This is a genomic window from Salinivibrio sp. SS2, from assembly GCF_001722075.1.
In the GTDB taxonomy this organism is placed as follows: Bacteria; Pseudomonadota; Gammaproteobacteria; order Enterobacterales; family Vibrionaceae; genus Salinivibrio; species Salinivibrio proteolyticus.
This window is the reverse complement of sequence record NZ_MEBP01000110.1, coordinates 1-48082: the sequence shown is the minus strand read 5'-3', so window position 1 is coordinate 48082 and position 48082 is coordinate 1. Positions and strand designations below refer to the sequence as shown.

Genomic DNA, 48082 nt, shown 5'->3' with positions numbered 1-48082 from the left:
TGACCCTGACGGGCCGCACTGAAGTGCGTTAAATTTTGTTCCAGACAAAATTTTGCTTGGCGACCATAGCGCTTTGGACCCACCTGACTCCATGCCGAACTCAGTAGTGAAACGAAGCAGCGCCGATGGTAGTGTGGGGTCTCCCCATGTGAGAGTAGGACATCGCCAGGCTTTGAATACAATTGATTAAAGCAAAGAGATATAAGCCTTTAATCATACAGAATTGGTGCGGAGTGGTAGTTCAGTTGGTTAGAATACCGGCCTGTCACGCCGGGGGTCGCGGGTTCGAGTCCCGTCCACTCCGCCACTACTTAGAAACCCTAGCTGAAAAGCTGGGGTTTTTTGCATTTAAGCCCCAGCATCATTGTGTTGGGGCTTTTTGTGTTTATCGCATGACATCGAGTAGGGCGTTGAGTAAAGGCTCTTTTGCGCGGGAAGCTTTACAACAAAGGCCCAGCTCGAGAGGTTGCACAATTTCTTGGCGTAAGCGCTCAACCTTATCTTTTACGGGGCTGTTATCAATCACCACGTCCGGCGCCACACCAATACCACAGCCTAATGCCACCATACTGACAATCGCCTCGTGGCCTGCTATTTGTGCGTAGACGTTTGGCTCGATACCTTTACTGGTCAACCATTGATCAGCGAGTTCGCGCGCTGTCCCTGCTTCGGGCAAGATTAACGGTGTGTGTTGCCAGTCAATGGCTTGTAGATCAATGCCACTGCTGGCCATTGCTGGCGCGATAACCGACAAACTGACTGTATCAATCGGTTGAAACACCAAACTAGATGACAAGCGCTTGGGTTTAGCAGCAATAGCAATGTCTGCACTATTATCTTGCACTTTCTCTTCTGCTTGAGCGGGGTCGCCGGTCAGCAGCTGTAGCTCGATATTTGGGTATTGTTGACGAAACCGCGCGAGGAGCTCAGGTAAATGGCTATAGCTTGCCGTGACTGAACAAAAGAGCGTGAGCTTGCCGCCGAGCAAAGAGGCATGTTCATTGATACTGGCCTTCGTGGTGTGCCAAAGCTGCAGGATATCGCGTGCGACGGGAAGCAGCGTTTTACCTGCTGGGGTGAGATCGACCGCTTTATTGGTGCGAATAAACAGCGGCTGACCAATATCTTCTTCGAGACGTTGGATGATTCGGCTCAGCGCAGAAGGGCTGACGTGCATTGCTTGTGCGGCTCGGGTATAGCTTTTGGTGTCACAGAGGTGGAGAAAGCCTGTGAGTTGCTTTGCATTCATAATTTATTGTTGCTGTAACTGCAATGTTATGTTGTGAATATATCACTTTAGGCAATATAGTGGTTAGGGTAGTATCAAAAATACGCGGTGAAAACACACCCAATCACGGATTTGAATCAATGGAGCACCCCATGGCGAACTACTTTAATACCCTGAATTTACGTCAACAATTGGAACAATTAGGCGTATGCCGATTTATGGATCGTGATGAATTTGCCACCGAGGCCGAATTTCTCAAAGGTAAAAAAGTGGTGATTGTGGGCTGTGGTGCACAAGGGCTCAACCAAGGCTTAAACATGCGTGACTCGGGTCTTGATGTGGCTTATGCACTACGTCAGGCTGCCATTGATGAAAAACGTCCTTCTTATCAAAACGCGGTCGAAAATGGATTTGAAGTGGGTAGCTATCAAGATTTGATCCCACAGGCAGACTTGGTGATTAACCTTACGCCAGATAAACAGCACTCCAACGTGGTTGAAACTGTAATGCCACTGATGAAAGAGGGCGCCGCGCTTGGCTACTCACATGGCTTTAATATTGTCGAAGTCGGTCAGCGTATCCGTGAAGACATTACTGTGGTTATGGTTGCGCCAAAGTGCCCAGGTACCGAGGTGCGTGAAGAATACAAACGCGGCTTTGGTGTTCCGACACTGATTGCCGTTCACCCAGAAAATGATCCTAAAGGTGAAGGCTTTGAGATTGCGAAAGCATGGGCCGCTGCAACCGGTGGTCACCGTGCTGGCGTACTCGCCTCCTCATTCGTAGCAGAAGTGAAATCCGATCTGATGGGTGAGCAAACTATTTTGTGTGGCATGCTGCAGGCCGGATCCATCGTTTGCTACGAGAAAATGATCGCAGAGGGTGTTGAGCCAGGTTATGCGGGTAAGCTTATTCAGTACGGCTGGGAAACCATTACGGAAGCGCTGAAGTTCGGTGGCATCACCCATATGATGGATCGCTTGTCCAACCCAGCGAAAATCAAAGCCTTTGAACTGTCGGAGTCGCTTAAAGAACTGATGCGTCCTCTTTATAACAAACATATGGATGACATCATTTCTGGCCATTTCTCCGCGACTATGATGGCCGATTGGGAAAACGGCGATAAAGATCTGTTCACATGGCGTGAAGAAACGGCACAGACCGCTTTTGAAAACTATCCCGAGTCGGATGTAAGCATCAGTGAGCAAGAGTTCTTTGATAACGGTATTTTGATGGTTGCTATGGTGCGTGCAGGGGTTGAGCTTGCTTTTGAAGTGATGGTGTCATCCGGCATTATCGAAGAGTCAGCCTATTACGAGTCATTGCATGAATTGCCTTTGATTGCCAACACCATCGCGCGTAAGCGTCTTTATGAAATGAATGTGGTCATTTCAGATACGGCTGAGTACGGTAACTACTTATTTGCAAACGTCGCGACACCGCTGCTGCGCGAACACTTTATGCCAACAGTGGGTGCTGATGTGATTGGTAAAGGACTCGGAGAAACCTCTAATCAGGTCGACAACGCCACCTTAATCGAGGTCAATGACCGTATCCGTAATCATCCGATTGAGTATATCGGCGAGGAATTGCGAGGCTATATGACTGATATGAAGCAAATCGCAATTAATAACCACTAACGACACAGTATGAGATGAAAGCCTGGCCAGTGGTCAGGCTTTTTTAATGATGAATTTAGGCGTCAGTGTCTTGGTTAAGCTTTTTTTCCATCTCTGCGAGTTTGGCTTCAAGCTCGGTCAACTTTTGACGGGTGCGTAGTAGCACCTGAGTCTGCACATCAAACTCTTCACGGCTTACCACGTCGAGCTTGGTCAACTGACCTTGAATGGCTTGGCGCACACGGCTTTCCATATCCGTGCCTAACTCTTTGACAGGCTGAGGCATGGCGTCGTGAATTTGCTTGGCCACTTGCTCAAGTTTTTTGGGGTCAAACATGGAATACTCCTTCATTAACTGCCTTTATTCTATGTAAATACGGACAGCTTGTCGAAAGATGACAAAAGAGAAAGGGCCCGAAGGCCCTTTAATTAGTGTGACGCGTGATAGTCTTTATCGAGCTTGTCGAGCTCATCGTCTTCGACAAACACAGGCAGTGGTTTGTGTTTGCTGGCCAGATAGGTGTAAATCACTGGCAAAACGAATAGGGTAAACAAGGTACCGATAGCAAGACCTGCCACGATCACAATCCCGATGCTAAAGCGTTGCTCGGCACCTGCGCCGGTCGCGAACATCAGAGGGATCAGACCAGCAATCATTGCTGCAGTGGTCATTAAGATCGGACGCAAGCGAATTTTAGCTGCTTCTTTGACCGCATCCATCCGACTGGCTTGATGATGCAGCTGCTGCTCTTTGGCCACCTCACAGATCAAAATACCGTGTTTGGTAATCAGACCTATCAAGGTGATCAACCCGACTTGCGAGTAGATATTCATCGACGACAGCCCCCATGCGAGTGCAATTAATGCACCACAAATGGCGAGCGGTACAGAGACCAAGATCACCAGTGGGTCGAGCAAGGATTCAAACTGAATCGCAAGGACCAAATAAATGATCGCCAGCGCGAACAAGAAGGTGGCATAGAGTGCGCTACCCTCTGTGACGTATTGGCGAGATTCACCGAGGTAATCGTGTTGATAGCCTTTAGGCAACTCTGCCGCTTTGCTTTCAAACCAGTCAACGGCGGTCCCCATGGTTACGCCTGGCGCTGCCACTGCACTGATTGTGGCGGCATTCAATTGGTTGAAGTGCGGCAGTGAACGTGGCTCTGCGGTAATGTCGATATCAATCAGCGAACCGAGTGGAATTGACTCACCATTTGCCGCGCGTACGTAATAACCTTCGATAGACTCAGGGTTGAGGCGATATTTACGCTCAACTTGTGGGATCACTTCATAAGAGCGTCCATCAAAGTCGATACGATTCACATAGCCATCCGCCATCATGGTACCAATGGTGGCACCGATGTCTCGCATGGTCACGCCGTAGGAACCCGCCTTGTCTTTATCAATGCTGATATTCATGGTGGCCGAGTCGAAGTTAAGGTTTAGCTCCGAATAGACGAAATTCGGGCTAGATTGAACCTCTGACATGATCTCAGCCGTCACTTGATAGAGACTTTCGAAGTTATTCGGTGTCGTCACCACGAATTGGATTGGTAGGCCAGACGAGGCGCCGGGGAGCTCTGGCATCTCAAAGGTGGTGACTTTCATGCCCGGAATGTCTTTCACTTCCTCGGCCATGCGCTTCACGACTTCTGACTGACTGGCTTCACGCTCACTCCATGGCACCAGAGAAGCAATACCAAATGCTTGATTCGACTTAGGTACGCCAGAGAAGACCTGAGAGAAGGCCACTTCTGGTTGTTCGTCGAGCTTTTGGTTCACTTCCGCCATGGTGTTTTGGATGTAATCCAAGTTAGCGGTCGAGGGAGCAGTACCCATCATCACGACCACCCCTTTATCCTCCGAAGGTGCAAGCTCGCTGGGGATAAAGCTGAATAGAACCGGCAAGGACGCAAACACGATCACGGCGAAAGACAAGATCACCGGACGACGTTGCATCACCTTATCCAGCATGCCCGCATAGCGCTCTGTCATACCGTCCAAGAAACGGTGGACTGCCAATTCAAAACGGCTTGGCTTTGCGTGGGCTTTTAACATCGACGAACACATCACTGGCGAGAGAGTGAGTGCCACAATCCCCGAGACAAACACGGCCCCGGCAAGTGTAAGCGCAAACTCCTTAAACAGTGAGCCCGTGATCCCGCCCATCATGGCGATAGGGGCATACACAGCCGCCAGTGTCAGTGTCATTGAGATAACTGGCACGGCAATTTCCCGCGTACCAATAATGGCCGCGCGGAAAGGCGATTCACCCAGCTTGATATGTCGGTCGATGTTTTCGAGGACCACGATCGCATCGTCAACCACCAAGCCGATGGCCAATACCATTGCCAGTAGCGTCATCAAGTTCAGCGAGAAGCCAATCATTTCCATGACCAAGGCCACACCAATCAATGACAACGGAATGGTGATGATAGGAATGATAACGGCGCGGAATGAGCCCAAGAACAAGGTAATCACCACCAGTACGATAATGGCCGCTTCAATGATGGTTTTTACTACCTCATGAATGGACTCATTAATCGCTTTGGTAGAGTCATACAGTACGTTCATTTGGATATTGCCCGGCATGTTGCGCTCGATTTCGGGGAGCATTGCAGTCACGTCTTCGGCAATATCAATGGGGTTGGCGGTAGGTGCTGCATTGACCGCCGCGACCACTGCCTCTGAGCCATTCGCAATGGCGCGGAAGCGATCATGGCTTTTCTCTAGCGAGACCTTGGCAATATCCCCAAGGCGCACCACGCGACCCTCTTGGGTCTCGACCACCAAGTTACTGAGCTCTTCTGGGGTCGACACCTGGGTGTCGGCGCTACCGTTGTAAACCATATAGGTTCCGATAGCTTGACCGGTGGCGGACTGGTAGTTATTGGCACTCAGTACCGACATGACATCCGTGGCCGTTAGGTTAAACCCGGCCATTTTCTGAGGATCCAGCCAAACACGTAGACCGTATTTCACCCCGCCGTATAAGTCGATTTTCGACACCCCGTTCACGGTGAACAGCTGAGGCTTCACGACGCGCTCGAGGTAATCAGTGATCTGACTTGAATCGAGCTCCGGTGAGGTAAAGCCGATATACATCACCGCAGTGGTTGAACCCGTCGACATCGATACCGAGGGGTCCTCTGCCTCAGTCGGAAGCTGTGCACGCACCGAATTGACCTTGGCAAGAATATCCGCCAGTGCCGCGTTCGGATCCGTGTTTAGCTTCATGTTAACGGTAATCGTCGAGGTCCCCAGCACCGATTCTGAGGTCATAAAGTCAATATTGTCAGCTTGGGCGACGGCCTGTTCGAGTGGGGTGGTGATAAACCCCTGAATCAAATCGGCACTGGCACCATAGTAGCTGGTTGTGATGGTGACCACGGTATTGGTCATTTCCGGGTATTCCCTGACTTGCATCTTAAAGAGCGACTGCAAGCCTAGCAGCGCAATCAGTATACTGATTGAGGCTGCCAGTACTGGGCGCCGGATAAAAATATCAGTAAAGCGCATCACATCCTCGTCTTACAATTGAGGTAATTGTTCTGGTGGTGTGAGAGCGTCATTTTCGACGATTTTCACTTTTGAACCGTTGCTCAAGCGCACTTGGCCGGACGTTACCACGAGATCGCCAGGTGCGAGACCATCAATGATTCGGACTTGGTGGCCACGACGCTCGCCCACTTTAAGCACTTGCTGATAAGCACGCTTTTCGCCATCTTCTTCACGGATCACGTACACACTTTCGCCATACAAAGTGAAGTTGATCGCGGTTTGGTCAATCACGATTTGATCTTCAATAGTGGGCAAAATGATGTCTGCACGCGCAAACATCCCTGAGCGCAGTTGCCCGTCGTTGTTGGGAATGTTGGCTTCTACTTTAATCAGGCCGCTCTGACTATTGACGGCAGGCTCGATAGCACTAATTGAGCCGATAAACTCCATTTCTGGATACGCATCAACGGTGATACGTAGTGGCTGACTGAGACGGATTTTAGCAATGTCCGTTTGTGGCACGGTAAAGCGAAGCTTCATGACAGAGGTGTCTTCTAAACGAGCAATATCGGTACCTGGCTGCAAATATTCACCCATGAAGACATTACGCAGACCAATGACCCCATCAAACGGCGCTTGGAGGTTACGACGCGCGATGGTGGCTTTCAGCGCCGTGATATCCGCTTGTAACGAACGATAATTCGCCTCGGCTTCATCGAGTGCCTCTTTAGAGATGGAGCCTTTGGCAAACAGACCTTGGTAGCGCTTAAACTTCGCTTCCGCAGCAGGCAGGCGCGCTTGGGTGCTGGCGAGGTTGGCTTTTTCAACACTAGAGTCAAGTTCCACCAAATTTTGACCCCGCTTGACGGTTTGGCCTGATTCAAAATTGATCACATCGACCACCCCTGCAATTTGCGTGGTTAGGGTAATGCCTTGATTTGGCTCGATAAAACCAATAGCGTCGATGGTGGGGGTCCATGGCTCAGCAGCAACCGTCACGGCCGTCACCGGATGGGTTGGTTCCGGCATATTTGCCATATATTCCGCTATCTTTTGCTGCTTGAACAGGTTAAAGCCAATCACACTGCCAAACAGCAGCAGTGCAAGGATCAGCATGACAAAAAACCATTTTTTCATCGAAGTTAGCTCCGAACGTCGTTAGTGAAGAGAAATTGCATCCCAGCAAGCGCGAATTGCATCTGCGATAGCATCATCGTTCAGGGTTATAACACCCCGAACCTGTTTGCGAGCTAAACAAACCGCCGGTTCTAGCCCGAGAGCGATCAAAACGTCATCGTCCATGGGTTTGAATAGCCTTTGGTCTTTACCTTGTTGAATCACCCGATAAAGGTCAGCAAATGCGATGCGTTCCTGCTGAGTGTGTGCATGGTCATCACGTGGTAGTGCTTCGAATTGATCACGTGATAACAGGAGGTGGTCGCGCTGTAACATCATGTGCCAAGTATTGCGCCATAGGCGTTCAAATTGGTCGCGCAGCGTTGGTTCATCCTTAACCCCATGTTGAATGTTTGTCGCGCATTGCATCATCAGATGTGCAGATAATTGACGGAGTAAGTCATCCTTGTCATCGAAATAGCGATAAATGGTGCCAGCTGCTACGCCAGCATGCTTGGCGACTTGCTGCATCGAGACTTTATCGAGCCCACGTGTCGCAATGAGTTGTTCAGTGGCCGACAAAATTTGGGTGCGTTTATCCATACTGTGCATGGTATCAATAGTGAATGAACGTTCATTCATTTTAGTCTGTTTTTTGCGCGAGTGACAAGCGCAAAGTGTAGTCAATCTTTGCGACAAGCGCGCGTAAGATAGACATGTGAGTGTTTCCCTCTACAATGCCAACTCAGGTTAAAAAGAGGCGTTGTCACCATGAAACTTAACCCCGCGCAGTCCGATGCGGTGCGCCATATTTCCGGCCCTTGCTTGGTTTTAGCGGGAGCCGGTTCAGGAAAAACACGTGTTATTACCCACAAAATCGCCTATTTGGTTCAACAGTGTGGGTATAAAGCGCGTCATATTGCGGCGGTCACCTTTACCAACAAAGCAGCGCGAGAAATGAAAGAACGTGTCGCGCAAACGCTCGGCAAGCAAGAGTCGCGTGGCCTGATGGTGTCAACCTTCCACACCCTAGGTCTGAATATCATTCGGCGAGAATATAAAACCTTGGGGCTCAAGGCGGGCTTTTCGCTCTTTGATGACCAAGACCAATTGGCCTTGCTCAAAACCTTGACCGAAGATGAGCTGGATAATGATAAAGACTTGCTGCGTCAATTAGTGCATACCATCTCGAATTGGAAAAATGCGATGCTGGGGCCTGATGAGGCACTGGCGCAGGCGCAAGGTGAGCGCGATCAGTTATTCGCTGCCTGCTATGCGCGTTATCAAAAACAAATGCGGGCGTATAATGCGTTGGATTTTGATGACTTGATATTAATGCCGGTGGCGTTACTTAGTCAGAATCAAGCGGTTCGGGAGCGCTGGCAAGCACGCATTCGTTACCTGCTCGTGGATGAGTATCAAGATACCAATACCAGCCAGTATCAGTTAGTAAAACTGCTGGTAGGCGAGCGTGCGCGCTTTACGGTGGTTGGGGATGACGATCAGTCGATTTACTCATGGCGAGGCGCCCAGCCGAAAAATCTCGTTTACCTGCAGCAAGACTTTCCGCGCTTGCACGTGGTGAAATTGGAGCAAAACTACCGCTCAACCAGCCGTATACTGCGTGCCGCCAATATTTTGATTGCCAATAATCCGCATGTTTTTGAAAAAACGCTTTTCTCAGCATTACCTGATGGGGACATGCTAAAGGTATTGACGGCGAAAAATGAAGAGCATGAAGCCGAGCGTGTGGTGGGTGAGCTGATTGGCCATCGCTTTCTGGGACGCACCCAGTATAAAGACTACGCCATCCTTTATCGTGGAAATCATCAGTCTCGTCTCATCGAAAAAGCGCTGATGCAAAACCGCATCCCGTACAAAATATCGGGCGGCACCTCCTTTTTTGCTCGCGCAGAAATTAAAGACATCATGGCTTATTTGCGCTTGCTGACCAATCAAGACGATGACAACGCCTTTTTACGTATTGTGAATACTCCGCGACGCGAAATCGGCCCTGTCACACTGGAAAAACTGGGTAGCTACGCAAACCAGCGAGGCAAAAGCTTGTTTGCGGCGAGCTTCGAGTTAGGACTGACGCAGCATTTGTCGGGCCGAGGATTGGCCTCGTTACAGGCGTTCACACGTTGGATTGTTGAATTGTCCGATCAGGCTGAACGTGGCGATACCGTTGCCGCAGTACGAGCGTTGTTGCGTGATACCCATTACGAAGACTGGCTATATGAGACCTCGTCCAGCCCTAAAATGGCGGAAATGCGGATGAAAAATGTCTCGGATCTCTACAGCTGGATAGTGGCTGATTTAGAGGGCGATAATCCGGACAACACCGAGCGCAGTTTACGAGAAGTGGTTCAGCGCCTTACGCTGCGCGACATGATGGAGCGAGGTGAAGACGATGATGATGCTGATCAAGTGCAGCTGATGACCTTACATGCGTCTAAGGGGCTCGAATTTCCCTATGTGTATATGATTGGTATGGAAGAAGGCTTGTTGCCTCACCAGTCGAGTATCGACGAAGACAATATCGATGAGGAGCGGCGTTTGGCGTACGTGGGGATCACGCGGGCACAAAAAGCGCTGACTTTTGTCGTCTGTAAAGAGCGTCGCCAATTTGGCGAATTGATTAAGCCGCAGCACAGCCGTTTTCTCGACGAATTGCCGTTTGAGGATGTGGAATGGGAGATGAACAAAAAGCCCGTTTCACAACAAGAGCGCATGGAGAAGGGACAAGCCGCGATCGCGAACCTAAAAGCGATGCTAAACCAAAATAAATAAGCGCCGTTGATACGGCGCCTCTTATCACTCAGTCGAACGCAACAACCATTCCGTCTTAGAGCGCGTCTAGCATGTGCTCAATCGCGGCAACGATCTCGTCGTCAGAGCAGTCCATACAGGTGCCTTTGGCAGGCATCGCATTAAAGCCGTTGATAGCGTGTTTGGTGAGGGTTTCCATGCCTTTGTCGACACGAGGCCCCCAAGCGGCGGCGTCACCGGTTTTTGGTGCGCCTGCTGCGCCTGTGCTGTGACACGCAGTGCAGTAAGTATTATATACCTGATCGCCGGTACGTGGACCCGTCGGTTCAGCGGCAGCCGTTTCGACCGGGGCTTGACCGTCAAGGTATACATCACCAACCGGGGCAATGCGCTCGGCAATGGCGGATTTTTCACTCTCTGAGACTTCAAGCGCCTGTGCGGCTGAAGCAAACATGAAGGCAGCCACAGAGGCAACCATGATATGACGTAGACTCTTTCCCTTTGCGCTCACAATGACACTCCCACATTACTGGTGGCTTACGCCTTTTTCGTCTTATTTTGTCGCCAACCTCAAAGGGTGAATCAATGAAGACGTGATTCGGCCGCGACATTCATATTTCTCTACGGGCTCACCCAAACAGGGTAGGTTAACCCCGTGTAAAGATTAGGTGATTATAGCGCTTTAGATTGTTACGTTAAACCGTTATAGTAGAGACCTAACTGACGATTTCTACGCAATTTGTCCAAAAAGAGACCAGTCAGTAAAAAAATTAAAAAAAGTGCTAGACGGCTGGTAACGATATCCGTAATATTCGTCACCGCCAACGGGGCAAGCGCCCGTAGCTCAGTTGGATAGAGCGTTGGCCTCCGGAGCCAAAGGTCACAGGTTCAAATCCTGTCGGGCGCGCCATTCCGGGATAGAAATAGATGGCAAAAAATCAGTGGTGGCTGTAGCTCAGTTGGTAGAGCCCTGGATTGTGATTCCAGTTGTCGCGGGTTCAAGTCCCGTCAGCCACCCCATTATTCTCGCTGAAAGCGAAAATGTCGGTGAATAGCGCAGTTTGGTAGCGCATCTGGTTTGGGACCAGAGGGTCGGGGGTTCGAATCCCTCTTCACCGACCATTATTACAAACCCTAGCCTAACGGCTGGGGTTTTTTCGTTTATACCTGTTCGTTTGGGATAGCGGGTCGGGGGCCGGAAGCCCGGTCGCATCGAATTCCTCTTCACCGACCACTATTATGAACCCTAGCCTAACGGCTGGGGTTTTTTCGTTTTTAGGTCTGCTTATCATGATAGATGTGTCTGTGTTGATGCCTGTCTGATTAACCCGCCTTACTTGCCTATTTATTTTTTGTCGCGATGATGCGGCTTCATGAAGAAAAAGTCAGAAATTAGAGCTTAATCAAGAATCCCACACAGAAAAAACCCTGAATCTGCCCGATATCAGCGGCTACGCGATACTGCTGCTATACCTAAGATTAGACAGGGTAAAACACTGCCATTCTTATTATTGATAAAACAGATAACAATTTATGCCGTGAATATCAGCGTAAAGCACTGGCAATGTTTTATGAGTGTTAACAGGTTGGGCTTTATCTTATGCGTAATTTGTTTTACAACTGTGACACGGTAATGAGTCTGTATTTCACTGATATGAAATATGTTTTGTATCTTTTGGGGTGAATTTACAGAGAATGGCTGTGAATGATTATTCGACCTTTAAGCAGGATTATGGCATATCCTGCTGTGTTGTTGATTTTTTGTGAAATGTTTGCCAGATTGGAATCCCCCTATTTTTTACTGGGTATCGGTTGAACAGGGCTCAGTCTGGACAAGGAGTACATCGTCACATTCGACGATGCCAAGGATGATAAATGGCACTGCTAGAAGTAAATAACCTACGAATAGAGTATCCGTCTCGTCATGGCGTACATGCGGCAGTGAAATCACTGTCATTTACCATTGAACGCGGCGAGATCGTTGGTGTGGTCGGTGAGTCCGGCGCGGGTAAGTCGACGGTTGGCAACGCGGTGATTGACTTACTGAGCCCACCGGGACGGATAGCCAGCGGCGATGTGTACCTCGATGGCAAAAAGATTTCTGGTCTGACGCCCAATGAAATGCGCAAGGTTCGTGGGGATAAGATTGGCTTTATCTTCCAAGACCCCATGACATCGTTAAACCCACTGTTCACGGTGGAGCAGCAGCTGACTGAAACCATTCTTACCAATTTAAATGTGACTCAGCAGCAAGCCTATCAGCGGGCGTTGACCTTGATGGAGCAAGTGGGGATTCCGGATCCAGAAATCCGCATTAAACAGTACCCCCACCAATTCTCTGGCGGCATGCGCCAGCGTGTGGTGATTGCTATCGCCCTAGCCGGTGAGCCCGATTTAATCATTGCCGATGAGCCTACCACTGCATTGGACGTATCAATACAGGACCAAATCCTGACGCTCATCCGTGACTTGTGTCAGCAGAAAAACGTCGGCTGTATGTTGGTGACCCATGATATGGGTGTGGTCGCGAATGTCACTGATCGCGTTGCAGTGATGTATCGCGGTGATTTGGTGGAAATTGGCACCACCCGACAAGTACTCGGTGAGCCACAACATCCTTACACGCAAAGTCTGATTTCAGCGGTACCACGCTCAGATATCAAGCTTGATCGCTTTCCACTGGTTAACTATATCGAAGAAGCTGGCGAAACCGTCGAGCTGGATATTAAAAATCATTGGTTGGGGCAAAGCCAAGATCAGCGCGCTTATACCGGGCCGTTATTGCAAGTCAAAGACGTATCGCTGCGTTTTGTTACCAAAGATTCGTTATTTGCCAGCCGTCGCGAATATGTTCAAGCGTCTGATCATGTCAGCTTCGATATTGTCGAAGGTGAAACCTTCGGGCTGGTGGGCGAGTCAGGATCGGGTAAGTCGACCATTGCCCGTGCGATTACGGGACTGTATCCGCCCAATACCGGACAAATCATTTTTGAAGGCATTGATCTCACCGCGATTAAGAGCGAACGGGCGCGACGTCCGATTCGTCGTCAAATGCAGATGGTGTTTCAGAACCCGTATTCGTCAATGAATCCGCGGATGAAAATCTATGACATTATCGCCGAGCCCATTCGCTTCCACCGCTTGGCAGACAATGAGTCTCAGATCCGTCAGATCGTGGGGGATTTATTGGATCATGTTGGATTAGGACGTGGCGCGGGGATCAAATACCCTCACGAGTTCTCTGGTGGTCAACGTCAGCGGATTTCAATTGCCCGCGCACTGGCAACGCGCCCGCGCTTATTGATTTGTGATGAACCTACGTCGGCGCTGGATGTGTCGGTGCAGGCCCAAATTCTAAACCTGCTTAAAGACCTACAAGACGAGCTCAATCTCACCATGCTGTTTATCAGTCACGATTTGCCAGTTATTCGACAAATGTGTGATCGCATTGGTGTGATGCGCAAGGGTCAGCTGTTGGAAGTGGCACCGACCGAGCAACTATTTACCGATCCTCAGCATGAATACAGCCGCAAGCTGATTTCATTGATGCCGGAATTTAAGGGAATGAGCACGGAAGGTTTGCAAACGGCATAGTTAGCCTGTGCCGTCGCGGTCAGATGGCCGCAATTGATTACCGATGCAAACACAGCAGGGGACACTCCCCTACGCATAAAGGAGCTATGCAAATGAAAACAATGAAGAGCAAGATTGCCGTGGCGCTGATGGCCGCAGGCCTAAGCTTTAGCGCAGCCGCGGCGGATATCACCATTGCTTACGATGCGGATCCTGTCTCACTTGACCCGCATGAGCAACTGTCTGGTGGCACGTTGCAGCTTTCTCATATGGTCTTTGATCCGCTAGTCCGTTTCACCCAAGAGATGGACTTTGAGCCACGCCTCGCGACCTCTTGGGAGCGCATGGATAACAAAACGGTGCGCTTTAATTTGCGTGAAGGTGTGACGTTCCACTCTGGTAACCCATTTACTGCTGATGATGTCGTTTGGACGTTCAAGCGCCTCAAATCCTCGCCAGACTTCAAAGGGATCTTCACCCCGATTGTTGATATTAAAAAAGTCGATGCGCATACGGTAGACGTGATCACGGATGGCACCTACCCATTGGTTGAAAACGTGATGACCTATGTCTTCCCGATGGACAGCAAATACTACAGTGGTAAAACCGAAGACGGGCGTGACAAAGCAGAGCTGAAGAAAAATGGCTCAACCTATGCGTCAACACACCTGTCAGGGACCGGTCCTTACGTGGTTGCCGAGCGTGAGCAAGGCGTTGTCGTGGAATTTAAGCGCAACGAAAACTACTGGGACAAAGAAAGCGAAGGCAATGTCGACAACATCACCTTACGCCCAATTAAAGAAGACGCCACCCGCGTCGCTGCCTTGTTGTCAGGTGATGTGGATATGATTGCGCCGGTGTCACCGAATGATTACCGCCGTATCGAACGCTCTGATAACTTGCAGTTGGTGACCATGCCAGGGACGCGCGTGATCACTTTCCAAATGAACCAAAGTGTTGTTGATGAGTTTAAAGACCCGCGTGTTCGTCAAGCGGTTGCTTATGCGGTCAATAACGAAGGTATCGCGCAAAAAATCATGAAAGGCGCCGCCACGCCAGCTAGCCAGCAAAGCCCCGTCGGGTATGCAGGCTACAATGCTGATCTAAAGCCGCGTTATGACTTGGCCAAAGCGAAAAAGCTGATGGAAGAGGCGGGTTACCCAGATGGTTTCTCGATCACCATGATTGCGCCGAATAACCGTTATGTGAACGATGAAAAAATCGCTCAAGCGGTTGCGGCGATGATGGCGAAGATTGGGATTAAGGTCGATCTGCAAACTATGCCAAAAGCGCAATACTGGCCAGAGTTTGATAAGTGTGAAGCGGGCATGCAAATGATCGGCTGGCACCCAGATACTGAAGACTCCGCCAACTTTACCGAGTTCTTGACCATGACCCGCAATGCGGACACAGGTAAGGGCCAGTACAACTGTGGTCACTACTCAAACAGTGAAGTCGACAAACTGGTCACGGCGGCGAACTCAGAGACCGATCTCGAGAAGCGCAGTGCCATGCTGCAAAAAGTCGAGAAGATCCTGTATGACGACGCTGCTTTCCTTCCTCTGCACTGGCAGGATCCATCATGGGCCGCCAAAAATAACGTCAACATCAAACCGATTGTTAACGGTATGAACTTCCCTTATTTCGGCGATTTGGTCGTCGAGTAAGGGTGTAAAAGGGGGCCTGATAAGGCCCCTTCATCTCCAATCGCTTAGAGGCAAACATGGTAACGTTTTTAGTCAAACGTCTGGTTCAGGCACTGGTAGTGATGTTTGTGATCAGTCTGGTGGCGTTTGCTATCCAGGACAACCTCGGCGACCCCTTGCGGGAGCTGGTGGGGCAATCAGTATCAGAAGCGGAGCGTAACGCGCTGCGCGATGAGATGGGACTTAACGATCCCTTTATTACCAAGTACACCCGTTTTATCGGTAAAGCGGTACAGGGCGACTTGGGAAATTCGTACTTCTTTAAACGTCCCGTGGTGGACGTGATTTTAGATAAGCTGGTAGCGACACTGGAGCTCGTCGCTGGGGCGGCGTTAATTATCGTTGTCGTGTCGATCCCACTTGGGGTGTATTCTGCCATTCATCCCAATAGCATTCTCACCAAAGTCATCATGGGCTTCAGTATTGTGGGGATCTCGATACCTGTTTTCTTAACCGCCATCATGTTGATGTATGTGTTCTCGATTGAGTTAGGTTGGTTGCCGTCGTATGGGCGAGGTGAAACGGCCAATTGGCTTGGTTGGGAGTCTGGCTTTTTCACCTTGGATGGCTTGGCGCACTTGGTGCTGCCCGCGGTCTCGCTGGCATCGATCATGTTACCGCTGTTTATTCGCTTAGTGCGCTCTGAAATGCTGGAAGCGCTTGGCACTGAATACGTGAAGTTTGCGCGTGCCAAAGGCTTGCCCCAGAAGAAGGTGTACTACCAGCACGCGTTGAAAAATACCATGTTGCCCGTTGTCACCGTCGGTGGGGTACAAATTGGTACCATGATTGCCTATACCATTTTGACGGAAACTGTCTTCCAATGGCCTGGCACGGGGTTTCTCTTCCTTGAAGCGATTAACCGTGTGGATACGCCACTGATCACCGCTTATGTAATTTTTGTCGGCTTGATATTTGTGGTCACGAATACCTTTGTTGATCTGCTCTATGGCCTTATCAACCCAACGGTCAATCTTACAGGTAAGGAGGCATAGGCAATGACACAAACAACCACTCAGCCAAACCGTTGGCAGCGCTTTTTAGCCTCAGATTTTCTCTATCACTTTAAGCGTGACAAAGTCGCGATGGCGAGTTTTACCGTCTTTGTCCTGTTCGTTTTGTTGGCGCTATTTGCCCCGCTTATTGCGCCGACCAATCCCTACGATCTGACCATGATTGATATTATGGACTCAGAATTACCCCCGGCATGGATGGAGTGGAGCGATCCGCGTTTCCTGTTAGGAACGGATAACCAAGGGCGCGATATTTTATCGACCATGATTTATGGTCTGCGTATCTCCCTGACCATTGGTTTGTGTGCGGTCGGTTTGCAGCTTCTATTGGGTACTGTGATTGGGCTCAGTGCGGGCTATTTTGGCGGACGAATCGACAGCTTTTTCATGCGAATTGCCGATATTCAGTTATCGTTCTCGACCATGATGGTGGCGATCATTGTCTCGGCCATTTTTAAAGCCAGCTTTGGCAGTGAGTTTTACAGCCAATATGCGATCTTAATGCTGGTGGTGATTATCGGGGTGGCGGAATGGCCACAGTATGCCCGCACCATTCGAGCGTCTGTGCTTGCTGAAAAGAAGAAAGAGTACGTCGAAGCGGCGCGAGTGATGGGCTTTCGTTCCCCGCGGATTATGTTCCGCCATATTTTGCCCAACTGTCTTTCGCCCATTTTGGTCATTTCGACGGTGCAGGTCGCTAACGCGATTATGTCGGAAGCGGCGCTATCCTTTTTGGGTTTGGGCATGCCGGTCGATCAGCCGTCTTTAGGCTCACTGATCAGTATCGGATTTAACTATATCTTCTCGGGGTCGTGGTGGATCACCGCCTTTCCTGGCATCGTACTGGTCTTATTGGTACTAGTTATCAACTTACTGGGCGATTGGCTGCGGGATGTCTTCAACCCCAAAATCTATAAAGGGTGAATAAAATGGCTGCGTTTGCAGCCATTTTTGTTGGAAGCTAACAGGCTGAGCAGCGCTCGCTTGAGTCGCCGCGTCACTTTGCTTAAGCTGACAACATTCGGTTTTCAGGAGAGCAAATCATGAGGTGGTTGCGACGTCTTGCGGTGAGTGCCGTAGCAACATGGGCGATCAGTGCGCCAGTGAATGCGGCGCAAACGCCGTGTGCGGTGATTGACCACCAACAAGGCTGGCCCATTATTGGTGAGCAGTGCGATATTGGTGAAGGATTGTGGGGCAACCAAACGCTTGACCCAAATAGCCATGCGTTTTGGATCCAGTGTGGGGCAACGGAAGGTGTGCCATCGCGCGCGTTTTTCCAGTCGCTGCGTCAAGGGTTGCCAGACTTGCCGTTTCAGGTGCATCTCCGTGATGGGCGAGGGCGTTGCCTGATTGGTCCATATGATAACCCTGACGTGGCGCGTTTGGTGTTACAGCGTGTGCGCCAGTTCGGACCCACCCAAAAGGCTGTTATGCGTCAAACACGCCAGCCATTATCGGAACCGGCCGTGATTCGTTTACCCCCTTTAGCGACGCAGGCGAAGTCTGTGACGTCATCATCGATGATGGCAAAATCAACCATGCCAGCGAGCGTGTCCACCATTAACCTGAATCATTTTGGTTTGCCTGAGCCGGAAGCCGGCGATCAGCAATATGTGGAAAAGGATATCAATTGGTTGCGTATTGACTATGCAGGCGCGATGGCACGGTGCCAAAAAGAGGGCATGATGCTGGCAAGCCAAGCTGATTTGACCGCGGTATCTAAGGCCACCGATCAGTTGCCTATGCGTTTACCTTATTGGGTGCAAGGAGCAATGGGCGTGGATGCCCGCACTGGGAAAGTGGTGACACGTAATGCCGATGCGGCGTTAAACGTATTGTGCAAAAAGCGTTGACACTCGGATGAAGAATAACAAACGCCCCGCTTGAAGCGGGGCGTTTTCGTTTGCTTGTGTCTCATTTTCCACGATTAAGCGGCAGGCGGTTGCTCGGGTAGCGCAAGTTTGAGTGCGGTGCGAGAGACATCGCTGGCCGCTTTTCCTTGATTGAGCTTATCCAACACGTCGGCGAGATATGCGTAGTCGGTCACGTCCGCACGATACTCGAGGGCTTTCTCAAAGTGGCTACGTGCGTCTTGCCATTTCCCTTGTTGCATCAGCAACTGTCCTAACGCGCTATGGGTGACAGGATTACGAGAGTCGTACCTGAGGAGCTCTTCGAGCATGACCACGGCGGGATGAATGTCAGGCAGCTTTAAGCTGGGGAGCAGCGCAATCAGGCTGTCTTCCGGACGTTTTTTCAAGGCTTCTCGCAGTAGAATATAGGCTTCAGAGTCCGCGTTGCGCGCCACTAAGTGGCGTACCAGCCCCACCAATAGAGCGGGTTGGCTGCGTTTGATTTTCGAGAGTCGATTCCAGTGGGTTAGCAGCCCCTCGGTGCCTTGTTGGCTGGCAATGTGTGCCATGACACCGAGTTCCGCACGCTCACTGAGTGCTTCCAATTGCGTCCCATCTAGAAGCTGAGCCTTCTTCAGTGTGGGCAGCAAATTCAATAACGCTGACCAATCTTCCAGTTGAATATAGGTGTCTTTAAGCAGGGATAGCATCACCGGGTTTCGAGGATGCTGGCGCTTAATGGCACGCAACGACGCCAGTGCTTCTTCGTACTGACCGCTTTGGCTGTGTAGTTGTGCACGGGTCAGGGCAAGTGCCAAGCTGTTGGCGTTGAGGTCGGCGGCTTGCTGGAGGTATTGATCTCTCGCATGAAGATCTTGACGCTGCTGCGCCGCTTCTGCAGCGGCCAGTAAATTATGCATGGGCGCGTCACTGAAAGGACGGGCTTTTGCTAATAGTTTCTCCGCTTGCTTCCATTCGCCTTCGCGTAATTTCATCAATCCCGTTTGGGTTTGCTTGCGTGCTTTGCGTTGTTTACGTCCTGATAACCAACCGCTCGCGGTGCTACTGAGCGAGAGCAGCTTGCGCAGCACCCACTCGAGCACCCATAACACCCCAATCAATCCAATAATGAGGATAATCAGAGTGGTAACACTCATCTCAAGTGTCTGCTCGGCAGCAGAGATCAGCACATACCCTTGTTGACCAGCAAGCTCCGGACCGACGAGCAGACCGGCAACCAGCGCTAAGACAAGCAGTAGGAGTTTAATCATGACTGACCTCCTGTGAGTGGCGCGATGTCTCGACGCAGTCGGGTGTCGATTTCATCACTGACCAAGGCTTGGCTTTTTAGCTTGTTAGGTAAATCGATGCCGATTCTTTGCTGGTCGAGTGCATCGATTTGCTCGACAAAGCGTTCCGTCACAGTCGCATCTTGGTTATAAAAGCGTAGTGTCCAATCTTTGGCCATACCCAAGGCCTCATGATACAAGGCATCATTGCCTTGATAGACCGCGCGCATCGCTTGATCGAGCTTGTTCTTGACGTTCTCTTGCAGATAGTAGCTTTGTGTTGGCGACAGCAGCGGGACAACATTGCCATCACGTTTGCGGTAGGTAACAAAGTTATCGACAAAGTCTTTCACGGAGGTAGTGAGGTTGGTTTGCCAGTCATTGACCGATTCGCTCACCACCGGCTTCTCGGTTTCAATCGCGTCAGGGATCACCGCATTGGCAAGCGGTAAGGTTTCGACCTGCTGTTGCATACTGGTTAAACGCAGCACGATGCCGTCGCGATCAATCCGTTTTACTGCTTTTAGCGCCGTAATGTCGTCGGCCATGGCCTGACGAATAGGCATCAAAGAAGGATCGTTGAGCTGGGCAATGCGATGGTCGGCCGCTTCCATCAGCGCGGTGGCGCTTTGCGCGTCATGCTCGAGCCAAATCTTGCGTCCGGCCATACGAATTAGGTAATCCGCTTCGGCAAGCAGCCAGTCATTCGGACGGCGCCCTTTCACTTCGGCTACCGCTTTTTGCAAGCTCTTCAAGGTATTGTCTTGTTGCGCTAGGCGTGTTTGGGTGTCATCAATCACTTGCGCGCGCGCTTTTGCTGCCGCCTGTTGCTGGTCATTCAGGGCTTGCTCAAGGCGTGTAATCTGCGCTTGCTGCGCGGATAGCGTATTTTGCAGCACGGTGGCTTGTTGGTGGCCGTGGTAGAAAAGCCAACCACTCGACCCTAGCGCGATGGCGATGGCAACTGCACCTAATATTAGTCCGCCTCGGCTGCGTGTGGCAGGTTTAGGCTTATTAGGCGCCGCTTTACTGTGCGAGGCGTGCGTATCTGGTGAAGAGGGAGTCGTGGCCTTGCTTTGCTTGGTGTCGGTGTTTTTGTTGTCAGTCATCCGAAAGTCCCGTTTTTCTTAACCTCAGCAGCGTGTTAACCAGTGCGTCATTGGCCACGCTGTCAACGGTCGTAATCGTGTCAAAACCGAGCGCAGTCGCTTGATCTTGAATCCTTTTACTGGGCACCAGTATACGGCATTGGCGCAGCCAGTGCTGTCCGCTCAGTGTGATAAGTTGATCAAAGTGGGCTAATTGTTGACCACTGGTTACCACCACGGTGGTAATCGTGTCTTGTGGCCAGCTTACTACTTGCGATACTAAAGGCTCAATCGCCCATTGTCGTAGATAGGCCTCGCAATAGTGAACTTGCGCGCCTTGCGACTGCAAGGTTTGCCCCATCATATCGCGTCCGCTCTCTCCGCGCAGAATAACCACCTGCTTCCCTTTTATCACCTTAAAAGACGCTAATGAGAGCATGCCTTCGCTGTCTTCTCGCGCAGGATACTGTACCGGCTGGTTGGCAACCTGCTGCCATTCGTTGGCCGTGCGCTGCCCGACGGCCACATAATGACAATGACGCGGCCACGCTAACCCCTGTTGCTGCAGGGCTTGATGGGTAAATGCGACCGCGCGGGGGCTAACGGCCACTAACACACTGCCTGCGGGGAGAGAGGAAAGTAGCGCGGACAGTGACGGTAAATCTCGCCCCGGCGTAAAGCTAACCAGTGGGCAAGGCAAGGCCGCCAGCTTGTGTTGGGCAAGCTGGTCGACTAATTGGCTGCAATCCGGCTCGGGGCGAACAACAACAATGGTCATGCGTCGTCTTGATAAAGCTTATCCAAGATTTGACGTGCGCCTTGGGCGAGCAGTTGCTCGGCGAGATCGGTGCCCAGTTGTTCGCCTTTCTCGAGCGGCCCTGTAATTTCGCCGCGCAGAATGGTAGAGCCATCGGGCTCACCGACTAACGCACGTAGCCAGATTTTGTCGCCTTGGATTTCTGAATAACTGCCAATCGGCACCTGACAGCCGCCTTCAAGGCGATTGTTCATCGCGCGTTCGCACAATACGCGTTGAGTGGTGTTGGCGTCAGACAGCGGGGCCAACAAGGTACGAATACGTTCATCATCCAATCGACATTCAATCCCTACGGCACCTTGGCCAACCGCGGGTAAGATCACTTCTGGCGGGATTTCGCTGCGAATGCGATCGTGTAAGCCCAGTCGTTTTAACCCGGCTGCCGCGAGGATGATGGCGTCATATTGGCCATCGTCGAGTTTACCGAGACGCGTGCCGACATTGCCGCGCAATGTATTGACCACCAAGTCTGGGCGGCGCTCACGAAGTTGGGATTCTCGACGCAAGCTGGAGGTGCCTACCACCGCCCCTTCGGGCAATGCATCAATGCTGTCGTAATGATTAGAGACAAAGGCGTCACGCGGGTCGCCACGTTCACAAATGGTGACTAGCCCCAGTCCTTCAGGAAATTCGACTGGAACGTCTTTCATCGAGTGCACGGCGATGTCGGCGCGACCGTCGAGCATGGCTTGCTCGAGCTCTTTAATAAACAACCCTTTACCGCCAATCTTGGCGAGCGGCGTGTCCAGAATCACGTCACCTTTTGTGACCATCGGCACCAGCTCGACGGATAAACCTGGGTGTGACTGCTCAAGAGCCGCTTTAACAAACTCCGCCTGCCACAAGGCCAGAGGGCTTTTGCGTGTCGCAATGCGTACGGGGGTTGAATACATGATTTGCTTTCCTTCTTACACAATGGCGCCCATCCTATCATTGGCGCTGCGCTGGGCGTAATCTCTCCTGACGCGTTTGCGCATTTATGGCGTGCTGGTCGCGATATAGGTGAAAAAATGTGATCAATCGCTTATTATTACAGCAAATTGTTACTTGGAAAGACGGCATTTTTGCTGGTCTACGACTAAGGTTGTAGAGCGAAAAAGATTGATGTTGGTCTCAAAAATCGCCTATAGTGCGGCATAGATACCACCACACAGGCATCGGGGTTATTGGCTTTACCCGAGTTGTCTAGAGTGTTACATTGATCACGTTTTGTTATCTGCAATTGGGCGGATACGGTGAAGACAGTAACGTCGACCTGTTGACCGGGATGTCAACGAATCTGGATGATTGCCTTGCAAACATACGTTGAACAGCAAACTGAACGCATCGAGGCGTTTAACCGTGTGAGAATGGATCGCGCGCGGTCAGCCATGAGCCGGCAGGCTCAAGCGGTTTTCGATGTGCTACCAGTGCTTTTACACCTAAACCATCCGGCTTTACCGGGGTTTTTTGACGACAGCGTGCCCTTTGGCATTGCCGATTACGAGCTTGATGAGACACAACGTCAGTTTGTCTCAGATTGCCTGATCCACACAGACACCCGTTTCTCCTCTCTAACTGCGCGTTTTGAGCACGATCAGCGTCTGCCAATTAAAGGCATGTATACCATGGGCAGTACCGGGTCCATGGGGCAAAGCTTGACCAGTGACCTCGATATTTGGGTGTGTGTGGATGCCTCCGTCAGTGCGGCGCAGCGCGAGATGCTGGATGCCAAGTGCACCGCCATTTCAGAGTGGGCCCTCAACCAAGGGGTAGAAGCGAACTTTTTTGTGGTCTGTGAGGGCCGTTTTCGCCACCACTTGTCACAGGCGATGACCAGTGACAACTGTGGCACCAGTCAGCATTTTCTTTTGCTGGATGAGTTTTATCGTTCCTCCATGCGACTCGCCGGCCAAAAACTGTTGTGGTACATGGTGCCACCAGAGATGGAAGCGTGCTACGAAGACTACGTGGATACGCTGGTCGCTGACCATGGCCTTGACCGTCGAGATTGGGTCGACTTTGGTGGTCTGCCGACCATCCCAGCCGAAGAATATTTTGGCTCAAGCTTGTGGCAACTGTATAAAAGCATTGATTCACCGTACAAGTCTGTCCTCAAAGCAATTTTGCTCGAAGCCTACTCATGGCAGTATCCCGGCACCCAGCTTCTGAGTGTGGATGGCAAACGCCGTTTCTATGCCGGATGGGTCGATGTGTATCAGTCCGACGCCTATTATTTGATGCTGGAAAAAGTCACCCGTTATTTGGAATCCATTGGTGACACCCGTCGTCTCGACCTTGTACGTCGTTGTTTTTATCTAAAAACCCATGAGAAATTGACGCAGGCGCCGTCGACCGGCTCGGTCGCATGGCGTCGTGATGTGTTGCGATTGCTAACCCGTGAGTGGGGCTGGGATGAACAGGCGCTGGCCTACCTCGACAACCGCCGTTACTGGAAAGTCGAGGAGGTAAAATACGCGCACAACGAGCTGCTTGACGCCTTGATGCAAAGCTATCGGAACCTGATCCGCTTTGCTCGTCGCAACGATATTACGTCCGCGATTAGCCCGCAAGACATCAGTATTCTCGCGCGTAAACTGTATGCCGCCTTTGAAGAATTGCCGGGTAAAGTGACCTTATTGAATCCGCAAATTTCGCCGGATTTACATGAATCGGATCTCACCTTTATTCAGGTCTCGGAAGGGCGCACCAATGCGCCGGGTTGGTATTTGTATAAGCACTCGCTTGATCCGGTCGATATCATTGGTCGCGCGCCGCTAGAGCACAATGCTTATTTATCCAAGCTGGTGGCGTGGGCGTTTTTTAACGGCTTGCTGACGGAGTCAACCCATTTGCACACCGTGGTGCGCGATGCGGATGTTGATATCGATACCTTGTATCAGCTAGTCAGTGACATGCGTAACACCTTCTCATTACGTCCACCGCGCCCGACACTGGATGCGCTGTCGAGTCCGTGTGAAATTCGCCAGCTCGCGTTGTTTGTCAATTTAGAGCAAGACCCAACATCGGCATACAAAAAACCGTCGATGCGTTTTGACTTCAAAAACAGTGATATTTTCAGCTACGGCCCCGAACAAACCTGTTTGGTGGGGAGTGTCGATCTCGTTTATCGCAACTCGTGGAATGAAGTTCGGACCCTGAATTACCGTGGCGATGATGCCATTTTGGAAGCATTGAAAACCATGCTGGGCAAAATGCACCAAGATGCGCTGCCCCCAGAGTCTGTGGACGTGTTCTGCTACTCAAGCAAGATGCGTGGCTTAATTCGTAATCTGGTCTATCAATTGGTCGCTGAGTGCATTGAATTGCGCTTAAAACCAATTGAAAAGGAAAAGCGCCGCCGATTTAAAGCCTTACGCATCGGTAAGCAGACTCATGGTTTGTTTTTCGAACGTCGAGGCGTGTCAGTACAGCGGTTAGAAAACTCGGTTGATTTTTATCGCTGTATTTCCACCAACAAGGTCAACGGCACGCCGGTGATGGTGGTCGACAACCCACAAGATGTGCATCCGCCTGAAGTGGTTGATGCTTACGCCAGTGAAGGCTTGGTGCAGTTTTTCTTTGAAGATTGTACCAATGGTTACAACCTGTATATTCTCGACGAAAACAATCGGGTGGAAGTGTATCGTCAGTGTAGCGGGGACAAAACTGAGATGGTGCAAGGGGTAAACCGTTTCTATACATCTTCTCATGACTGCTACAGCTACAGTGCCAATTTTATCAACTTTAACTTGCCGCAGTTTTATCAAATCGTGACCGATGAGCAGGGTGAAACCCAAGCCTTGCCCTTTAAATGCGATCCACAATGGCAGCCGCCGCGACAGCCGCCACATCAGGGATTAGCCGGTCAGGTAGCGTCGTTTAAATAGTCAACGAGCGCGGCCCGTGGGGCTCGCGCTGTGTCGATTGTCCATTAAGATCACCAAGAAACAGGTTCGCCTGCGTGCTTGCTGCACTCTTGCTGCACCAGATCCATCAACACGAGTCCCGTTTTGCTGCAGATCCATTCGCCGTCTTTGAGGGCAAAGTGGAATCCACCGCTTTTCGACGCGAGCCAGATTTCTTGCATCGGCTCTTGGCGGTTAATGATGATTTGGCTGCCATCATCGAACTCCAGCGTCATTACGTTGCCAACGCTTTCATAATCGATGTCGGCGCCTGAGTCATCGATACCTTCTTCAATGGCCTGCATTTGTAAATCGACCAACTGATGATATTCCGTTGTGTTCATCCCGTTACATCCTATTGCTTTTCATGGTTGTGATGCGATTATAGAGGGCATTGACTCGATAATCACTGGCATTCACTATGCGAAAACTCGTCATTTTACTGATGTTCACTGGCATCATGACACTGACCGGCTGTGGCCAACAAGGGCCCCTGCATTATCCGGACGAACAACCGACGCAAAATCAATAACCAACGACGACAGGGAAGAACACCTTGGATTATTTCAATTATCAGGACGACGGCCAGCTGTGGGCCGAATCATTGCCTTTGACCCAGCTTGCCGATGATCACGGTACACCCTTGTACGTCTATTCACGTGCAACCTTTGAGCGCCATTGGCACGCATTTGATCGCGCCGTGGGCGATCATCCGCATTTGGTGTGCTATGCCGTCAAGGCAAACTCCAATATCGGTGTGTTAAATGTGCTGGCACGCTTGGGGTCAGGATTTGATATTGTCTCTCAAGGTGAACTCGAGCGCGTGATCGTCGCCGGTGGTGATCCTGCGAAAGTGGTGTTTTCTGGCGTGGGGAAAACGGCCGCAGAAATGCGTCGTGCACTGGAAGTGGGCATCAAATGTTTCAATGTGGAGTCCCACTCTGAACTCGACCGCTTAAATCAAGTCGCGGGCGAGTTGGGTGTGCAAGCGCCGATATCGTTGCGTATTAACCCTGATGTGGATGCCAACACCCACCCCTACATCTCGACGGGCTTAAAGGAAAATAAGTTTGGCATTGCTTTTGCGGAGGCGTTGAATAGTTTCCGTTATGCAGCCAGCTTGCCACACCTTAAGGTCGAAGGCATTGACTGTCATATCGGCTCGCAACTGACCGAACTCGCGCCTTTTATTGAATCTACCGACCGCTTGTTGGCGTTGATTGATACCTTGGGTGATGAAGGCATTACAATTCGTCATCTGGATGTGGGTGGCGGATTAGGCGTGACCTATAGTGACGAGAAGCCGCCTCAGCCATCTGAGTATGCCAAAGCGTTGTTGGCGCGTTTGGACAATCATCGTCATCTTGAGCTGATTTTTGAGCCGGGCCGTGCGATTGCCGCCAATGCGGGGGTGTTGCTGACCAAGGTTGAGTTTCTCAAGCACAGTGAGCACAAAAACTTTGCCATTATCGATGCGGGGATGAACGATTTAATTCGTCCGTCACTGTATCAAGCCTATCAAGAAATCATTCCCGTGGTGCCGCGCCAAGGAGAGCCGCAAACCTATGATTTAGTAGGACCAGTTTGCGAAACGGGTGATTACTTGGGCAAAGACCGCTCGCTGGTGTTACAAGCGGGTGATTTACTGGCGGTACGCTCAGCCGGCGCATATGGCTTTGTGATGGCGTCAAACTATAACTCACGCTGCCGCCCCGCCGAGGTCATGGTTGATGGCGACCAAGCTCACCTTGTGCGCGAGCGCGAAAACTTGGCGTCGCTATGGCAGCTTGAACAGCGCCTACCAGAATAAGGATTGGCATGCAGGTACAGTTTGCAAAAATGCACGGGCTGGGCAACGACTTCATGGTGGTTGACTGTGTCACGCAAAACGCGTTCTTTTCGCCGGATCTGATTCGGCGTTTGGCCGATCGTCATCGTGGCGTCGGCTTTGACCAGCTATTGGTCGTCGAGCCGCCTTACGATCCTGAGACAGATTTCCATTATCGCATTTTTAATCCTGACGCATCGGAAGTCTCGCAATGTGGCAATGGTGCGCGCTGTTTTGCGCGTTTCGTGCGAATGAAAGGGCTAACCAATAAGCATCAGATCAGCGTGAGCACCCAAGCCGGTAAAATGCTGCTGCACATTGAAAACGACAATCAGGTGCGCGTGAACATGGGCGAGCCGGAATTCACACCGGGGAAAATTCCGTTTCGTGCCAACTCACAAGAAAAAACCTACTTGATGCGGGTGGCGGAACAGACCTTGTTTGTGGGTGCCGTGAGCATGGGCAACCCGCATGTCGTAACTGTGGTCGAGGATGTTGACCATGCCGACGTGGACACCTTGGGACCGCTACTTGAAAGTCACGAACGCTTCCCTGAACGGGTCAATGCCGGCTTTATGCAGATCCTTTCCCGCAATGCGATTAAGCTTAGAGTGTACGAGCGCGGCGCTGGTGAAACCCAAGCCTGTGGCAGTGGCGCGTGTGCCGCGGTTGCGGTCGGGATTATACAAGGCCTGCTTGATGAGCAAGTAACGGTGAGTTTACCCGGTGGAGATCTCCGCATTCGCTGGCGTGGGCCGGGTCATCCCTTATCAATGACAGGCCCAGCGACACATGTATTTGATGGACAATTGCAATTATGAATGATGGGGTAGAAGCTTCGACACTGGAAACCATGCCTCTTCGCGATGAGGCGGTGGCAGCGTATTTAAAAGACAATCCAGATTTTTTTATTCGCCATCGCGATTTACTGACGCAGCTGACCGTGCCACATGGCGAGCAAGGTGCAGTATCGCTGGTGGAAATTCAACTCAAGCGCCTGCGTGAGCGGGTGGCGGAGCTGGAAGAAGACATTACCCAACTGATGAGTCTAGGGGCAAAAAACGATGCCCTGTTTCGTGCCTTTGCCGAGGCGCATCAGGCCCTGCTGCGTGCTAATACGCCGCAGGCGGTGCAAAAAGCATTGACGACGCTTAGCGAGCAACTGCAACTGAGCGTCAGCTTACGGGTGTATGCGCCTATCGACGGGCTGCAGACCATCTCACGTCAGGCGGTGGATCAATTAAAGAGTCATCATTTTGCCGGACGTCGTTGTTATCTCGGACGCTTGCGCCGTGTGGATGCTGAAGTAGTGATGGCAACGCCACCGGAGCTCGGCTCTTTTGCGCTGATACCGATTAAAGGGGAAGGCAAAGAGTGGGGACTGTTGAGCTTTGCGAGCGCAGATGGCGGGCACTTTCAGCCAGAAATGGACACCCTTTTTATCGAACAGCTGGCGGCACACTTGGCCATCTTATGTAGCCAGTGGACGAACAAGGGTGAGCGTCAGTGACAGCGGTAACGTCTGACCAAGCGGCTCCCCGTTCACTGACGGTCCCTCTTGACCGCTTTTATCAATATCAACTCAGCGAACGGGGCCTCAGTGCCCATACGCAACGTAATTATCAGCGCCAGTTAGATAAGATTGTCGACTTTCTGACCGCGCGGGGCATCGCCCATTGGCAAGATGTGGATGCCGACTGGGTGCGACAAATTTCGAGCCAAGCCAAACGCGATGGCCTTAAACCGGGCAGTATTGCGTTGCGGCTGTCCGCACTGCGCAGCTTTTTCGACTATCTCGTGCAAACCGAACAGCTTGCCGCCAACCCAGCCAAAGGGGTCGCCGCGCCCAAGCAAGGACGCCAGTTGCCGAAAAACCTCGATGTGGATGAAATGAATCAGCTGCTCGAGGTGGAGCAAGACGACCCGCTGTCGGTGCGGGATCGGGCGATGATGGAGCTGATGTATGGCGCAGGATTGCGTTTAGCCGAGCTGGTTGATTTAAACGTGCGTGATGTCTCGGTACGTAAAGGAGATTTGCGTGTCACCGGTAAAGGAGAAAAAGAGCGCATCGTGCCTTTTTCCGGCATGGCGAAAACCTGGGTGATGAACTGGCTAAAAGTGCGCAACCAGCTCCTCAAAGGGCCAGAAGAGGCACTATTTATCTCTAAACTTGGCCAGCGAATTTCGCACCGTAGCGTGCAAAAACGTATGGCGGAGTGGGGACAAAAGCAGGCGGTGAACAGCCATATTAATCCTCACAAACTACGCCACAGCTTTGCCACTCACATGCTGGAGTCGTCTGGGGATTTGCGGGCGGTGCAAGAGCTGCTTGGCCATGCCGATTTAAGCACCACACAAATTTATACCCACTTGGACTTTCAACACTTGGCGAAAGTGTATGACGCGGCGCATCCCCGCGCCCGCAGTAAAGGGGATCGTAAACCCAGCGCAGGTAAAAAAAACAACTCGGAGTCGTGATATGAAATTTTATCGTCGCTTAAACGCGTTTGATGCGGTGAGTTTTGACTTGGATGATACCTTGTACGATAACTGGCCGGTGATCGCACGCGCGGAGGCGGCGCTAAGCGACTATTTGCGTGAGCACTGCCCACCGCTCGCCGCGCTTGATAAAGCCACCCTTGCGGGATTTCGCCGCCAAGCCCGTGATGAGAACCCAGCCCACCGCTTTGACGTCACCGCGATGCGGGTTGCCCAGCTGACGCTTGCCGGTGAACATGTGGGTTTAACCGCGGAGAAGGCGCGCGCACAAGCCCAAGCGGCGACCACCTTCTTTTGCGGATATCGCAGTGACTTTACTCCGCCGGCGCAAAGTGTGGCTTACTTAAAAGCCTGGTCCGAGAAACTGCCATTGGTGGCCATCACTAACGGTAATGTCGACACCGATGCGATTGGCCTGACGCCGTTTTTCCAGCATATTTTCCGTGCCGGTGAACACGGTGCGGCCAAGCCGAACCCAGAGATGTTTGATAAGGCGGCGCAGGCCTTGGGCATCGCCCCAGCGCGTATTTTACATGTAGGCGATCACTTAAGTTCGGATGTGGCTGGCGCGCGCCAAGCGGGCATGCAAGCCTGTTGGATCCGCCCAGAGCGCCAATCTCCGATGATGCGCAAAGGACTCACCTTACCGGATGTGGCGATCGACGATTTATCTGAGCTCGATACCCTTATTCAGCGGTGGCACCGCTAACCGGTGCCGCTTTGTTTGCGGGCTAGCCAGTTATCGAGGTTAAGCCAACCCGGCCCCCACACACTGACCACCAATAAGATCACGCCCCACATAATGTGGTCATCATAGCCACGCTCCCAGAGCAGTGGGTAGGAAGCGACCGCGACAATGTTGAACACAAATAACGCCAACGTCATGGGGCGTGCGAGCAGGCCCAAAGCAACAAATACCGGCAAAATCAGCTCCGCCGCGGTCCCTAAATATGCGGCCAGCTGCCACGGCAGCAACGGAACCTGATACTCATACTCAAACAGGTATAGGGTGCTGTCCCAATTTTGGTATTTGATTAGCCCAGATTGAAAAAAAATCCATGCCACATAGACGCGGCCCACCAGCAGAAGTAGCGGTTGCAGTGGGGTAAGCGCGCGGGTGAAGGTGTGATTGATTGTGGTTAGCCACATGGCTTACTCCTTAGCATTGCAGGCCGTCGTTGGGGTGGTAAACGCGTTCATGGCCGCGAGCTCAGACACACACGCCAGTTGCACTTCTGACAGGTCGCCTAATGGTGTGTGTGGGCAGGTTTTGAGCACACTGACATGATGGGTATTGAGCGTGTACCAATGCACCTTGTCTTGGTGAGCAACCAATAACAAAGATTGCGGCTTCTCGACCACCAAGCCTTCGAACTGCTCGGTGGCGATCGCTTGCCATACGTCACTGACCGCGTAGTCGCTTTCAAATAAACGGGCTTGCTGGTTGAGCGGTAAACAAACCTGCGTTTGTTGCTCAGGGCTTAGCAACGCGAGCGCGCTGCCTTCAAACGCCGGAGAGGGAGGGGCGAGAGTGAGTACCACTTGTGCCCACTCAAAACGGGCAAGCTCGGCGCAACACGGCACGGGCTCGATAATATTGGGTAGGGCGCGCAAGGTCGCATCGAACTGTGCGCCATAGTCTTCCATCACTCCGGTTTGCGGGGGATGCATCATCGCATGATGACGCGCTACTGCGTCAAAACACGCCTCACCTAATAGTGCACAGGTCTTGGGATACACGCATTTTAAAGTGTCAGTGAGGGTGACCACATAATGGTTGCGATAAATCTGCAATCGCTTGTCAGCGGCAACGCGACGGTCTTTTATCGGCAGCGGCTGTGGGTCGTCCCGCAATGTGTCAGCAAAGGCCTGCTGCAGGGTTGCCAGCGTCATACCGCCTCCTTGTGTCGAGCCAGTCGGGAGTGGGCTTTGGCCGCTTCTGCTAACAATCGCTCGGGCGCAGGCAAGTCGCTATCCCACTCTATGAGGGTGTGGCGAGGGCCGTGGCGGTCAATCCACTGTTGATAGAGCGTCCACACCGCCTCGCTAACCGGTTGGTTATGGGTGTCTATCCAAATTTCTCCTGCGGGGGTGTGTTTGACGGTAAACCCAGCAAGGTGAATTTCTTTCACCGCATGGGCGGGAATCGCGTCAAGGTAGGTACTGGCGCTAAAATCATGGTTAAACGCGCTGACATGAACATTATTTAAATCGAGCAGCAAATCGCAGCCCGTGCGAGCGTGCACTTCGGCGAGAAATTCCCATTCGTGGTAGTCACCCTGAGCAAAACATAAATAGCTTGATGGATTTTCAATCAGCAAGGGGCGCTGTAGCGCATCTTGAACCTGTTGCACATTGGCGCAGAACACCCGCAATGCTTGCTCGGTGTAAGGGAGGGGGAGTAAATCGTGAAAGTGTTGCCCGTCTATCCGGCTCCAACTTAAATGGTCAGATACAAACAGTGGCTCGACGTGTTTGACCAGTGTACACAGTTTGTCTAAATGAGCCCGATCAAGCGGCTCGTCGCTCCCCAGCGACAGCCCTACGCCATGACAGCTGATGGCGTAATCCTCACGTAATCGCATCAGGGTTGAAAAAGCAGGACGGTGAGGGCGGAAGTAGTTTTCACTGTGAATTTCTAACCAGCCAAGCTTTGGGCGATATTGGTCGAAGTAGGCGAGATGGGGTTGTCTGAGCCCCACGCCGGTCAAAACGATTGCCTCATCCATGGTCGCTCCTTGTGATCAAGTGACAAAGCCCGGGGCAGGCCCGGGCGCGCCATATCAGGATGACGAGGTACTGCCGCCGGCTAAGCGATCGCACAAGCCTTTTGGTACCATGACAAACGCATCTTTTTGGCCGTCTTCGGTGGAGGTGCCCGCGCAGGAGCTGGTGTTGGTGGCGCAGTCATTTTGTCCGGCTTTGGCGACGCCATAGCATTTTTCTTTTTCTGCCGCGTGGGCCGGTGCGCTAGTGAGTGTGGTCGCGCCTACAGCCAGTAATCCTGTCACAGCAGCGGCAACCGCTAGGTTAGTGTGTTTCATCATGCTTCCTCTTCTTGGTCCGTATTGGTGTTATCAGCCCACTGATTCGTGGTGGGCATATAAACCAAGAGAGGAAAACACTGCGCAATCTTTCACCACTTAAGTGGTTTTTTTGCATGGCGAGGGCTAACTTACTGAATTTTTGTTTAAAAAAGTTGCGTCGGGATCGGGCGCGCAATTTAGTGGCGAGCTGGTATAATCGCTAACCAGTGTATAAATACCCAGTAAAATGGCAGGTGGCGATGGACGTATCAACTCTTCTTGACGGACTCAACGACAAACAGCGTGAAGCCGTGGCCGCGCCGCTCGGCAACCATTTGGTGTTGGCAGGTGCTGGCAGTGGTAAAACCCGGGTGCTGGTTCATCGTATGGCTTGGCTGATGCGGGTGGAAGAGGCATCGCCGTTCTCGGTGATGGCGGTCACCTTCACCAACAAAGCGGCAGCGGAAATGCGCGGTCGTATCGAGCAATTGATGCAAGGCACCGCCTCTGGCATGTGGTGCGGCACCTTCCACGGCATTTGCCATCGTATTCTCCGTGCCCACTATTTAGACGCCAACCTGCCACAAGACTTCCAAATTCTTGATTCAGATGACCAGCAGCGCTTGCTACGCCGGTTAATCAAAGCGCAAAACTTGGATGAAAAACACTGGCCCGCCAAGCAAGCGAGTTGGTACATCAATGGCAAAAAAGACGAAGGCTTGCGTCCCAAGCACATTGATACCCGCCATGATCCGGTTGAGAGCACTTGGCTGCGGATTTATCAGGCTTATCAAGAAGCCTGTGACCGCGCCGGTTTGGTGGATTTTGCCGAGATCTTGCTGCGAACCTTAGAGTTATTGCGCGATAAAGCGGTGATCCGCGAACACTATCAAGCACGTTTCCAGCACATTTTGGTGGATGAGTTCCAAGATACCAACAACATCCAATATGCGTGGCTGCGTATGATGGCCGGCCAACAGGCGCATGTCATGATTGTGGGGGACGACGACCAATCCATTTACGGCTGGCGTGGCGCGAAAGTCGAAAATATTCAGCGTTTTCTGGACGATTTCACCACCCCGCAGACCATTCGCTTGGAGCAAAACTACCGCTCAACCAGTACGATTTTGCAAGCGGCGAACACCCTGATTGAAAACAATGCCGACCGGATGGGCAAAAGCCTGTGGACCGAGGGCAAAGAGGGTGAGCCCATCTCTGTGTATGCCGGTTTTAATGAACTGGATGAAGCGCGTTTTGTGGTCGGGAAAATCAAAACTTGGCAAGACGAAGGTGGCGTACTCACTGATAGCGCGATTTTATACCGCAACAACGCCCAATCTCGGGTGCTGGAAGAAGCCTTAATTCAAGCCGGCCTGCCTTATCGTATCTACGGCGGCATGCGCTTTTTCGAACGTCAGGAAATCAAAGATGCACTGGCGTATTTACGTTTGATGGCTAACCGCAATGACGATGCGGCGTTCGAGCGGGTGGTAAACACGCCCACTCGTGGGATTGGTGATCGCACCCTTGAGACGCTTCGTGGCGCGGCGCGCGATCGCGGCCAAACTTTATGGCACACTGCCGAGCAAATCTTGGCAGAAAAAGCGCTGGCAGGACGCGCGGCCAATGCATTGGGCCGGTTTATCGAGTTGGTCAATGCGCTAGAAGATGACACCCGTGACATGGCACTGTATCAACAAACCGATGCAGTGATCCGTCACTCCGGCTTGCGTGCCATGTATGAGCAAGAAAAAGGCGAAAAAGCGCAAGCACGCGTCGATAACTTGGAAGAGTTGGTGACGGCCACGCGCCAATTTACGCCGCCCGAGGAGGCGGAAGCGGAAGGCATGACACCGCTGTCGGCATTCTTGGCCCATGCCGCCCTTGAGGCCGGTGAAGGCCAAGCGGACGAGTTTGATGATGCGGTCCAATTGATGACCTTGCACAGTGCCAAAGGCCTCGAGTTCCCCTTAGTCTTTATGGTCGGGGTGGAAGAGGGCATGTTCCCCAGCCAGATGTCAGCCGAAGAAGCGGGTCGCTTAGAAGAAGAGCGTCGCCTTTGTTATGTCGGCATGACGCGAGCGATGGAAAAACTCTATCTGACCTACGCAGAAATGCGCCGTGTGTACGGCAAAGACATGTTTCATAAGATCTCGCGCTTTATTCGTGAGCTGCCCGAGGCCTGCTTGGAAGAAGTGCGTATGCGTGCCAATGTCTCACGCCCTGCTGCAAGCGGTGGTCGTTTTTCCAAAACGCAGACTCAGGAGAACTTTAACCAAACCGGATTTAGTTTGGGTCAGCGGGTTCAACACCCTAAGTTTGGTGAAGGCACCATCATCAACTTTGAAGGCAGTGGCGGACAAAGCCGCGTGCAAGTTGCCTTTAATGGGGAAGGGATTAAATGGTTGGTGACTCAGTACGCCAAACTGGAAGCGCTTTAATCTCGGCCGCTTAACGCCAAAAAACGTCACATACGCCCAGCCTTGGCTGGGCGTATTGGTATTGACTCCATTGCCTGCACTTTTTCAGCCGCAGCGTTAGCCGAACACGCCGGCTTGCCAAACGACCGCGCCACCTAACAGCAAAAACAACAACGCACACAGGCCATCGATAACCGGGGCGACTTTGGTGAGCACTTGCTGTACGCGACTGCCTGATAGCAGCCAGGCAAGCGACGAAAACCAGCCTAATGAGAGTAGGAACACCACCGCCACGGCCATGGCTTTGCCACTGGCAGACATGCTGGCCGGCACCAAGGTACTCATCAACGAAATAAAAAACACCAAGGCTTTAGGGTTAAAAAGGTTGGTCAGCACCCCTTTCCAAAAGGCCTGTTTTTGGCCGCGTACTGCAGGCGCATCATTGGTGGTTTGCGCCGGCGCTTTGGTGGCGGCGAGCAAGCCTTTAATCGCGCTAAGGCCTAAATACATCAGTACACTGCCCCCTGCCACCTGTACCCACATAAACAGTTGCGGGTGCTGATGCACCAACAGACTGATGCCGGTAATGCTCAATATTGTGTGTGCCAAAATACTGAGCGATAACCCTAGCGCAATCGCCAAGCCAGTAGCACGGCCATAACGGGTCGCATTTTGGAGCACCAAGGCAAAGTCGGGCCCGGGGCTGAGCAGCGCAATCATATGCACCCCCGCCAGGGTGGCGAGAATAGTCAGCTCGTTCATCCTAACCTCTTTTTAAGCATGAAAAGGGCAAGATACGCCATAGCCTTCGCAGGAGTATTGTAGATTCTTATCATGGTTAGCGTGCTTGTGAGGGCAGCAGGGCAAAGTGGTTATAAAAAGCACGGACAAAATGTGCTTGATCATGAAAGCCGTGTTGATGGGCAACCGTGCTCAGCGGCGTGCCAGCACGAATCGCTAACAAGCTTGATTCGAGGCGTAAGCAGAGGAAATAGGCGTAAGGGCTCATACCGGTTGAGCGCTTAAACTGGCGACAAAACTGTGGCACGGACCGATGTGTTAGCTGGGCGAGCTGTGACAATTCAACCCCCTCTTCCAAGTGGGCATGCATGTATTCTCGCAACTGCTTAAGCTGCGTTTGGGTGAGAGGTGCTTGTGGATGTTGCGCGTTGTGGGTATACAGCAATGGCTCTATGGCGGCGACTAGCGCGGACTCACAAGCCAGTGAATCGGGGTGGTGTATCAACTGCTCACTCAGTTGATACACGCGTTGCCAGCATGCGCGTGCCAAGGGCTTTGTTGTGAAGGGCATGGTGTCATTACCAATATGATAATGCTCTGTTAGCCATTGCGGTGACAGCGCGATCACGCGATAGCTATAGGCATGTTGGTCGACGGCAGTGCCATCATGTACCTCACCTGGAGGCATAATCACGAGCTCTCCGCGGCGCGCAACATGGCTCGCACCGCGGTAGTAATAACGCTGGGCCCCAGCGGTGATCAGCCCGATATGGTAATCAAGATGATAGTGGCGCTTGAAGGACTCATGATGAAAATGGCCTTCGATAATACGCACGCCGGCTATCTGGGTGGCTTGGTGCTGGGTCGTCAGAGCGTTCTCCTTACTCGTTTAGTCAATCGCCGACGCTTGCTCTAGCGAGGATTTAGGTCGGCGTGCCCGATAGGCATCAAAGCTAAATATCGCCAAGGCGGCCCAAATAAAGGCAAAGGTGGTGGCTTTATCTGGGGTAAAGGGTTCGTCATACAAGCCGACGGCAAGTAAAAACATTAAGCTAGGGCCGATATATTGGAAAAAGCCCAATACCGTTAAGGGTAAGCGAGTGGCAGCGCCGGTAAAGCACAGTAAAGGCACCGTGGTGATCAAACCGGCAGCGGCCAGTAGCATATTCAGGTTGATAGGATTATCGAGCAAGTTGGCGCTGGGGGTATCGGCAAACTGCCAAAGATAAATCAGCGCAACGGGCAAGAGTGTGCAGGTTTCCACAAACAACCCTGGCACCGCAGGGAGATTGATTTTTTTGCGCAGTAAGCCGTAAATCGCAAAACTGGTGGCCAGCACCAACGCAATCCAAGGCAGTGAACCAAAGGTGATCAGTTGTACTAATACCCCCACCAACGCTAGCGCGGCCGCAAGCCACTGTAGACGGCGGAAACGCTCACCAAGAAAGATCATCCCCAGCGCCACGTTCACCAGTGGATTAATGTAGTAGCCAAGGCTGGCATCCAGCATGCGGTTATTGACAATCGCCCAGATAAAAATCAGCCAATTGCAGCCAATAAAGCAAGAGGTGAGCATCAGCATCAACAGCTTTTTCGGCTCGCGGATAATCGGCTTGAGCTGATAAAAGCGACGGGTGAAAAAAAGCAGCAATGCCAAAAAGACAAACGACCACAATACCCGGTGCGCTAAAATTTCGGGCGCCGGAATATGGTTGACCGTTTTAAAGTACATGGGGGCGATACCCCACATAATGTAGGCCGCAAGGGCCAGTAACACGCCTTGGCGTGTGCGTTTTGGATCAGGAATCACAGCGCAGTCTCGTTATAAGTGTCGGTCAGGGATGAACACGAACGTGTGCATGTTGCCTAGATGTAACAAGTTGTAAGGGCGGGCGCAAGCACCTTTCTCTGTGCTCAGGGTTTCATCGCTTACGGGGTGTCGGTAGAATGAGCGCCAGTTTGAGTAATGAGCTTGATTATGTCCGCCACCCCCGCCCATGCCGATGCGTCAACCGAAACTGACGCCGCTACCGCTGATCCTGCTGTGAGTCCTGCCCACCAGGTACTCAAAGCGGTGTTTGGTTATCACCAGTTCCGCGAGGGTCAGCAAGCGGTGATTGATGCAGCGATTGCGGGGCGTGATGCCTTGGTGATTATGCCGACCGGGGGAGGGAAGTCACTGTGCTATCAGATCCCCGCGTTGGTGCGCACCGGCTTGACCGTGGTGATTTCACCTTTGATTTCATTGATGAAAGATCAGGTTGACCAGCTTAATGCCAATGGGGTTGCGGCGGCGTGCTTAAACTCAGCGATGACGCCTGAGGCGCAAGCGGATACTTTGCGTGCGCTAAATCAGGGGGAGGTGAAACTACTCTATGTGTCGCCTGAGCGCGCGCTAGGGCGTGACTTTATCCATCGCTTAACGGAGTGGCAACTGGCGTTGATTGCGGTCGACGAAGCGCACTGTATTTCCCAGTGGGGGCATGATTTTCGTCGTGAATATGCCTCTTTAGGCCAGCTCAAACAGCACTTTCCTGACGTGCCGGTGATGGCGCTGACTGCCACCGCGGATGCCACCACGCGCGAGGATATTTTATCCCGCCTTGCCCTGCATGATCCGCTGGTGCATCTGGGTAGCTTTGACCGCCCTAACATTCGCTACACCTTGCTAGAAAAGCACAAACCTTTGGCCCAATTAGTGCAGTTTCTGAGTGGTCAACGCGGCCAATCAGGGATTGTCTATTGCAATAGCCGTAAGCGGGTTGAGCAGGTTACTCAAAAACTGTGTGATAACAATATGCTTGCCGCCGCTTACCATGCAGGGATGACCACAGAGGCGCGCGGATCAGTCCAAGAGGCGTTCCAACGTGATGATGTCAACATTGTGGTGGCGACCGTGGCGTTTGGAATGGGGATCAACAAGCCCAATGTTCGCTTTGTGGTGCACTATGATGTGCCGCGCAATATTGAATCTTACTACCAAGAAACCGGCCGAGCAGGGCGAGATGGACTGCCGGCTGAAGCGGTGTTGTTGTATGACCCCTCCGACATGGGATGGCTCCATCGCTGCTTGGAAGAAAAGCCGGATGGGCCCCAAAAGCAGGTCGAAAGCCATAAACTGACCGCGATGGGCGCATTTGCTGAAGCACAAACCTGTCGCCGTTTAGTGCTCCTAAACTACTTTGGCGAGCATCGGCAAACCCCATGTGGCAACTGTGATATTTGCCTCGACCCGCCTACCCATTTTGATGGCACCGAACAAGCACAAAAAGCGCTGTCGTGCGTGTACCGTGTTAACCAAAGCTTCGGGGTTGGATATGTGGTGGAAGTGTTGCGTGGGATGCAAAATCAGCGCATTAAAGATCATGGCCATGACAAGCTCTCTACCTACGGCATCGGGCGAGAGTGGAGCCATGAATACTGGGTAAGCATTATTCGCCAATTGATCCATCGCGGTTATTTGGTGCAAAACATTGCCCGTAGCTCGGTGCTGCAGTTAACTGAACAAGCGCGACCATTACTGCGCAGCGAGATTGCCCTTGAGCTGGCGGTACCGCGTATTGGCCTCAGCCCTCGTACCAAAGCCAACAAGCTGAGCCAGCGCCATTACGATAAAAAACTGTTCGCCAAGCTGCGTAAGTTACGTAAAGCCATTGCTGACGAAGAAGATATTCCACCTTATGTGGTGTTTAACGACGCAACCTTAATGGAAATGGCCGAGATGCTGCCGTCATCTCAAGCGGAGCTCCTAGCGGTCAGTGGCGTTGGGCAGCGCAAGCTCGAAAAATTTGGCGATGCGTTTTTGGACTTGATTGACGATCACTTGAGTTTGAGCGAGTACGGCTATGGCACCGAGTAATTGGCAATTGATAGCGTCCGACAACACCTTGGCGTTTTATCAGCCGCAGCTGGATGCGGATAATGGCAAAGAAGTCTGTCAGCCATTGCTGCAAGCCCTCGAAGCCTCTGTGCTGGAGTGGCAACAAGACGCGGATATGATGACCTGGCTGATTGATTTTGAAGGCACGCGTTTGATGCTTAAAGCAGCACATTACACCCAGAGCGTGTGGTTAGAAGCGCTGGATGAGGAGGGCGATGAGGTGATTACCTTTTTGCGCCGCTGGTGGACGCGTCATCTGCCTCTTTAAATTGCGCTGGCACCGTTGCTTGATTGCTGTATAATTCGCCACCTCGCGCTGCCTGTAGACGGGTAGCTAAGTATTTTGGGTTCCCTCGCCCCCAATGACAAAAAGGTGCACTATGAGCCACTTTTCTCTTGCTCAGCAGCGTAAAGCGCTGGGTTACCTTGTGATTTTTCATCTACTGATCATTGCCTCCAGTAACTACTTGGTGCAGATCCCCTTTACGGTTTGGGGTTTCCACACCACGTGGGGGGCGTTTACGTTTCCGTTTATTTTCTTGGCCACTGATTTAACCGTCAGGATCTATGGTCCGGCATTGGCACGCCGTATTATCTTGCTGGTAATGGTGCCCTCGCTGCTGATTTCCTACGTGTTATCCGTCTTGTTTTATCAAGGCAGTTACCAAGGGTTTGCGGAGCTGGGCACGTTTAACCTCACTGTCGCTCGGATTGCGATTGCCAGCTTTATGGCTTACTTACTGGGTCAGATCTTAGATATTCATGTGTTCAATCGGTTACGCCAGCAGCGCCAATGGTGGGTCGCGCCGAGTTGTTCTACCTTGTTTGGTAATGCGTCAGACACACTCGCTTTTTTCGCGATTGCGTTTTACCAAAGCCAAGATGCCTTTATGGCCGATCACTGGGTTGAAATTGCCTTGGTAGACTATGCCTTTAAGCTGATTATTAGCTTGGGGCTGTTTATTCCTATGTATGGGGTGTTACTAAACCTGATTATTCGACGAATCACACAGGTGACGCCGTCGGCGACGGTGCAGCAAACGTCCTAATCAGCAGCAGAATAAAGAGTCGCATCGCGGCTCTTTTTTTACGTCAATGCGAGGAGGTGAGATGGAAATTCGTGCTGGGCACTTAGAAGATGCGGTAACGGTGCTTAACAGCGTGCCCGAGTTGGATGCAGGTGTATCCTTGGATCAATGTCACGCGCGATTAGCGGGACGCAAAGCATTGGCATTAGTCGCATACCAAAACGGTGAGCCTGTCGGTGCCAAAATAGGCTATGCCACCAGTCAGACGCAGTTTTATAGCTGGCTGGGCGGGGTAACCAAAGCGGCCCGAGGTCAAGGAGTGGCGAAAGCGCTACTCAAGGCTCAAGAAGCGTGGGTAGCGGCTTCTGGCTATCAAAAGCTTGCGGTCAAATCACGTAATCGCTTCACCGCGATGGTGTGCATGCTGATGCGTCATGGCTATCAGATGGTTGCGGTGGAGCAAAAAGGTCAGCCTGCCGATTACCGGCTTTATTTTGAGAAGCAGATCAATAAATGTACAGCGAGTGAAAAATAAGCGTATTTTTTTCTTGATAAACGATAATGAGAATGGTTATTATTAGCTTGCACTCAGGGCCAAGCCCACATGCTCAGCTCTGAAGGCACGACATTGCTCACATTGCTTCCAGTGTATTAGCGGGGCGCTTATCAAACAGTGATTAAGTTAGCCTATTTTTGCTAGGCGACACCTCTCAGGGTGTCGCTTTTTTCTTTTCTGGGCACTGGCTTTTCGAACCAAAGTTGTTAGCGTGATGACTTTGGGTGCAATAACAGTTTGATGACAGCGAGTGAGTCTGAGCACAAGATCAATAAATGAAAAAGATTCTCAACTAAGTGTTGAAAATGGGAATGAGAATGGTTATTGTTAACTTGCGTTCAGGGCAAAGCCCACATGCTCAGCTCTGAAGGCACGACATTGCTCACATTGCTTCCAGTGTATTGGGGCCAGCAAACTGTTCTGATTACAGCTTTGTTTTTGCGCTCACTTGTTATAGCGACGCCCATCTCGGCGTCGCTTTTTTCTTTTTCTCTGCTGCGTTTCTGTGCGGATGAGCGTGTCTTAGGCGAGTTCTACCAATTTTTTCACCATCCGATTGATCCCACTGGCGGCATCCAGTACTGACGTCGCGAGCATATAGGCGGGCGTGGACAGGAGATGGTGGCGCTGATCTAATACATAATCTGATACCGGACACTCAATATGTTCACCGCCCATCCGATTAAAGGCGGCAGCGATATCGGGCTCATTGCCAATGGTGCCCTTGACGCCTTTTGGATAGATCTGCGGGATCATGATGGGGGCAATACACATGTAGCCGGCGGGCTTTTCTGCACGGGCGAAGGCTTGGCAAACCGCAAACATCTCTTGATTGACTTGCACCGGATCGCCATTGTAAGCAAAGTCCGATAAGTTTTTCGCGGCGCCAAAGCCGCCGGGAACCAGTAAGGCGTCGAAGTGGTCGACGTTTAAATCCGTTAGCGGAAGAATCTCCCCACGAACAATACGGCTGGCTTCGGTGAGTACATTGCGTGTCTCGTTCATCGCTTCGCCGGTACGATGATCGATCACATGGTGCTGATCGATATCTGGTGCGAAGCATTGCCATTGGGCATCGTTTTGCTCGAGGGCAAGCAGGGATAGGACTACCTCTTGGATCTCGGCACCGTCAAACACGCCGCAGCCAGATAAGATAACAGCCACCTTTTTCATGATGCTCTCCTTGTATCGAGATTAAAATTATCGCAATCAATGTGGATAATCGACCAAACGCGTCTACGCTTAATTGCGTTCAACAGTGTCGCATTGGTGCTGGGTTAAGCGAAATAGTAGCCAAGTTCGATAACTAAATTGGTGATTATCTCCGCAGTTTGTGATGACTTTCTCTGCAACCTCATGCAGAGCAAGTGATTTATTTTTCCACACCTAAGGATCCTTTTTCGATCAAGATCCTTTTTGCGCCACTAGGTATAAGTGTTTGTTTTTAAGGTGTTTAAAAATCAAAATTCATGAGTATTTAGACGAAATCAAAACCCTATAAAATATTTACCAACAAACTTATCCACAGATCAGGCTGTGGATGTGAAAAACCGTGGTTAACAGGAATGACGACTCGTGGCATGCTTAGCAGCTAACGTGTTTAACTGGCAACCAATATTCTGATATGGCAACTCTTCCCGACAATCCGTTAATCCTCGTGGATGGCTCTTCGTACCTTTACCGGGCATACCATGCTTCTCCTAATCTCACCAATAGCCAAGGTGAACCCACCGGGGCTGTATTTGGGGTGGTGAACATGCTGCGTAGTTTGTTGCGACAATTTCCCCATTCACATGTGGCGGTGATTTTTGATGCCAAAGGGAAGACGTTTCGTGACGATATGTACGAGCAGTACAAAGCCAACCGTCCACCGATGCCAGATGACCTGCGCGGGCAAATTGAACCTTTGCATAAGATTATTAAAGCCATGGGTCTGCCTTTACTCGCGGTAGAAGGGGTGGAGGCCGATGATGTGATTGGCACACTCGCTACTCAAGCCTCAAAAGCGGGAATGCCGGTCCTGATCAGCACGGGTGATAAAGACATGGCGCAGCTGGTGGATGAGCATGTCACCTTAATCAACACCATGACTAATGTGGTGATGGATCCTGAGGCGGTGCGTGAAAAGTATGGCTTTGGTCCTGAGCATATTATTGATTACCTTGCCTTGATGGGCGACAAAGTCGATAACATTCCTGGCGTACCGGGTGTGGGAGATAAAACCGCGACCGCGTTGATTGCCAATCTAGGCGGCTTGGATGATATCTACGCGGACCTCGATAAGATTGCAGCGCTCAGCTTCCGCGGCGCGAAAAGCATGGCGAAAAAACTGACTGAGCATCAAGATGCCGCTTACCTGTCTTATCAGCTCGCCACGATTAAATTGGATGTTGAACTGGATTTCACCCCTGAACAGCTGGTCAAGCAAGAGCCTGATAATGACACCTTGGTGGCCATGTATCGTGACTTGCAATTCCGCCGCTGGCTTAAAGAGCTGGATGAAGGCGATGCGCCGGAAGAGGCGGTGTCTGATGAACCTATCCCACAAGAAACCACGATTGACCGCAGTGGCTACCAGACCGTTCTGACTCGCGACGCACTGGACACTTGGCTGAAGAAAATTCGTGACGCTGAGGTAGTTGCGGTCGATACCGAAACCGATAGCCTCAACTATATGGAAGCCAATCTGGTTGGTATTTCATTTGCTGTCGCGCCGGGTGAAGCGGCCTATGTACCGGTAGCGCATGATTATCTGGAAGCGCCTGCTCAATTATCGCTGGATGAGGTGCTGGAGGTGTTGCGTCCTTGGTTGGAAGATCCTTCAGCCGCGAAAGTCGGCCAGAATTTGAAATATGATGCCAGTGTGTTTGCGCGTCATGGGATCACCTTAAAAGGGATTGCCTATGACACCATGCTGGAATCGTACGTCTATAACAGTGTGGCGGGACGCCATGACATGGACAGCCTCGCTGAACGCTACTTGCAGCACACCTGCATCAGTTTTGAAGACATAGCTGGGAAAGGCAAGAAACAACTGACCTTTAACCAAATCCCTCTTGAGCAAGCGGCACCTTATGCGGCGGAAGATGCCGACATTACGTTGCGTTTGCACCAATACCTGATTGGTAAAGTCACCAGTGACGAGAAACTGAAAACCATCTTTGAGTTCTACGAGATGCCGCTAGTCAGCGTGTTGTCGCGTATGGAACGTCATGGTGTGCTAATTGACAAAGACAAGTTGGCGACCCAATCAGAAGCGTTACATACTCGTTTGATTGAGCTTGAGCGTGAAGCGTTTGAGATTGCCGGCGAAGAGTTCAACTTAAGCTCGCCCAAGCAGCTACAAGCGATTTTGTTTGAGAAAATGGGCCTGCCGGTAGTAAAGAAAACCCCATCAGGTAGCCCTTCAACCAATGAAGAAGTGCTGCAAGAGCTCTCACTCGATTACCCGCTGCCAGCGCGGATTTTGGAATACCGTGGGCTGGCAAAGCTCAAATCGACCTACACGGACAAATTGCCGCGCATGATCAATGCGCAAACCGGCCGTGTGCACACCTCGTATCATCAAGCCGTCACCGCGACGGGGCGCTTATCGTCCACCGATCCGAACTTACAAAATATCCCCATTCGTAACGAACAGGGTCGTCGTATTCGTGAAGCCTTCACCGCGGAACCGGATCATACCATTTTGGCGGTCGATTACTCGCAAATCGAATTGCGGATTATGGCGCACCTATCCGGTGATAAAGCCTTGCTAGAAGCGTTCCGTGACGGCAAAGATATTCACGCCGCCACCGCAGCGGAAGTGATGGGGGTAAGCCTCGACGAGGTCACCAGCGAGCAGCGACGCCGCGCTAAAGCGATCAACTTTGGTCTGATTTATGGCATGAGTGCTTTTGGTCTGTCCCGTCAATTAGGGATTGGCCGTCAAGAAGCACAAAGCTATATGGATACCTACTTTGAGCGCTACCCTGGTGTAAAGGCCTACATGGACCGCACCCGTGAGCAAGCGGCGGAAAAAGGCTATGTAGAAACCATTTTCGGTCGTCGTCTCTATTTGCCGGAAATTAAATCGCGTAATGGGATGCGTCGTAAAGGGGCAGAGCGCGCGGCAATCAATGCGCCGATGCAAGGAACGGCGGCCGATATTATTAAGCGTGCGATGATACTGGTTGATCAATGGATTCAAGCCAATGCCGCGGATGACGCCCGTCTGGTAATGCAAGTTCACGATGAACTGGTACTGGAAGTTAAAACGTCATCTTTATCCAAAGTTGAAAGTGAAGTACGGAAACTGATGGAGTCGGCGGCGGACTTGGACGTGCCTCTGATTGCCGAGTCTGGATACGGTAATAACTGGGGTGAAGCCCACTAAATCACGGCTTTTCCTGTGGTTTAATAACAAAAAAGCTAAAGCCGACACCATGTCGGCTTTTTTTTCGTCCGTTTATCTTGCTGTTTTGGCGTCTTTTTGCACATTTCGATACAAATTTATGAAAAAAAATTACGTAGGATACTTTTCAACGCTGTGCATTTGATATACAGTTATTGGCGTAGGGTACAGAGGTAAGATGTTCTATCTTTCAGACCTTTTGTTTCACGTTATTGGATTTGGCTGATTCAGCAGCCCCAGTCAGGATACTGACTGGGGCTTTTTTTATTGGCAATTTTCCAACCGATGAAGACACCCTGCCACTGCCTTTTTATGTTTCGCTGACTCGCTTATCCTCATTCTTTTCAAAAAAATTAGAGTAATTACTTTAATTTTAGTGATGAGCTTGGTTATAATGCGCGCAGCTTCTTGTTCTTTATGTGTCTACGGGGTCTTATCAGATCGCTTACGCACAAAGATTCGCCGATCCTGTCTTAGGGTCGGCTTTTTTTTGGGCAATTTTGCTCGAAGTGATGGTTTTGTGACCTTGAGGCAGGAATCAAAGTGAATGTGCGGCGAGACTAATGGTTCGACAAAGCGATACTTGCGTTATGGGCGATTGTCTATAAAACTTGTCGCGATAATAAGATAAATCCTATTTCTCTCCCGTTGCCCCACCTGTTCAGGTGGGGACTTTATTTTCTCTGCCATCTTCAGGCTAGACGAGCTCATAAATGCAGCTTACTCGGCGTATAAGAGGCGATCACTCCGGCTCCGCGTCAGGGGAAGTCTCGTCGAGAACGGTTTCATCAGGCGCTTGGTGGTACCAAGTGTCGAGTTTACGGCGAAGCTTATCGACGCCAATGCCTTTTAGGGATGAGAACAATTCAATCTCTACATCGCCACAAAACGCCAGTGCGGCTTCACGGATCTTCATCAGTTGTTGCTTACGGGCGCCGGATTTCAATTTGTCGGCTTTGGTCAGTAACACCATGACAGGCAGGTTGGATTGCACCGCCCAATGAATCAACTGTTGATCAAGATCCTTCATGGGATGACGAATATCCATCAACACCACCAGTCCGCCTAACTGCTCGCGTTTTTGTAGGTATTCACCCAATGAGCGTTGCCACTTTTCTTTCATCTCCAGTGGTACTTGGGCAAAACCATAGCCGGGCAGGTCGACAATATGGCAACCATCGTCCACCTTAAAAAGGTTAATTAATTGTGTCCGCCCCGGCGTCTTACTGGTCTTTGCAAGGCTCTTTTGGTCACAAAGACGGTTAAGGGAGCTAGACTTGCCGGCGTTGGAACGACCAGCAAACGCGATTTCTATCCCAGTATTATCAGGCAGATGGCGAATATCGGGTGCGCTGGTAACAAATTGGGTGTTACGGTAATTAAGCGATTGCTCCACTGTTAACTCCGTCTCGTCTTGGTGTAGTAGACTGATTACTTTTGTGTGAATTTGTGTAAAATAACCGTGCTCGGTTTTTGATCGGTTATTGTACCATGACGGTAACGAAGTAGTGGTACTGGAAGCTTGATAATTATAAATGGAATGTCATGAAGAAATTAGCGCTAATATTGACCCTCCTCGCCAGCGCCTCAGCCTGGGCCCAAGGAGATGCTGAAGCGGGCAAAGCAAAAGCCAATACCTGTGCCGCCTGTCACGGTGCCGATGGTAATAGCATTTTGCCTGACTACCCCAACTTGGCGGGTCAGCACGCCAACTATATTGAAAAGCAATTAAAGGAATTTAAGCTCGGCGCGCAAAGCGGCGGAGAGCAAGGTCGTTACAATGCTGTGATGGCAGGCATGGTTGCACCGCTTTCAGAGCAAGACATGGCTGATCTCGCGGCTTACTATGCGACCTTGACGCCAAAGCCTGGCACTACGCCTGAAGGCTCGGTGGCGATTGGCCGTCAGCTTTATATGGCAGGTGATCCTGAGCGTGGCATTGCAGCCTGTACTGCGTGTCATGGTCCGCGCGGTAATGGTACGCCTTCTTCTGGTTTCCCCAAAATTTCTGGCCAGCCCGCGAAATACCTAGCGAGTCAGCTTAAAATGTTCCGCGATGGTGATCGTCATAACGATATGAATCAAATGATGCGCTCAGTAGCGGCGAAGTTGACCGACAACGAGATTGATGCGTTGTCAAAATATCTTGGTGGTCTGCACTAAGACAGCATCGCCTCGCAGCGACACGCACACATATCGAAAGCGAAAGGGGCGCAGGCCGCTTTCGCTTTTTTGTTTGCCCA

Annotated in this window: 41 protein-coding genes, 4 tRNA genes and 1 rRNA gene; 26 read left to right on the top strand and 20 right to left on the bottom strand. The window is 51.3% G+C overall.

What is annotated here, in order from left to right:
* Window positions 1–55 precede the first annotated feature (55 nt).
* Both rrf and BGK46_RS14275 read left to right on the top strand, forming a co-directional pair.
* Window positions 56–171 (top strand): 5S ribosomal RNA (gene rrf, locus BGK46_RS14280).
* Between the two features lie 59 nt (window positions 172–230).
* Window positions 231–307, top strand: a tRNA-Asp gene (locus BGK46_RS14275).
* A 78-nt stretch (window positions 308–385) separates the two neighbouring features.
* Here the strand turns inward: BGK46_RS14275 and ilvY are convergent.
* Entirely contained in the window at window positions 386–1249 is an 864-nt protein-coding gene (ilvY, locus tag BGK46_RS14270; protein WP_069590338.1) for an HTH-type transcriptional activator IlvY, read from the bottom strand.
* Between the two features lie 131 nt (window positions 1250–1380).
* Between ilvY and ilvC the strand changes: the two genes are divergently transcribed.
* Complete coding sequence (gene ilvC, locus BGK46_RS14265; RefSeq protein ID WP_069590337.1) at window positions 1381–2868, top strand: ketol-acid reductoisomerase; 1488 nt, start codon at window positions 1381–1383, stop codon at window positions 2866–2868.
* Window positions 2869–2923: 55 nt separating this feature from the next.
* Here the strand turns inward: ilvC and ubiK are convergent, their stop codons facing one another.
* The 4 genes from ubiK to BGK46_RS14245 form a co-directional block, all read right to left on the bottom strand.
* Window positions 2924–3184, bottom strand: coding sequence for a ubiquinone biosynthesis accessory factor UbiK (gene ubiK, locus BGK46_RS14260; protein ID WP_069590334.1), 261 nt, complete (start codon window positions 3182–3184; stop codon window positions 2924–2926).
* A gap of 92 nt (window positions 3185–3276) precedes the next feature.
* Window positions 3277–6369: a multidrug efflux RND transporter permease subunit gene (locus BGK46_RS14255; protein WP_069590333.1), complete on the bottom strand. Its 3093-nt coding sequence runs from the start codon at window positions 6367–6369 to the stop codon at window positions 3277–3279.
* A 12-nt stretch (window positions 6370–6381) separates the two neighbouring features.
* A complete protein-coding gene (locus tag BGK46_RS14250) occupies window positions 6382–7488 on the bottom strand; it encodes an efflux RND transporter periplasmic adaptor subunit (protein ID WP_069590331.1) in 1107 nt (368 codons plus the stop codon).
* 21 nt (window positions 7489–7509) lie between these two features.
* A complete protein-coding gene (locus BGK46_RS14245) occupies window positions 7510–8109 on the bottom strand; it encodes a TetR/AcrR family transcriptional regulator (RefSeq protein WP_240531913.1) in 600 nt (199 codons plus the stop codon).
* A 129-nt stretch (window positions 8110–8238) separates the two neighbouring features.
* On the opposite strand from BGK46_RS14245, the gene rep reads away from it, so the two are divergent.
* On the top strand, window positions 8239–10260 hold the full coding sequence (gene rep, locus BGK46_RS14240) for a DNA helicase Rep (protein ID WP_069590328.1): 2022 nt from the start codon (window positions 8239–8241) through the stop codon (window positions 10258–10260).
* Window positions 10261–10315: 55 nt separating this feature from the next.
* On the opposite strand, the gene BGK46_RS14235 is transcribed toward rep, so the two are convergent.
* Entirely contained in the window at window positions 10316–10750 is a 435-nt protein-coding gene (locus tag BGK46_RS14235) for a c-type cytochrome (RefSeq protein WP_069590326.1), read from the bottom strand.
* Window positions 10751–11072: 322 nt separating this feature from the next.
* On the opposite strand from BGK46_RS14235, the gene BGK46_RS14230 reads away from it, so the two are divergent.
* From BGK46_RS14230 to BGK46_RS14195, 8 genes are all read left to right on the top strand, one after another.
* Window positions 11073–11149 (top strand) — tRNA-Arg (locus tag BGK46_RS14230).
* Between the two features lie 34 nt (window positions 11150–11183).
* Window positions 11184–11259: transfer RNA gene (locus tag BGK46_RS14225), tRNA-His, on the top strand.
* Between the two features lie 25 nt (window positions 11260–11284).
* Window positions 11285–11361, top strand: a tRNA-Pro gene (locus tag BGK46_RS14220).
* Window positions 11362–12114: 753 nt separating this feature from the next.
* Window positions 12115–13833 carry an ABC transporter ATP-binding protein gene (locus tag BGK46_RS14215; RefSeq protein ID WP_069590324.1) on the top strand — a complete coding sequence of 573 codons (1719 nt, stop codon included), beginning with the start codon at window positions 12115–12117 and terminating at the stop codon, window positions 13831–13833.
* A 92-nt stretch (window positions 13834–13925) separates the two neighbouring features.
* Window positions 13926–15479 carry an ABC transporter substrate-binding protein gene (locus BGK46_RS14210; RefSeq protein WP_069590322.1) on the top strand — a complete coding sequence of 518 codons (1554 nt, stop codon included), beginning with the start codon at window positions 13926–13928 and terminating at the stop codon, window positions 15477–15479.
* A 56-nt stretch (window positions 15480–15535) separates the two neighbouring features.
* The gene (locus BGK46_RS14205; RefSeq protein WP_069590320.1) at window positions 15536–16513 is read left to right on the top strand and encodes an ABC transporter permease; all 978 of its coding nucleotides are present in this window, start codon (window positions 15536–15538) and stop codon (window positions 16511–16513) included.
* 3 nt (window positions 16514–16516) lie between these two features.
* On the top strand, window positions 16517–17455 hold the full coding sequence (locus BGK46_RS14200; RefSeq protein ID WP_069590317.1) for an ABC transporter permease: 939 nt from the start codon (window positions 16517–16519) through the stop codon (window positions 17453–17455).
* A gap of 119 nt (window positions 17456–17574) precedes the next feature.
* Window positions 17575–18387: a hypothetical protein gene (locus tag BGK46_RS14195; RefSeq protein ID WP_069590314.1), complete on the top strand. Its 813-nt coding sequence runs from the start codon at window positions 17575–17577 to the stop codon at window positions 18385–18387.
* Between the two features lie 74 nt (window positions 18388–18461).
* On the opposite strand, the gene BGK46_RS14190 is transcribed toward BGK46_RS14195, so the two are convergent.
* Genes BGK46_RS14190 through hemC form a run of 4 tightly spaced genes read right to left on the bottom strand, consistent with a single transcriptional unit; the run spans window position 18462 to window position 22474 of the window.
* On the bottom strand, window positions 18462–19658 hold the full coding sequence (locus tag BGK46_RS14190; RefSeq protein ID WP_069590312.1) for a heme biosynthesis HemY N-terminal domain-containing protein: 1197 nt from the start codon (window positions 19656–19658) through the stop codon (window positions 18462–18464).
* Window positions 19655–20785: a uroporphyrinogen-III C-methyltransferase gene (locus BGK46_RS14185; RefSeq protein ID WP_069590310.1), complete on the bottom strand. Its 1131-nt coding sequence runs from the start codon at window positions 20783–20785 to the stop codon at window positions 19655–19657. Before BGK46_RS14185 ends, BGK46_RS14190 begins: the two co-directional genes overlap by 4 nt.
* Window positions 20778–21542: a uroporphyrinogen-III synthase gene (locus BGK46_RS14180; RefSeq protein ID WP_069590309.1), complete on the bottom strand. Its 765-nt coding sequence runs from the start codon at window positions 21540–21542 to the stop codon at window positions 20778–20780. The genes BGK46_RS14185 and BGK46_RS14180 overlap by 8 nt, the downstream gene beginning before the upstream one ends.
* Window positions 21539–22474, bottom strand: a complete 936-nt coding sequence (gene hemC, locus BGK46_RS14175) for a hydroxymethylbilane synthase (protein WP_069590307.1) — start codon at window positions 22472–22474, stop codon at window positions 21539–21541. Before hemC ends, BGK46_RS14180 begins: the two co-directional genes overlap by 4 nt.
* A 390-nt stretch (window positions 22475–22864) precedes the next feature.
* On the opposite strand from hemC, the gene BGK46_RS14170 reads away from it, so the two are divergent.
* The gene (locus BGK46_RS14170) at window positions 22865–25450 is read left to right on the top strand and encodes a class I adenylate cyclase (RefSeq protein ID WP_069590305.1); all 2586 of its coding nucleotides are present in this window, start codon (window positions 22865–22867) and stop codon (window positions 25448–25450) included.
* Between the two features lie 50 nt (window positions 25451–25500).
* Here the strand turns inward: BGK46_RS14170 and cyaY are convergent, their stop codons facing one another.
* On the bottom strand, window positions 25501–25812 hold the full coding sequence (gene cyaY / locus BGK46_RS14165; RefSeq protein WP_069590303.1) for an iron donor protein CyaY: 312 nt from the start codon (window positions 25810–25812) through the stop codon (window positions 25501–25503).
* Between the two features lie 77 nt (window positions 25813–25889).
* Here cyaY and lptM point away from each other — a divergent pair, with 77 nt between their 5' ends.
* Genes lptM through BGK46_RS14140 form a run of 6 tightly spaced genes read left to right on the top strand, consistent with a single transcriptional unit; the run spans window position 25890 to window position 30504 of the window.
* Window positions 25890–26000 carry an LPS translocon maturation chaperone LptM gene (lptM, locus tag BGK46_RS17910; protein ID WP_096630268.1) on the top strand — a complete coding sequence of 37 codons (111 nt, stop codon included), beginning with the start codon at window positions 25890–25892 and terminating at the stop codon, window positions 25998–26000.
* Window positions 26001–26024: 24 nt separating this feature from the next.
* A complete protein-coding gene (gene lysA / locus BGK46_RS14160) occupies window positions 26025–27278 on the top strand; it encodes a diaminopimelate decarboxylase (RefSeq protein WP_069590302.1) in 1254 nt (417 codons plus the stop codon).
* Between the two features lie 8 nt (window positions 27279–27286).
* Window positions 27287–28117 (top strand): diaminopimelate epimerase, encoded by an 831-nt coding sequence (gene dapF, locus BGK46_RS14155; protein WP_069590300.1) that lies wholly within the window; start codon window positions 27287–27289, stop codon window positions 28115–28117.
* Entirely contained in the window at window positions 28114–28806 is a 693-nt protein-coding gene (locus BGK46_RS14150) for a DUF484 family protein (RefSeq protein ID WP_069590298.1), read from the top strand. Before dapF ends, BGK46_RS14150 begins: the two co-directional genes overlap by 4 nt.
* Window positions 28803–29774: a tyrosine recombinase XerC gene (gene xerC / locus BGK46_RS14145; RefSeq protein WP_069590295.1), complete on the top strand. Its 972-nt coding sequence runs from the start codon at window positions 28803–28805 to the stop codon at window positions 29772–29774. Before BGK46_RS14150 ends, xerC begins: the two co-directional genes overlap by 4 nt.
* Window position 29775: 1 nt before the next feature.
* The gene (locus BGK46_RS14140; RefSeq protein WP_069590294.1) at window positions 29776–30504 is read left to right on the top strand and encodes an HAD-IA family hydrolase; all 729 of its coding nucleotides are present in this window, start codon (window positions 29776–29778) and stop codon (window positions 30502–30504) included.
* On the opposite strand, the gene BGK46_RS14135 is transcribed toward BGK46_RS14140, so the two are convergent.
* The 4 genes from BGK46_RS14135 to BGK46_RS14120 are packed head-to-tail and all read right to left on the bottom strand — an operon-like array spanning window position 30501 to window position 32839.
* Complete coding sequence (locus tag BGK46_RS14135; RefSeq protein ID WP_069590292.1) at window positions 30501–30944, bottom strand: DoxX family protein; 444 nt, start codon at window positions 30942–30944, stop codon at window positions 30501–30503. The two genes, BGK46_RS14140 and BGK46_RS14135, sit on opposite strands and share 4 nt — an antisense overlap.
* 3 nt (window positions 30945–30947) lie before the next feature.
* A complete protein-coding gene (locus BGK46_RS14130; RefSeq protein WP_069590289.1) occupies window positions 30948–31688 on the bottom strand; it encodes a DNA-binding domain-containing protein in 741 nt (246 codons plus the stop codon).
* Complete coding sequence (locus BGK46_RS14125) at window positions 31685–32524, bottom strand: DUF692 domain-containing protein (RefSeq protein ID WP_069590286.1); 840 nt, start codon at window positions 32522–32524, stop codon at window positions 31685–31687. The genes BGK46_RS14130 and BGK46_RS14125 overlap by 4 nt, the downstream gene beginning before the upstream one ends.
* A 54-nt stretch (window positions 32525–32578) precedes the next feature.
* Entirely contained in the window at window positions 32579–32839 is a 261-nt protein-coding gene (locus tag BGK46_RS14120) for a DUF2282 domain-containing protein (RefSeq protein ID WP_046074463.1), read from the bottom strand.
* 242 nt (window positions 32840–33081) lie between these two features.
* On the opposite strand from BGK46_RS14120, the gene uvrD reads away from it, so the two are divergent.
* A complete protein-coding gene (uvrD, locus tag BGK46_RS14115; protein WP_069590284.1) occupies window positions 33082–35262 on the top strand; it encodes a DNA helicase II in 2181 nt (726 codons plus the stop codon).
* A 96-nt stretch (window positions 35263–35358) separates the two neighbouring features.
* On the opposite strand, the gene BGK46_RS14110 is transcribed toward uvrD, so the two are convergent.
* From BGK46_RS14110 to rarD, 3 genes are all read right to left on the bottom strand, one after another.
* The gene (locus BGK46_RS14110; RefSeq protein ID WP_069590282.1) at window positions 35359–36003 is read right to left on the bottom strand and encodes a LysE family translocator; all 645 of its coding nucleotides are present in this window, start codon (window positions 36001–36003) and stop codon (window positions 35359–35361) included.
* Window positions 36004–36079: 76 nt separating this feature from the next.
* On the bottom strand, window positions 36080–36817 hold the full coding sequence (locus tag BGK46_RS14105) for an AraC family transcriptional regulator (RefSeq protein WP_084781479.1): 738 nt from the start codon (window positions 36815–36817) through the stop codon (window positions 36080–36082).
* A 54-nt stretch (window positions 36818–36871) separates the two neighbouring features.
* Window positions 36872–37789 (bottom strand): EamA family transporter RarD, encoded by a 918-nt coding sequence (rarD, locus tag BGK46_RS14100; protein WP_069590342.1) that lies wholly within the window; start codon window positions 37787–37789, stop codon window positions 36872–36874.
* Between the two features lie 171 nt (window positions 37790–37960).
* Here rarD and recQ point away from each other — a divergent pair, with 171 nt between their 5' ends.
* The 4 genes from recQ (at window position 37961) to BGK46_RS14080 (ending at window position 41425) form a co-directional block, all read left to right on the top strand.
* The gene (recQ, locus tag BGK46_RS14095; protein ID WP_069590340.1) at window positions 37961–39841 is read left to right on the top strand and encodes an ATP-dependent DNA helicase RecQ; all 1881 of its coding nucleotides are present in this window, start codon (window positions 37961–37963) and stop codon (window positions 39839–39841) included.
* Window positions 39828–40130, top strand: a complete 303-nt coding sequence (locus BGK46_RS14090) for a DUF3630 family protein (RefSeq protein WP_069590280.1) — start codon at window positions 39828–39830, stop codon at window positions 40128–40130. The genes recQ and BGK46_RS14090 overlap by 14 nt, the downstream gene beginning before the upstream one ends.
* Window positions 40131–40242: 112 nt before the next feature.
* The gene (locus BGK46_RS14085) at window positions 40243–40911 is read left to right on the top strand and encodes a 7-cyano-7-deazaguanine/7-aminomethyl-7-deazaguanine transporter (protein ID WP_069590278.1); all 669 of its coding nucleotides are present in this window, start codon (window positions 40243–40245) and stop codon (window positions 40909–40911) included.
* 61 nt (window positions 40912–40972) lie between these two features.
* The gene (locus BGK46_RS14080; protein WP_069590275.1) at window positions 40973–41425 is read left to right on the top strand and encodes a GNAT family N-acetyltransferase; all 453 of its coding nucleotides are present in this window, start codon (window positions 40973–40975) and stop codon (window positions 41423–41425) included.
* A gap of 543 nt (window positions 41426–41968) precedes the next feature.
* Here BGK46_RS14080 and elbB read toward each other — a convergent pair.
* Window positions 41969–42619, bottom strand: coding sequence for an isoprenoid biosynthesis glyoxalase ElbB (gene elbB, locus BGK46_RS14075; RefSeq protein ID WP_069590273.1), 651 nt, complete (start codon window positions 42617–42619; stop codon window positions 41969–41971).
* Between the two features lie 451 nt (window positions 42620–43070).
* Between elbB and polA the strand changes: the two genes are divergently transcribed.
* Window positions 43071–45821: a DNA polymerase I gene (polA, locus tag BGK46_RS14070; protein ID WP_069590271.1), complete on the top strand. Its 2751-nt coding sequence runs from the start codon at window positions 43071–43073 to the stop codon at window positions 45819–45821.
* A gap of 760 nt (window positions 45822–46581) precedes the next feature.
* Here the strand turns inward: polA and yihA are convergent.
* Entirely contained in the window at window positions 46582–47235 is a 654-nt protein-coding gene (gene yihA, locus BGK46_RS14065) for a ribosome biogenesis GTP-binding protein YihA/YsxC (RefSeq protein ID WP_069590269.1), read from the bottom strand.
* A gap of 149 nt (window positions 47236–47384) precedes the next feature.
* Here yihA and BGK46_RS14060 point away from each other — a divergent pair, with 149 nt between their 5' ends.
* Window positions 47385–48002, top strand: a complete 618-nt coding sequence (locus BGK46_RS14060; RefSeq protein WP_069590267.1) for a c-type cytochrome — start codon at window positions 47385–47387, stop codon at window positions 48000–48002.
* The last annotated feature ends 80 nt before the right edge of the window (window positions 48003–48082 follow it).

Coding starts and splice junctions, on each gene's coding strand:
- ubiK (WP_069590334.1), bottom strand. CDS start 3,184: ATGTTTGACCCCAAAAAACTTGAGCAAGTGGCCAAGCAAATTCACGAC.
- BGK46_RS14195 (WP_069590314.1), top strand. CDS start 17,575: ATGAGGTGGTTGCGACGTCTTGCGGTGAGTGCCGTAGCAACATGGGCG.
- cyaY (WP_069590303.1), bottom strand. CDS start 25,812: ATGAACACAACGGAATATCATCAGTTGGTCGATTTACAAATGCAGGCC.
- BGK46_RS14085 (WP_069590278.1), top strand. CDS start 40,243: ATGAGCCACTTTTCTCTTGCTCAGCAGCGTAAAGCGCTGGGTTACCTT.
- BGK46_RS14200 (WP_069590317.1), top strand. CDS start 16,517: ATGACACAAACAACCACTCAGCCAAACCGTTGGCAGCGCTTTTTAGCC.
- BGK46_RS14250 (WP_069590331.1), bottom strand. CDS start 7,488: ATGAAAAAATGGTTTTTTGTCATGCTGATCCTTGCACTGCTGCTGTTT.
- BGK46_RS14130 (WP_069590289.1), bottom strand. CDS start 31,688: ATGACGCTGGCAACCCTGCAGCAGGCCTTTGCTGACACATTGCGGGAC.
- rep (WP_069590328.1), top strand. CDS start 8,239: ATGAAACTTAACCCCGCGCAGTCCGATGCGGTGCGCCATATTTCCGGC.
- BGK46_RS14215 (WP_069590324.1), top strand. CDS start 12,115: ATGGCACTGCTAGAAGTAAATAACCTACGAATAGAGTATCCGTCTCGT.
- recQ (WP_069590340.1), top strand. CDS start 37,961: ATGTCCGCCACCCCCGCCCATGCCGATGCGTCAACCGAAACTGACGCC.
- BGK46_RS14110 (WP_069590282.1), bottom strand. CDS start 36,003: ATGAACGAGCTGACTATTCTCGCCACCCTGGCGGGGGTGCATATGATT.
- BGK46_RS14125 (WP_069590286.1), bottom strand. CDS start 32,524: ATGGATGAGGCAATCGTTTTGACCGGCGTGGGGCTCAGACAACCCCAT.
- BGK46_RS14185 (WP_069590310.1), bottom strand. CDS start 20,785: ATGACTGACAACAAAAACACCGACACCAAGCAAAGCAAGGCCACGACT.
- hemC (WP_069590307.1), bottom strand. CDS start 22,474: ATGTATTCAACCCCCGTACGCATTGCGACACGCAAAAGCCCTCTGGCC.
- BGK46_RS14245 (WP_240531913.1), bottom strand. CDS start 8,109: ATGAATGAACGTTCATTCACTATTGATACCATGCACAGTATGGATAAA.
- BGK46_RS14190 (WP_069590312.1), bottom strand. CDS start 19,658: ATGATTAAACTCCTACTGCTTGTCTTAGCGCTGGTTGCCGGTCTGCTC.
- BGK46_RS14120 (WP_046074463.1), bottom strand. CDS start 32,839: ATGAAACACACTAACCTAGCGGTTGCCGCTGCTGTGACAGGATTACTG.
- BGK46_RS14150 (WP_069590298.1), top strand. CDS start 28,114: ATGAATGATGGGGTAGAAGCTTCGACACTGGAAACCATGCCTCTTCGC.
- BGK46_RS14080 (WP_069590275.1), top strand. CDS start 40,973: ATGGAAATTCGTGCTGGGCACTTAGAAGATGCGGTAACGGTGCTTAAC.
- polA (WP_069590271.1), top strand. CDS start 43,071: ATGGCAACTCTTCCCGACAATCCGTTAATCCTCGTGGATGGCTCTTCG.
- ilvY (WP_069590338.1), bottom strand. CDS start 1,249: ATGAATGCAAAGCAACTCACAGGCTTTCTCCACCTCTGTGACACCAAA.
- BGK46_RS14135 (WP_069590292.1), bottom strand. CDS start 30,944: ATGTGGCTAACCACAATCAATCACACCTTCACCCGCGCGCTTACCCCA.
- BGK46_RS14060 (WP_069590267.1), top strand. CDS start 47,385: ATGAAGAAATTAGCGCTAATATTGACCCTCCTCGCCAGCGCCTCAGCC.
- BGK46_RS14180 (WP_069590309.1), bottom strand. CDS start 21,542: ATGACCATTGTTGTTGTTCGCCCCGAGCCGGATTGCAGCCAATTAGTC.
- BGK46_RS14140 (WP_069590294.1), top strand. CDS start 29,776: ATGAAATTTTATCGTCGCTTAAACGCGTTTGATGCGGTGAGTTTTGAC.
- lptM (WP_096630268.1), top strand. CDS start 25,890: ATGCGAAAACTCGTCATTTTACTGATGTTCACTGGCATCATGACACTG.
- dapF (WP_069590300.1), top strand. CDS start 27,287: ATGCAGGTACAGTTTGCAAAAATGCACGGGCTGGGCAACGACTTCATG.
- BGK46_RS14090 (WP_069590280.1), top strand. CDS start 39,828: ATGGCACCGAGTAATTGGCAATTGATAGCGTCCGACAACACCTTGGCG.
- BGK46_RS14255 (WP_069590333.1), bottom strand. CDS start 6,369: ATGCGCTTTACTGATATTTTTATCCGGCGCCCAGTACTGGCAGCCTCA.
- uvrD (WP_069590284.1), top strand. CDS start 33,082: ATGGACGTATCAACTCTTCTTGACGGACTCAACGACAAACAGCGTGAA.
- elbB (WP_069590273.1), bottom strand. CDS start 42,619: ATGAAAAAGGTGGCTGTTATCTTATCTGGCTGCGGCGTGTTTGACGGT.
- BGK46_RS14205 (WP_069590320.1), top strand. CDS start 15,536: ATGGTAACGTTTTTAGTCAAACGTCTGGTTCAGGCACTGGTAGTGATG.
- BGK46_RS14170 (WP_069590305.1), top strand. CDS start 22,865: ATGATTGCCTTGCAAACATACGTTGAACAGCAAACTGAACGCATCGAG.
- ilvC (WP_069590337.1), top strand. CDS start 1,381: ATGGCGAACTACTTTAATACCCTGAATTTACGTCAACAATTGGAACAA.
- BGK46_RS14210 (WP_069590322.1), top strand. CDS start 13,926: ATGAAAACAATGAAGAGCAAGATTGCCGTGGCGCTGATGGCCGCAGGC.